The sequence below is a fragment of the Kiloniellales bacterium genome, assembly GCA_030064845.1.
Classification (GTDB): Bacteria; Pseudomonadota; Alphaproteobacteria; order Kiloniellales; family JAKSDN01; genus JASJEC01.
In genome coordinates, this window is sequence record JASJEC010000031.1 from 1 (window position 1) to 57671 (window position 57671).

Annotated in this window: 47 protein-coding genes, 1 tRNA gene and 1 pseudogene (1 of these 49 running past the window's edge); 14 read left to right on the top strand and 35 right to left on the bottom strand. The window is 66.3% G+C overall.

Features of this window, described 5'->3' with window-relative positions; all coding sequences use genetic code 11:
* On the top strand, positions 1-485 hold a 485-nt coding region (locus QNJ67_12900), incomplete at its 5' end, for a TolC family protein (protein ID MDJ0609869.1).
* Positions 486-692: 207 nt separating this feature from the next.
* On the opposite strand, the gene nhaD (QNJ67_12905) is transcribed toward QNJ67_12900, so the two are convergent.
* From nhaD (QNJ67_12905) to QNJ67_12925, 5 genes are all read right to left on the bottom strand, one after another.
* Positions 693-2069 carry a sodium:proton antiporter NhaD gene (gene nhaD / locus QNJ67_12905; GenBank protein ID MDJ0609870.1) on the bottom strand — a complete coding sequence of 459 codons (1377 nt, stop codon included), beginning with the start codon at positions 2067-2069 and terminating at the stop codon, positions 693-695.
* A 193-nt stretch (positions 2070-2262) separates the two neighbouring features.
* Positions 2263-3636: a sodium:proton antiporter NhaD gene (nhaD, locus tag QNJ67_12910; protein MDJ0609871.1), complete on the bottom strand. Its 1374-nt coding sequence runs from the start codon at positions 3634-3636 to the stop codon at positions 2263-2265.
* Positions 3637-3881: 245 nt separating this feature from the next.
* Complete coding sequence (locus QNJ67_12915; GenBank protein ID MDJ0609872.1) at positions 3882-7079, bottom strand: efflux RND transporter permease subunit; 3198 nt, start codon at positions 7077-7079, stop codon at positions 3882-3884.
* Positions 7076-8194 carry an efflux RND transporter periplasmic adaptor subunit gene (locus QNJ67_12920; protein ID MDJ0609873.1) on the bottom strand — a complete coding sequence of 373 codons (1119 nt, stop codon included), beginning with the start codon at positions 8192-8194 and terminating at the stop codon, positions 7076-7078. The genes QNJ67_12915 and QNJ67_12920 overlap by 4 nt, the downstream gene beginning before the upstream one ends.
* Positions 8195-8857: 663 nt before the next feature.
* On the bottom strand, positions 8858-10093 hold the full coding sequence (locus QNJ67_12925; protein ID MDJ0609874.1) for a hypothetical protein: 1236 nt from the start codon (positions 10091-10093) through the stop codon (positions 8858-8860).
* A 215-nt stretch (positions 10094-10308) separates the two neighbouring features.
* On the opposite strand from QNJ67_12925, the gene QNJ67_12930 reads away from it, so the two are divergent.
* Positions 10309-11127, top strand: coding sequence for a tyrosine-protein phosphatase (locus QNJ67_12930; GenBank protein ID MDJ0609875.1), 819 nt, complete (start codon positions 10309-10311; stop codon positions 11125-11127).
* A 212-nt stretch (positions 11128-11339) separates the two neighbouring features.
* On the opposite strand, the gene QNJ67_12935 is transcribed toward QNJ67_12930, so the two are convergent.
* On the bottom strand, positions 11340-12680 hold the full coding sequence (locus QNJ67_12935; protein MDJ0609876.1) for an Npt1/Npt2 family nucleotide transporter: 1341 nt from the start codon (positions 12678-12680) through the stop codon (positions 11340-11342).
* Between the two features lie 449 nt (positions 12681-13129).
* Here QNJ67_12935 and QNJ67_12940 point away from each other — a divergent pair, with 449 nt between their 5' ends.
* Positions 13130-15253, top strand: coding sequence for a cation:dicarboxylase symporter family transporter (locus QNJ67_12940; protein MDJ0609877.1), 2124 nt, complete (start codon positions 13130-13132; stop codon positions 15251-15253).
* Between the two features lie 3 nt (positions 15254-15256).
* Here QNJ67_12940 and QNJ67_12945 read toward each other — a convergent pair.
* From QNJ67_12945 to QNJ67_12995, 11 genes and pseudogenes are all read right to left on the bottom strand, one after another.
* Positions 15257-16050 (bottom strand): annotated as a pseudogene (locus QNJ67_12945) (ferredoxin--NADP reductase).
* 554 nt (positions 16051-16604) lie between these two features.
* Positions 16605-16928: a hypothetical protein gene (locus tag QNJ67_12950; GenBank protein ID MDJ0609878.1), complete on the bottom strand. Its 324-nt coding sequence runs from the start codon at positions 16926-16928 to the stop codon at positions 16605-16607.
* A gap of 149 nt (positions 16929-17077) precedes the next feature.
* A tRNA-Lys gene (locus tag QNJ67_12955) sits at positions 17078-17153 on the bottom strand.
* A gap of 35 nt (positions 17154-17188) precedes the next feature.
* Complete coding sequence (locus QNJ67_12960; GenBank protein ID MDJ0609879.1) at positions 17189-17674, bottom strand: hypothetical protein; 486 nt, start codon at positions 17672-17674, stop codon at positions 17189-17191.
* 212 nt (positions 17675-17886) lie between these two features.
* A complete protein-coding gene (gene rodA, locus QNJ67_12965; GenBank protein ID MDJ0609880.1) occupies positions 17887-19044 on the bottom strand; it encodes a rod shape-determining protein RodA in 1158 nt (385 codons plus the stop codon).
* A 13-nt stretch (positions 19045-19057) separates the two neighbouring features.
* The gene (gene mrdA, locus QNJ67_12970; protein MDJ0609881.1) at positions 19058-20950 is read right to left on the bottom strand and encodes a penicillin-binding protein 2; all 1893 of its coding nucleotides are present in this window, start codon (positions 20948-20950) and stop codon (positions 19058-19060) included.
* Positions 20951-20962: 12 nt separating this feature from the next.
* Entirely contained in the window at positions 20963-21469 is a 507-nt protein-coding gene (gene mreD / locus QNJ67_12975) for a rod shape-determining protein MreD (GenBank protein MDJ0609882.1), read from the bottom strand.
* A 9-nt stretch (positions 21470-21478) separates the two neighbouring features.
* Positions 21479-22411: a rod shape-determining protein MreC gene (gene mreC, locus QNJ67_12980; GenBank protein MDJ0609883.1), complete on the bottom strand. Its 933-nt coding sequence runs from the start codon at positions 22409-22411 to the stop codon at positions 21479-21481.
* 197 nt (positions 22412-22608) lie between these two features.
* Positions 22609-23646, bottom strand: a complete 1038-nt coding sequence (locus QNJ67_12985; protein ID MDJ0609884.1) for a rod shape-determining protein — start codon at positions 23644-23646, stop codon at positions 22609-22611.
* Between the two features lie 172 nt (positions 23647-23818).
* Positions 23819-25417: a 2-isopropylmalate synthase gene (locus QNJ67_12990; GenBank protein ID MDJ0609885.1), complete on the bottom strand. Its 1599-nt coding sequence runs from the start codon at positions 25415-25417 to the stop codon at positions 23819-23821.
* Between the two features lie 319 nt (positions 25418-25736).
* On the bottom strand, positions 25737-26135 hold the full coding sequence (locus QNJ67_12995) for a flagellar basal body rod C-terminal domain-containing protein (GenBank protein MDJ0609886.1): 399 nt from the start codon (positions 26133-26135) through the stop codon (positions 25737-25739).
* A gap of 183 nt (positions 26136-26318) precedes the next feature.
* Here QNJ67_12995 and QNJ67_13000 point away from each other — a divergent pair, with 183 nt between their 5' ends.
* From QNJ67_13000 to QNJ67_13010, 3 genes are all read left to right on the top strand, one after another.
* Positions 26319-26870 (top strand): PadR family transcriptional regulator, encoded by a 552-nt coding sequence (locus QNJ67_13000; GenBank protein ID MDJ0609887.1) that lies wholly within the window; start codon positions 26319-26321, stop codon positions 26868-26870.
* Between the two features lie 70 nt (positions 26871-26940).
* Positions 26941-28047, top strand: a complete 1107-nt coding sequence (locus QNJ67_13005) for an efflux RND transporter periplasmic adaptor subunit (GenBank protein MDJ0609888.1) — start codon at positions 26941-26943, stop codon at positions 28045-28047.
* Entirely contained in the window at positions 28044-31259 is a 3216-nt protein-coding gene (locus QNJ67_13010) for an efflux RND transporter permease subunit (protein ID MDJ0609889.1), read from the top strand. Before QNJ67_13005 ends, QNJ67_13010 begins: the two co-directional genes overlap by 4 nt.
* A 45-nt stretch (positions 31260-31304) precedes the next feature.
* Here the strand turns inward: QNJ67_13010 and pssA are convergent, their stop codons facing one another.
* Both pssA and QNJ67_13020 read right to left on the bottom strand, forming a co-directional pair.
* The gene (gene pssA, locus QNJ67_13015) at positions 31305-32108 is read right to left on the bottom strand and encodes a CDP-diacylglycerol--serine O-phosphatidyltransferase (GenBank protein ID MDJ0609890.1); all 804 of its coding nucleotides are present in this window, start codon (positions 32106-32108) and stop codon (positions 31305-31307) included.
* A gap of 14 nt (positions 32109-32122) precedes the next feature.
* A complete protein-coding gene (locus QNJ67_13020; protein MDJ0609891.1) occupies positions 32123-32797 on the bottom strand; it encodes a phosphatidylserine decarboxylase in 675 nt (224 codons plus the stop codon).
* Positions 32798-32997: 200 nt separating this feature from the next.
* On the opposite strand from QNJ67_13020, the gene QNJ67_13025 reads away from it, so the two are divergent.
* Entirely contained in the window at positions 32998-33516 is a 519-nt protein-coding gene (locus QNJ67_13025; GenBank protein ID MDJ0609892.1) for a hypothetical protein, read from the top strand.
* Positions 33517-33577: 61 nt separating this feature from the next.
* Here QNJ67_13025 and QNJ67_13030 read toward each other — a convergent pair whose 3' ends face one another.
* Positions 33578-34654: an Ig-like domain-containing protein gene (locus tag QNJ67_13030; protein ID MDJ0609893.1), complete on the bottom strand. Its 1077-nt coding sequence runs from the start codon at positions 34652-34654 to the stop codon at positions 33578-33580.
* Between the two features lie 89 nt (positions 34655-34743).
* Here QNJ67_13030 and QNJ67_13035 point away from each other — a divergent pair, with 89 nt between their 5' ends.
* The 3 genes from QNJ67_13035 to QNJ67_13045 all read left to right on the top strand — a co-directional run bounded on the left by QNJ67_13035 (position 34744) and on the right by QNJ67_13045 (position 37260).
* Entirely contained in the window at positions 34744-35328 is a 585-nt protein-coding gene (locus QNJ67_13035; protein MDJ0609894.1) for a TIGR00730 family Rossman fold protein, read from the top strand.
* Positions 35329-35433: 105 nt separating this feature from the next.
* Positions 35434-36648 carry an NADP-dependent isocitrate dehydrogenase gene (locus tag QNJ67_13040; GenBank protein MDJ0609895.1) on the top strand — a complete coding sequence of 405 codons (1215 nt, stop codon included), beginning with the start codon at positions 35434-35436 and terminating at the stop codon, positions 36646-36648.
* Between the two features lie 105 nt (positions 36649-36753).
* Positions 36754-37260 (top strand): peptidylprolyl isomerase, encoded by a 507-nt coding sequence (locus QNJ67_13045; protein ID MDJ0609896.1) that lies wholly within the window; start codon positions 36754-36756, stop codon positions 37258-37260.
* A gap of 64 nt (positions 37261-37324) precedes the next feature.
* Here the strand turns inward: QNJ67_13045 and QNJ67_13050 are convergent, their stop codons facing one another.
* From QNJ67_13050 to flgB, 14 genes are all read right to left on the bottom strand, one after another.
* Entirely contained in the window at positions 37325-38311 is a 987-nt protein-coding gene (locus QNJ67_13050; protein ID MDJ0609897.1) for a peptide ABC transporter ATP-binding protein, read from the bottom strand.
* Positions 38308-39300, bottom strand: a complete 993-nt coding sequence (locus QNJ67_13055; protein ID MDJ0609898.1) for an ABC transporter ATP-binding protein — start codon at positions 39298-39300, stop codon at positions 38308-38310. Before QNJ67_13055 ends, QNJ67_13050 begins: the two co-directional genes overlap by 4 nt.
* Positions 39301-39306: 6 nt before the next feature.
* Positions 39307-40218 carry an ABC transporter permease subunit gene (locus QNJ67_13060; protein MDJ0609899.1) on the bottom strand — a complete coding sequence of 304 codons (912 nt, stop codon included), beginning with the start codon at positions 40216-40218 and terminating at the stop codon, positions 39307-39309.
* The gene (locus tag QNJ67_13065; GenBank protein MDJ0609900.1) at positions 40218-41231 is read right to left on the bottom strand and encodes an ABC transporter permease subunit; all 1014 of its coding nucleotides are present in this window, start codon (positions 41229-41231) and stop codon (positions 40218-40220) included. Before QNJ67_13065 ends, QNJ67_13060 begins: the two co-directional genes overlap by 1 nt.
* 79 nt (positions 41232-41310) lie before the next feature.
* Positions 41311-42900: an ABC transporter substrate-binding protein gene (locus tag QNJ67_13070; GenBank protein MDJ0609901.1), complete on the bottom strand. Its 1590-nt coding sequence runs from the start codon at positions 42898-42900 to the stop codon at positions 41311-41313.
* Positions 42901-43105: 205 nt separating this feature from the next.
* Positions 43106-45775 carry an alanine--tRNA ligase gene (gene alaS, locus QNJ67_13075; GenBank protein MDJ0609902.1) on the bottom strand — a complete coding sequence of 890 codons (2670 nt, stop codon included), beginning with the start codon at positions 45773-45775 and terminating at the stop codon, positions 43106-43108.
* A 295-nt stretch (positions 45776-46070) separates the two neighbouring features.
* Positions 46071-47168, bottom strand: coding sequence for a recombinase RecA (recA, locus tag QNJ67_13080; GenBank protein ID MDJ0609903.1), 1098 nt, complete (start codon positions 47166-47168; stop codon positions 46071-46073).
* A gap of 256 nt (positions 47169-47424) precedes the next feature.
* Complete coding sequence (locus QNJ67_13085; protein ID MDJ0609904.1) at positions 47425-49896, bottom strand: response regulator; 2472 nt, start codon at positions 49894-49896, stop codon at positions 47425-47427.
* 107 nt (positions 49897-50003) lie between these two features.
* Positions 50004-51146 carry a flagellar biosynthesis protein FlhB gene (flhB, locus tag QNJ67_13090; protein MDJ0609905.1) on the bottom strand — a complete coding sequence of 381 codons (1143 nt, stop codon included), beginning with the start codon at positions 51144-51146 and terminating at the stop codon, positions 50004-50006.
* A gap of 4 nt (positions 51147-51150) precedes the next feature.
* Positions 51151-51921 (bottom strand): flagellar biosynthetic protein FliR, encoded by a 771-nt coding sequence (fliR, locus tag QNJ67_13095; GenBank protein MDJ0609906.1) that lies wholly within the window; start codon positions 51919-51921, stop codon positions 51151-51153.
* Between the two features lie 4 nt (positions 51922-51925).
* Positions 51926-52192, bottom strand: coding sequence for a flagellar biosynthesis protein FliQ (gene fliQ / locus QNJ67_13100; protein MDJ0609907.1), 267 nt, complete (start codon positions 52190-52192; stop codon positions 51926-51928).
* 50 nt (positions 52193-52242) lie between these two features.
* Entirely contained in the window at positions 52243-52560 is a 318-nt protein-coding gene (locus tag QNJ67_13105) for a flagellar hook-basal body complex protein FliE (GenBank protein MDJ0609908.1), read from the bottom strand.
* A gap of 19 nt (positions 52561-52579) precedes the next feature.
* Positions 52580-52987, bottom strand: a complete 408-nt coding sequence (gene flgC, locus QNJ67_13110; protein ID MDJ0609909.1) for a flagellar basal body rod protein FlgC — start codon at positions 52985-52987, stop codon at positions 52580-52582.
* 35 nt (positions 52988-53022) lie between these two features.
* A complete protein-coding gene (gene flgB, locus QNJ67_13115; GenBank protein ID MDJ0609910.1) occupies positions 53023-53430 on the bottom strand; it encodes a flagellar basal body rod protein FlgB in 408 nt (135 codons plus the stop codon).
* Positions 53431-53682: 252 nt separating this feature from the next.
* Here flgB and csrA point away from each other — a divergent pair, with 252 nt between their 5' ends.
* The 4 genes from csrA (at position 53683) to fliP (ending at position 55578) form a co-directional block, all read left to right on the top strand.
* Positions 53683-53937, top strand: a complete 255-nt coding sequence (csrA, locus tag QNJ67_13120; GenBank protein MDJ0609911.1) for a carbon storage regulator CsrA — start codon at positions 53683-53685, stop codon at positions 53935-53937.
* 269 nt (positions 53938-54206) lie between these two features.
* Positions 54207-54533 (top strand): EscU/YscU/HrcU family type III secretion system export apparatus switch protein, encoded by a 327-nt coding sequence (locus tag QNJ67_13125; GenBank protein ID MDJ0609912.1) that lies wholly within the window; start codon positions 54207-54209, stop codon positions 54531-54533.
* Positions 54530-54829: a flagellar biosynthetic protein FliO gene (locus tag QNJ67_13130; protein ID MDJ0609913.1), complete on the top strand. Its 300-nt coding sequence runs from the start codon at positions 54530-54532 to the stop codon at positions 54827-54829. Before QNJ67_13125 ends, QNJ67_13130 begins: the two co-directional genes overlap by 4 nt.
* Positions 54826-55578: a flagellar type III secretion system pore protein FliP gene (gene fliP, locus QNJ67_13135; protein MDJ0609914.1), complete on the top strand. Its 753-nt coding sequence runs from the start codon at positions 54826-54828 to the stop codon at positions 55576-55578. The genes QNJ67_13130 and fliP overlap by 4 nt, the downstream gene beginning before the upstream one ends.
* A 228-nt stretch (positions 55579-55806) precedes the next feature.
* Here fliP and QNJ67_13140 read toward each other — a convergent pair whose 3' ends face one another.
* Positions 55807-57671 carry the 3' portion of a hypothetical protein gene (locus QNJ67_13140; protein MDJ0609915.1) on the bottom strand. Its footprint extends 1108 nt past the window's final position, so 1865 of the gene's 2973 nt are visible here — the last part of the coding sequence; the start codon falls outside the window, past its right edge; the stop codon is at positions 55807-55809.

Consider the following 57671-nt stretch of genomic DNA (forward strand, 5'->3'; position numbering starts at 1 on the left):
TCCGCGTGCAGGACGCCCGGCTGCAGGCTTTGATCGCCGATTACGAGAACGCCGTCCTGGAGGCCTATCGGGAGGTCGAGGACGGGCTCGTCGGTTTCCTTCGTTCGCGTGATCAGGCCGAGTTCCTCACGACCAGCGTCCAGGCCTCCAAGCGCGCCGTGGAAATCGCCTTGCGGCAGTACCGCAACGGGCTTGTCGACTACACGCGGGTATTGGAGACCCAGACCGCCCTCGTGGAGCGACAGGACAATCTGGCAGTCGCGCAGTCCGCCATCGCCCAGAACCTGGTCCTCAGCTATCGCGGCCTCGGCGGCGGCTGGCAGATCCGCGGGCCGAACGAGTTCGTGCCTGATGAGACCATCGAGGTGATGCGGGAACGCACCGACTGGGGCAATGTGCTGCCAGCGGAAGACATCTCGGATGCCCCGGACAGCGGTCAGGCGGCGGCGGAGACCAGAAACTATTTCCGCAGGGTGGATTTCTAGAGCAGATCGCGATTTATCGAATTCGCCCGAGGCGATCCGTTAATCGCGTGAATCCTCTAACCTCATGATGTGGAGCGGATCGTGTTTGGTTGGAACCAGTTCGTGGTTCCGACCAAACATGTGAATCCGCTTTACATCTCAGAGATACGGCAGATTCACGCGATTGAATGGATCGCACTGGGCGAGCCCATTCAATCGCGATCTGCTCTAGCCGTTCACGAGGAAGTGCGCACCGATGCTGCAGAAGTACCCGAGAGCGATCACCGGAGACCACTTGAGGTGGGACATGAAGGTGTACTGCCCTTTCGACGCACCCATCAGCGCCACCCCGGCCGCGGATCCGATCGACAGCAGGCTGCCGCCGACCCCGCAGGTCAGCGTGATGAGCAGCCACTGGAAGTGCGACATCTCAGGACCCATGGTGAGGATCGCGAACATGACCGGGATGTTGTCGATGATCGACGAAACCAGGCCCAGGGTCGTGTTCGCCGCGGTCGCCCCCCAGGTGCCGTACATGACCTCGGACGCCACGGCCAACCAGCCGATGAAGGCGAGCGCCCCGACGCTGAACATGACCCCGAAGAAGAAGAGCAAGGTGTCCCACTCCGCCGCCGCGATATTGCGAAAGATATCGAATTCCTCCTCGTCCGCCGAACGCGTCTTGCGGTGGTAGTAGGCGAAGAACATGAGCAACGACAGGCCGGTCATCATGCCCATGAAGGCCGGCAGGTGGAACACCTGCTCGAAGCTGATCGCCATTGCAATGGTGCAAGCGAAGAGCAGGATGGCGAAGCGGGCGCCGCGCTTCATGCGGACGGTCTCTTCCATCTTCTCGGGCTGTCCCTGCGGTATGAAGAAGTTCATGACCAAGGCGGGCACCAGGAAGTTGACCAGCGAGGGGATGAAGAGCTCGAAGAACTCGATAAACTCAATTCGCCCCGAAACCCAGACCATCAAAGTCGTGATGTCGCCGAAGGGGCTGAAGGCGCCGCCGGCATTCGCCGCAACGACGACGTTGACGAAGGCGACCGCGATGAATTGCGGCTTGCCCGCGCCTACGGCCATGATGACCGTGCCCATCACCAGGGCCGTGGTCATGTTGTCGGCGACCGGCGAGATGAAGAAGGCGAGGAAACCGGTGATCCAGAACAAGGCCCGATAACTGAAGCCGCGGCCGACCAGCCAGGCGCGCAGCGCCTCGAAGACGTTGCCGGCCTGCAGGGCGCTGATGTAAGTCATCGCGGCCAGCAGGAACAGCAGCAGCCCGGCGTACTCTTCGAGGTCGTGCATCAGCGCCTTGTGGATCTCTTCCCGAGGAAAGCCGTAGCCTGGCGCCAACCAGGCGATCAGTAACCAGATGATGCCGGCGCCGAGCATGACGGGCTTCGACTTGCGCAGGTGCGTCTTCTCTTCCGTCATGACGAAGAGGTAGGACAAGAGGAAGATTGCCAGACAGACGTATGCCGCCGGGACCCCGGTGGGATCGGGGATTAGGAACTCTTCGCGCGGCTCCGCGGCCAAAGCGCCGATCGGCGCAAGGACGGCTAGACCGAATACGGGCACTGTGCGCAGAAATGTGATCATGTCGAAGACCCCCTCCCCTCCTCGGATTACGGCCGCGTCCCTCTCTGCGGTTTGGACGCAATCGGCACGGACACTTCAATACCACAAACAGGCGACACCATCACCGGCAGGAAAACGCACCGCCGGCACAAGGTAACCGGATTCACATGTTCTGCCGGGACCACTTTGCGGTCCCGGCGGAACCTCAACCACTCTAGCCGTTCACGAGGAAGTGCACGCCGATGCTGCAGGCGTAGCCCAAGGCGATCACCGGGGCCCACTTCAGGTGACTCATGAAGGTGTACTGCCCCTTCGACGCGCCCATCAGCGCCACCCCGGCCGCGGAGCCGATCGACAGCAGGCTGCCCCCGACCCCGCAGGTCAGCGTGATCAGCAACCATTGGAAGTGCGACATCTCCGGGCCCATGGAGAGGATCGCGAACATCACCGGGATGTTGTCGACGATCGCCGAAACAATGCCCAGGGTCGTGTTCGCCGCGGTCGCCCCCCAACTGCCGTACATGACCTCGGAAGCCACCGCCAGCCAGCCGATGAACGCCAGCGCCCCGACGCTGAAGATCACCCCAAAGAAAAACAGCAAGGTGTCCCATTCGGCCGCTGCCACATGGCGGAAGATGTCAAACTCCTCCTCGTCCGCCGAACGAGTCTTGCGGTGGTAGTAGGCGAAGAACATGAGCAGCGACAGGCCGGTCATCATGCCCATGAAGGCCGGCAAGTGGAGCACCTGCTCGAAGCTGATCGCCAACCCAATGGTAAACGCGAAGAGCAGGATCGCGACAGGCGCCCCGCGCTTCATTCTGACGGTCTCGACGATCTTCTCGGGCTGCCCCTTCGGCAGGAAGAGGGTCATGATCGCGGCGGGTATCAGGAAGTTGACCAGCGAGGGAATGAAGAGCGAGAAGAACTCGAAGAACGTCACCTTGCCCGCGACCCAGACCATCAAGGTCGTGATGTCGCCGAAGGGGCTGAAGGCGCCGCCGGCGTTCGCGGCAACGACGACATTGACGAAGGCGATTGCTACGAACTGCGGACTGCCCGCACCCACGGCCATGATCACCGTGCCCATCACCAGGGCGGTGGTCAGGTTGTCGGCGATCGGCGAAAGAAAGAAGGCGATGAAGCCGGTAATCCAGAACAACGCCCGGTAGCTGAAGCCGCGGCCGACCAGCCAGGCGCGCAGCACCTCGAAGACATTACCGGCCTGAAGGGCGCTGATGTAGGTCATCGCCGCCAGCAGGAAGAGGAGCAGGCCGGCGTATTCCTCAAGTCCGTGGATCAGCGCGTTGTGGATCTCTTCCCGCGGAAAGCCGTACCCGGGGGCCAGCAAGGCGATCAAGCCCCAGATCAGGCCGGCACCCAGCATCACAGGCTTGGACTTGCGCAGGTGCGTCCTCTCCTCGGTCATCACGAAGAGGTAGGACACCACGAAAATCGCCAGGCAGACGTAAGCTGCCGGGACGCCGGTGGGGTCGGGCACGAGGAACTTTTCGCGCGGCGCGGCGGCCATGGCGGCGGTCGGCGCAAAGACCGCCAAGGCAAAGACAAGCGCCGTGCGAAGCACATTCATGATGTGGAACTCCCCCTCTCTCCTGCCCGGATTACGGCCCTGTTTCCGGCCGCGGTTTGCATGCGATCGTCAGAAACTTCTCGATACTCGGAGAAGGTGCGCATACCGGCCGTCGCGCCCCCTCTTGGAAGTGGCGTTGCGCCGCTGGCACGAGCGCGCCGTTTTCGGCGGCATGATCCGTCGAACACCGGCACCGCTTTGCTGCGCATGAGCGCCTCTACCCGACCCCGTGGACGCCCACAGCCTCAAGCGCCTGCCATCGCCGGCTCCGCTTGGGTTTGTGCAGGCGTGTCCGGCTGGACCTTGTAGAAAATCGCGTACAAGGTCGGCACCAGGTACAACGTCAGGAAGGTCCCGACCGTCAGGCCACCCATGATGGTGATCGCCATGGCGCTCCAGAAAACGTCGGTCGCGATGGTGGCGACGCCGCCCACCGTGGTGGCTGCCGCCAGCGCCACGGGCCGGGCGCGCGCCATCACCGCTTCGATGATGGCGTCGTAGGGCTTCATGCCGGCCTCGAGGTTGATGTTGATCTCGTCGAGCAGGACGATGATGTTCTTGATCATCATCCCGGAAAGGCTCATGGCGCCCAATATGGCGACGAACCCGAAGGGCGCATCGGCCACAAGCAGGGCGGGCGTAATGCCGATGAAGACGAAGGGCACCGTCAGGACGATTATGAGCACCGGCCGGTAGGCGTTGTAGAGCAGGACGAGGGTCAGAAGCACCACCGCGAAGGCCGGAATGATCCCCGGCTTGAGCGAGTCCGTCGCATCGAGAGTGCTTTCGTCCTCGCCGTCGAAGTAAATGTTGTAGCCCGGCGGCATCTCGATCGCCTGGATCTTTTCGAGCACGGCCTGCTTGAGCACGGGGTATGTCGTGCCCTTGGGCTCGGCCTGGAGCGTGATGGCTCGGCGGCGGTCGAAGCGCGTGTTCGCGGGCTCCTCCCAATCGAACCTGATTTCCCTCGTGACCTGGGATAGCGGCACGGTGTTGGCCATCAAGTTCCCATGGACCTGCAGGTTGTTCATCTCGGTTGCCCTGCGCCGCTCGTCCTCTGTGTGCCTCAAAATGATGGGGTAGATATCGTCTTCTTCCCGGTAGAGGCCGACCTGTTGGCCGTCGTAGGCGCGGCGCGTTGCACGGGCCAAGTCCTCGCGGGTGATCGCCGCCCAGCGGCCGCGCTCCTGAGAGTAGACAGGCACGACCCGCTTGACCTTGTTGCTCAGATTGGTGCGCACTTCCTTCGCAATAGGTGTGTCACGCAGGATCGCGACCATCTGATCCGTAATGTCGCGGAGTATGTCCAGGTCGGCCACCGCGGGCGCGGTCACATGCCACTCGAGCTTCCAGGTCTCGCTGGGGCCCACGCCGTAGAAGCGAACCCGGGTCACCGCCTGGGGATAGTTCTCTTCCATCCAGGGCTCGAGCCTTTCCACCAGGGGGAAAATCTCTTCGTAGCTGTTGGTGTTTACGACGATCTCCGCGTAGTGCGGCGTGTAGGGTCTTTCCGGGTCGACCGGCAGGTAAAAGCGCGGCGGCCCACCACCGATATAGGTGGATATGTTCTCCACCTCGTCGGCCTCCAGGATGTAGGCTTCGGCCCGTCGCACATCCTTGGCGACGTCCTCGATACGGGTGCCGTTGGGGTACCAGAAGTCCACCATGAGCTGAGGTCGCGACGCGTCCGGGAAGAACATCTGCTTGACTTGGCCGAAACCGACAAACGCGACGGCGAGCGCCCCACCGATGACGCCCAGCACGGGCCAGCGGAACCGCAGGCAGAGCTCGAGCGACTTCCGGAAGCCGGCCTTCAGCCGACCTTCGCCGGCGTCCGCCTTCGCCGCCTTGGATGGCTTCAGCATGTCGATGCACTGCATGGGCGTCAGGGTCATCGCGATGAGCCAGCTTGCGAATAGCGAGAGCGCCACGACGATGAACAGAGCTACGCAATACTCGCCTGCATCGGTATCCGAGGCATAGACGGGATAGAAGGTCGCGCTTGCGATCACGGTGGCGCCGAACAGAGCCGTCGCGGGTTGCACGGCGGCTTGGATGCTGGCCTTCACCCGATCCATGCCTTGGTCCATCTTCACCTGGGCGCTTTCCGCGACCACGATGGAATTGTCCACCATCATGCCCATGGCGATGATCAGCGCGCCAAGGGACATGCGCTGCAGGTTCATGTCCAACATGCCCATGCCGATGAAGGTCAGAGCGATGGTCAGCACCATGCCCGTCCCAATGACGACGCCCATGCGCAGTCCCATAGCAACAGTCAGCACGCCCAGCACGATGATCACGGACTGAACCAGGTTCAGCATGAAGGCCTGAATGGACTCGGTCACCAGGGTCGACTGCCAGGCCACCTTGCCGAGCTCGATGCCGACGGGATAGAGCGCCTTCAGCTCCTGGATACGCTGGTCGAGCCGTTCGCCCACCTCCACGATGTTGACACCTTCGACAGCGGCGATCTGTATGGCGATGGCCGGCTTGCCGTTGAAGCGCATCATGTCGTCCTGCGGCTCCTTGTAGCCGGGCCGCACCGCCGCGATGTCGTTGATCTTGATCAGCTCGTTACGGAAGCCACCGCTGCTGGCCGGACCTGTCGGCGTCGGCCGCGCCGCGGTGGGACCCGTCGGCTGTGCCGCATAGGGTCCGGTCACCGGCGGGCGCTGGCCAGCGACCTCGGCGCCGTAGGGCCTTAGGTAGAGTTCGCCAATCTCAGTCGGGTCGAGGAATTTGCCGGTCGGCGCGATGCGCATGCGCTCTTGGCCGACCTCGAGAAATCCCGAGTCAACTACCTTGTTCTGGATCTGAAGCGTATCGACGAAGTTGTTGGCGCTCAGGCCCAGCGCCGCCAGCTGAGTCTCGGCGACATCGATGTAAATGACCTTTTCCTGGACGCCCCACAGCTCGGCACGGGCGACGCCCTCCACCAGGCTGAACTCCTTCTTCAGGTCGTCGGCATAGTCCTCAAGCTGCTTGTAGGTGAAGCCGTCCCCGGTCACGGCCAGGACGAAACCGTAGACGAAGTTGAAGTCGTCGGAGATGTCGACCTTGCCGACGCCCGGCGGAAACTCGGGGAGCTTGTCCCGGATCTTCTTGCGGATGTCGTCCCAGACTTGCGGCAGCTTGTCGCGCCAGTACCGCTGGTGGGTATCGATCTTGATAACGGACAGCCCGGGATAGGAATGGGAATTGGTGTGCCGGAGCTCGGGCACCTCCTGTATCGCCTTCTCGATGCGGTCCGTGACCTCCAATTCCACCTCCTCGGCGCTGGCACCCGGATAGGGTGTGACCATGATCGCCTTCTTGACCGAGAAGATGGGGTCCTCGAGGTGGCCCATGGTGAAGTAGCTGCCCACCCCGCCGACAATGATGAGAACGGCGACGAAGTACGAGACCGCGGTGTTCTTGACCGCGAATTCCGTAAGGTTCATGACCGCTTCTCCCCGTAGGTGGGCTGCAGGTAGACCACCTGCCCGTCACGCAAGGTGTAAAGGCCGGCCGTGGCGACCCACTCTCCGGTCTCGAGGCCCGACCTGATCAGCATCCCGGCGTCGGTGATACTGCCGGTTTCGACTTTGCGTTTCTCGGCCACCGCCTTGACACGCGTGATCGACCGTCCCTCGGGCGGCTCGCTCTCGGGCTTCAGGACCCAGACGAATTGCTCGCCCGACTGATCCGACGCCACCGCATGGGTCGGGACCTTGATGGCCTCGGTCGGATCGTCGGGCAGGCGCGCATAACCGGTGGCGATGCCGGCCATGCCCGGCAGTATGGTCGCGCCGTCAGGTTGATCCATGACCAGGGTTACCGGATAGGTACGCGTGGTCTCTGTGGCTTCCTTGCCGATCTCTTGGATCTTCGCCTCGATCTCAAGGTCGGGGTAGGGATCGAAGACCACGGAAATCTTCTCGACGAAGGGCGCCAGGGTGATCAGTCCCTCGGGCACGTCGATCACCATTTCGACCTGGGATTTGTCGAGCAGCCTTACGATCGGCTGCTGCGCCTTCACATACTCGAACGCCTCGACGTAGGTCGCCACGATGGTCCCGTCGAATGGCGCTTGCAATGTGGTGTAGCTGAGGTCCAGCGCAGCGCGTTCGACACTCGCGGTGAGGGTGCGAATCTCGGCCGCAGTGGCATCCCGCTCCATCTGTCTCTGATCCACGTAGGTGTCGCTGACCGCGCCGGGATCCTCCTTGCGGATTTTGACTGCCCGCGCGAACTCCCCCTTGGCAAACACGTTGTCCGCCTTTGCCTTGTCCAGCCGGCCCTTCATGTTCTCGAGCGCGACCTCATAGTCGGTGGGGTCGATCCGGGCAATCACGTCACCCCTTGTGACGACGTCGCCGACATCCACGTTGCGCGTAATGACAGGCCCGAACACGCGGAACGAAAGGTTGGTCTCTTCCTTGGCCTTGGCCCGGCCCGGGAAACGGTCACGCCTGAAACCCTCGACGTCGCCGACCTTGGTCGCCAGGACCGGCCGGATCGGCTCCTCGACCGGCGCCTCCTCACAGCCGGCCAGCAGCCCGGCGGCGAGCAGCAAAGTCAGAAGTCCCTTTGAGCAATCGCTTGACATTTAGGAGACCCTCCCCTGTTTGCCTCTCCCCACGCTCTCCCTACAAGGGCATTCTCACAAGAGGTTAGGACACTGACAACACCCTTCTCGCCCGAGCGGGTCACAATTCCGAAGTCGGCCGCGACCGGGTTGATCTATCTCCGCGACGGAGAAGGAAATCAGCCGCAGAAGTGAGGATGAGGCGTGTAGAGCGCGCCGCTCCATGACCTGGATCAAGCCCGGCCGGCTCGCGCGACACGCCGCGCGCAGAGCTCATGAATGGACGTCGAGGCGAAGTCGATGTCGTCATCCCGCCCGTTCCCCGGACCACGATGCGGTATGGCGAGGTGGCCATGGCCCTCCCGCCTGGAGCAGATCCGGGTTTGACGAAACGCCAGAGGCGCTCCGATAAAGCCGGATCTGCTTGTCTCATGACAAAGGGCGCGTATCGGTAAATGGCAGGCCATCGCCGGTGAGCACCCAACTCACCGGCGATGGCGGGAATGCCCTCATCCGCCATGATCGCGAATGGAGCGCTCGGCGAACTCGATCAAAACGGATGCTCTAACTGCCTGATATCCTGAAATCCCGCATGTCTTGCCGGAACCGCAAAGCCTTCTCGTCGAAACATGATCCGCTCGAGGACAGGGATCAAAAGAGTGGGATTTCACCTCTGTCGACGCGCGCGATCAGGTCCTGCAGCCGGTTCCAGACCTTGTTGATCTCGTTGGTGTTGAGGCCGAGTTGGACCGTGTCGTCAGTGATTCGCACGCCCTTGTTCGGGAAGAGGTTATCGCCGGGCCGAACTTCCCGGAAGATGCCGTTCTCGTCCCGCTCGAACTGCGCGACAACGCCGAGCGTGTCGAGGTTCTCCCGTCGCACCCGGCGCAGACGCTCGATCGAGTCCCGCCGGAGCGCCGCGACGAAGATTCTCCCCCAATCGCCGAGGAAGGGGTTTCGGACGAAGGCCTCGAAGGCGATATCGTTATCGACGGAATATATCTGCCGCCGATCAGGTTCCTTCGAAATCAGGTAGTTACCTTCCTTGGCATCGCCGAAATCGGTGAGATAGGTGAAGAGGTTGAAGTTCGCCAGGTAGTAGGCGTAGGTCGGGTCCGAAACGAAGCGCGCTTCCTCGTAGTAATCCGCGCTGGGCGTGACATCCACCAACCACAGCTGCAGCAAGCCGAAGACACAGTTAGAGCCCGACACGGTCGGCCGACCGGTGCCGCCAGTGGCCTCCTCGAACTTGTCCAACGAAATGCAGACGATCCCGGAGGTTGGGACTACATAGTCTTCCGGATCGAGGAAGAGCTTCTGGAACTCGTAGGCTGCCAGCTGCCGACGCGGGCTGTTGTTGATTTCGTCGAGGGTCCTGGCTGGCAACTCCTTCCACTTGAAGCGGATGACCGTCTCCTCGGCCGTGCCTTCGAAGAAAAGGAGCTCGATGGAAAGCGCGCCGGATATGCCTTGGGCCGTGCGTTCCGCCGAAACCGGCTTCTCCTCGCCCGCAGCCAGCAGCGCCGGCAACTCGCGCTCGATCTCGCCCGGAGGATGGGGCCAATTAGGATAGCCGCTCGCTTCCGCCGGGCGCTTCGCGGACTCGAACTGCAGCGGCATCCCGGTGTTATCCGGGATGGTTTCGCATGCCGAAAGGCCAAGAAGCAGGACGATACCGGCGCTGGCCACACCACGGAAAACCCTGTCTGCCGACTCGCGGTAACCCCGCACTGATTTACACCCTTCCATGACCCCCTCACCCTTACGAAAGCATTTTCTTTGACGTTTCGCCCCGCGCACCGACCCTGCGCGAGAACCTCGGTACGCCGCGTTGACGGTCTCGCCTAACCCTAAACCTATCTCGTATTGTGATTTCCAGTCGAGCATGAATCGCTCGGCCGTCGACCGACCGGCGGACTCCCTCGCCGGTCAGGCCACGCAGCCGCAACGGGCGTGGATCAGAGCTCCCAGGAGCTTTCAATGCTTGCCGAACGGTGGTCTATTAGGGCGCTCTTATGGCATTGATGGGGCTGCGGAAAATGCCTATCGAAGACCAGTGCCCAAAGGTTCGGCGGCGAAGGGGCCGCGTTCTTGGCCTCTTCATGCTCTTGACCGCGACCGCCTGCCAAACGGTGGAGACGCCCACGGAATCGACGTCGCTTCAGGGCGCGCGCAACTTCCGCGACATCGGCGGGTACATCACCGACGACGGCCGACGGGTCAAGACCGGGCTGCTTTTCAGATCCGATAATCTGGGCAGCCTTACACGGGTCGACTTCGAGCGGCTCGACGAGCTCGATGTAAGGCAGGTCATCGACATGCGCGCCGAGGTCGAGCGCAACGACGCGCCCAATCTCTGGCCTCAGCCGGTACAGGCCAACGTCACCGTCAGCGAGATCACGGTCTTGTACCCGCGTCTCGACCCGCGGGAGTCGCGCCGGAAGATCCTCACCTGGGATGTGGAGGACGAGTACTTTCACGAGCTCATGGTCGAGGCCAACCGCTCTTTGGCGGTGGATTTCACGGGCCAATGGGCCGAGATCTTCCGTGGATTCTTGTCGCGGGACGGCCTCCCGGCGGTGGTCCACTGTGTCGAGGGCAAGGACCGCACCGGGTTCATCGTCGCGGTCGTGCTGCGGACGCTCGGCGTTCCCGAAGAAACCGTGATGGCCGATTACCTGCGCAGCAACGACCGCCTCGAGGCGCGCATCAACCGCCTGTCCGTCTTCGTTTACCTCGGGACACTGTTCCAGGTGACACCCGACCAGATCCGTCCCCTCTTGGAGGTTCGCCGGGAGTATCTGGAAGCCGCCTTTCAGGCCATCGACGAGCAGTACGGCTCGTTCGAGAACTACCTGAAGAAGGGGCTTGGCCTGAGCAATAGGGAACTAGCGCAGTTGCGCGACCGGCTGCTCGAGTAGCTCCCGGGTCCCTCGAGCAGGTCCGGGTTTGACTGAATCGCCGGAGGCGATCCATCAAACCCGGTGAATCTGCTCTGAACCTTAGATGTAGAGCGAATTCACATGTTTAGTTGGCAACCACGAAGTGGTTCCATCTAAACATGATCCGCTCTAGGAGCATCAGCCGTCCAGTTCGTTCGAGCCGAGCGGTGAACGGCGCTCCCGGTCCCATTTCAGGCCCCGGGACCCGCTTTTTCCGTCATTTCCTTAAAGCGCCGGCCGGCGTAGACCGCGGCGAACAGCCACACAACGATCAGCGGGATGGTGACGGCTGACAGCCAGCGGATGCTGGCGAACTCGACGAAGGCCGTCGTGATGCCGAGCGAAACGAAGACCGCGATGGCCTTGGCGAAGCGCTGGACGAACATGTCGATGAAGGCCTTGGCCTTGTATTTCTCCTCCTTGCTCGTCGGAACGTAGAGCGATTCCTTGGCCGATTGGTTCATCGAGTAACTGAACCCGTTGTCCGCGGTGTTGAGAAGGGAGCCGACCCAGAGGATCGGCAGGGCGGTGAAGCCCGCCGAGGCCACCAGGATTGCGACAGGCAGGACCATCAGCGCGACGCCCACACCCAGACGCGTCATCACAAACGCCGTAAGGAACAGCTGTACGAAGAAGGCAACGGTGTTGGTGATCGCGAAGACCAGGGAGAACTGCTGCCCGATCGCCTCGCCCGAGAGGTAATGGGCGATGGTGCTGGTGAACTGGAAATCGACGATGGTGGAGACGATCTCGTAGATGCCGACGATGCCCACGATGGCCAGGAGATAGGACGAGCGGAACACCAGCACCGCCCCTTCGACCGCCGGATTTCGACCCGTTTTCTCCTCGGTTTCTTCGGCGCTCTTCTCGGGCTCCAGCGGCGGATTCCGATCGACGATCCGCCCCGCAGCAAAGGCAACGGCCGCGATCGCCAGGCCCAGCGCAAAACAGATCCAGAGCCACTGCGGGCGCTCCACCTGGGCGATGAAAACAGCGACGAAGTTCGCACCGAAGACGCCGCCCGTGACACCGCCGAGACCGACCAGTCCGTAGAGTCGCTTGGCCGCATCGGGCGTGACGCTGTCGTTCAGGAAGGCGAAGAAGGTCGCCACCATCAGGGTCGAGAAGAGATCCCCGAAGAGATAGAAGCCCCAGACCGTCAAGGGGCCGGGATTGCCGACGAGGAAACTATACAGGGCGTAGCAGACGAGGAAGAAAGCCGTGAAGATGAAGGCGAGTTGCTGCCTGCGGTACCGGGTGGCAAGAATCGTGAACACCACCACGGCGGCGAAGGCGACGCCCATGTTGAGCACCTTGGCGATCAGCTCCGCCTGCGGGCCCGACATCTGCCATCCGAGCAGATTGAACCCGCCCTCGTCGTAGTACTCGATGAACAGCGCTTTCTTGATCGGCTTCAAGATCCAGAAGCTGGTGATGACCAGAAAGAAGTAGCTGAACATCAAGAGAGCGAGCGGAAGCTCGTCTCTGTGGATATCGAAGGCGGCCTTAAGGAAGTTGCTCTTCTTCATCATCGGTACTGTCGGCTGGACGGCGGCGCGCTCGCTGACGTCCGTCTCACAGGTCTCGCGCTCTGGATTCCAAGCACCGGCGGCTCCCCCGTCCCATAAACCAGGGCACGGCCCCGGCACGCTTGTCTCGGTCTCTCTCTCGCGGCGAGACCCAAGCACGGCTTCGGAGGTTCGTCAATCGGCCAGCCATTCTCCGGTGTGTGGGGCCTGGCTCCTTCCCCGAGGCGCAAGTCCACAGCGGCGCGAGGAGGGTGCACAAGCGGGCTGTTTGGCCGTAGAGTCGCCGCGGAGCGACCGGCCATCGCCCCACATGGCCGTCTCAGCACCTGCGGGCCGACGCATCCCACCGAGCCCAAAACGAGGATTGAAGAGCCTGGATGACGGACGCCGCTCAAACCGCCGAGCAACCTGGGCAACAGAGGTGGTTCCCACGGCCCAGCCTGTTTACCACGATGGTGGCGGCGGTCGTGTTGGGTATCGCCTCAGGGCTCTTTCTTGGTGAGTTGACCTCGAACTTGCGGCTGGTCGGCGACGTCTACGTCGGCCTGCTTCAGATGACGGTGCTGCCCTACATCGTCTTCGCCCTGATCGCCAGCATAGGGCGGCTTTCCCTGGCGGAAAGCAAGAGGCTCGCGGCGATCGCGCTGACGGTTCTCGCGGTGCTCTGGGGAATCGGTTGCGTGACCGTGGCGGTCATGTCCCTCGCCTTCCCGGCTCGGGAGTCGGGCGCCTTCTTCAGCACCAGCCTGATCGAATCCCAACCGGGCGTCGACTTCATTCAGCTCTTCATCCCGAGCAACCCCTTCGGTTCGCTGGCCAACAACGTGCCGCCGGCGGTCGTCGTGTTCTGCATCGTGTTCGGCGTTGCCTTGGTGGGGGTCGAGCGCAAGGAAGACCTGCTCAAGCACTTCGATACGATCGTGGCGACGCTGCTGAGGGTCAACAAGTTCGTCGCCAACCTCGCGCCGCTCGGCATTCTGGCAATCACGTCGGCCGCCGCCGGATCGCTGAGCCTGGAGGAGTTCGGGCGGCTCCAGGCCTACCTCTTGGTCTTCGCTTTCTGCGCCATCTTCGTGACTTTCTGGGCGCTGCCGATGCTGATCGCCGTCTGCACGCCCTTCACCTACAGGGAAATACTCTCGGTCTCGAAGAACGCGCTGCTGACGGTGCTGGTGATCCAGAGTCTCTTCGTGGTCATTCCAATGCTGGCGGAAGGCGTGCGGCAGCTCGCGGAAAAGCACCAACGAGAGGGGGTGAAGGCGGAACCCGATTTCGTCATCCCGATCGCCTACTCCTTTCCGCATCTGGGCAAGGTCCTGACGCTGATCTTCGTGCCCTTCGCGGCCTGGTTCTATGGAACGTCCATTCCCTGGGCGGACTATCCCACCTTCCTGGCTACCGGACTGGTACTTTCCTTCGGCAAGGTCGTCACGACAATCCCGTTTCTTCTCGACGCCAATGAACTGCCGTCGGACATCTTCAAGCTCTTTCTCGTTTCCAGTGTGTTCGCCGGCGGCTTCAGTGACGTGATCGGCGCCATGCATCTCATGGCCTTCACCACGCTGACCATCTGCGCGATGTCCGGCCTGATCCGAATCAAACGCACCAAGCTCCTGGTCCTGGTTGCTTTTTCTGTCGTGATCGTGGGCGCCATGATCCTGTCGGCGAGAACGCTGATCGACTATGTCTCGGGCGGTGGCGTGGACGGGCCGCCGGTCGTCCGAGGTATGCAACTGATGCAGGACGCGGCCCCGTCCACGCTGCTGCCGGCCGCGTCACCGAACCCCGTGCCCCTGGAACCGGGCCAGTCCCGGCTCGACCGAATCATAGCGCGTGGCGTGATGCGCGTCGGTTTCAAGCCGGACGATCTGCCCTTCTCGTTCCTCAACGAACAAGGCGAGCTTGTCGGTCTGGACATCGAAATGGCCCACGAGATGGCGAGAGACCTGGGCGTCGCCATCGAGTTCGTGCCGGCGGACTTCTCAAAGCTGGCCAAACACCTGGAGGCCGACGACTTCGATATCGCATTCTCGGGACTGGCGGCCACGACGCGCCGGGCCGCCGAGTTCTATCTGAGCGAGCCCTATATCAATCTCACCTTGGCGCTCGTGGTTCCGGATCACCTCAAGGATCAGTTTACCAACCTCGACAAAGCGCGTCGGAGAGCCGAAATCAGCGTCGGGGTTCCCAGGGGCGTATTCTTCGAGCATGAGATCCAGGCCGTCCTGCCCAATGCCAAGGTCGTCCAGCTCGACTCCGAGAGAGAGTTCTTCGAAGACCCCCCCGAACCCATGGACGTCCTGTTGTTCAGCGCCGAGGGCGGTTCCGCTTGGACCTTGATCCATCCGAAGTACACCGTGGTCAGCCCGGTTATACCCGCGACCAAGCTGCCGGTCGCCTACCCTTACGGCGGGCCCGACTCGCGGCTGAGGGATTTCCTGAAGCACTGGATCCACCTGCAGCGCGAGGACAACACCCTGGACGAGCTCTACGACTATTGGGTTCTCGGAACCGGCGCGCAAACCCGGGAGCCGCGCTGGAGCGTAATCCGCGACGTCTTCGGCTGGATCGATTGACCGTCAGTCCGCGAAGGCCTTCTCGACCACGTAGTCGCCGGGCGACGCGTTGGAGCCTTCGCACAGGCCGGCGGCCTCGACCAGCTTCCGGGTGTCGGCGATCATTGCCGTAGAACCGCAGATCATCACCCTGTCCCCAACCGGGTCGAGGCCAGCGATGCCGAGATCCTGGAAGAAGCGCCCGCTCTCGATAAGGGTGGTGATGCGCCCGCTGTGCACATAGTTCTCGCGGGTCACGCTGGCATAGTAGGTCACCCGGGAGGGCGCCACCTCTCCGACCAGCGGGTCGTTCGCCAGATCCTCGACCAACTCGGCGCCGTAAGCGAGGTCCGCCACGTTGCGGCAGGTATGGGTTAGGACGACCTGCTGGAACTTCTCGTAGGTCTCCGGATCGCGTAGCAGGCTGGCGAAGGGGGCGATCCCGGTGCCGGTCGAGAACAGAAACAGCCGGCTGCCCGGCTTAAGGGCGTCGAGCACGAGCGTGCCGGTCGGCTTGCGGCCGAGCAGCACGGCGTCGCCGGGCCTGACGTGGCAGAGCCGCGAGGTCAGGGGGCCGTCCTCCACCTTGATCGAGAAGAAGTCGAGCCCGTCGTCCCACGACGGACTGGCGATGGAATAGGCGCGCGCAGGGGCCGCCCGTCGACCAGGAGCCCGAGCATGACGAACTCGCCGGACCGGAAGCGGAAGCTCATCGGTCTGGCGACCCGGAAAGAGAACAGCTCGTCCGTCCAATGCCGGACGCTCGCGATCTGCTCGAGCGTTACCGAGCTCGGCAGGACAAGAGCCTCAACGCCCATGGAAACTGGCCCCCTCTCAAGACTTGGCTGAGAAACGGCGCGAATGCGCCCTACACTGCCTACGTAAGAACCGCTGAATTGGCTCAACGCCGGAGGTGCCAGGGTTATAGTATGACGGTTACAGAACTCGGCACGATAAGCGTGCCGGGTTTCAGAAGCTGAATCACACGAGAATCATCGTGTTAGTGTCCCGGCCCCGAAGTCCGATCATTCGAACTTCGGGGCCGGGACACTGGTAACCAGCTGCCCGTTCGCCCTGGCGCCCCGCAATGGTAAGCGGAATTATCAGCAGCAGGGAACGGCACCTTGGAGACGTTGGAAGTAGCGGTCCTGCCGTCAAATGCGTGGTCAACGCCGGGAGCCTGGAGGCGGCGTGCGAACTAGCCTAGTCGTCGCCCATGAACAAACACGGCCTCATCGAATTCGATGTCGAACCGGTCGACCTCTTCATGAACGCCCTTTGGAGATAGCACGAACGCCGGCAGCGGCATGGACCAAGCCTGCAGGACGGTCAGGCCGTTCCAGCTAGGCGGCCCGCTGCCGCCGGCAGCTGCCTAGTTGTAGAAGAAGGCGCGTTTGGCCGCGCGCAGCTCCTCGACAGTCTTGCCGTCGCAGTCCTTGAGCTTGGGCGCCCGCACCACCCCGTCCTTGCCGATCTCGACCCGGTAGGCCTGCTGGCCCATGGCCGCGTAGTGGGTGGTGCCGTTGTCGTCGCGCCAAACCAGGTGGAAAACCAGCATCCCGCCCGGCCTTCCCGATATCGCCGCGATGGGACAGACGACGGCGTCGGGACGGCCGTCGAAAACCTGTGCGCCGGCCGGCGAGGCCGGCGCGAGCGCGGTAAGCGCCAAGAGTGCGATGGCGAGCCGCACGATCATAGGGCCGTCTCCCAATTCTGCTGCCCGACAAAGGGCTTGCTAGGTATAGGACATGAAGGCAGTGATCTCAACGAGAGGACAAGCGACCGCTCCCGCTTTTCGCCGGGCGGTCCGATGTCCGCCGAATAGCTGCAAAATCTTGGTGGGATTGGTGGGCGCACAAGGACTCGAACCTTGGACCCGCTGATTAAGAGTCAGCTGCTCTACCAACTGAGCTATGCGCCCCCAAAAATGCGGAAATGGCGTCTTTCCGCCCCAATTCAAGGATCTGGGGGCGGCTTGATATCAAATGCCGGGGGGCTTGTCGAGGACTTCGGTGGGCCGGGACGGCTGGGATCCAGGGCCTCGGCGACTAGGCCCCCGCCTTCCGCGGCGAGCCGGCCGGCGCCGCTGCGCAGCCCCGGCGAGGCGGCCAGCGCGCTGGCCAGCAGCAGCCAGAGCGCCAGCCCCAGCGCGCATCGCCCGCACCGGCGGCGGGGCGGGCCGACCGGCGGCGCGGCCAGCAGCGGCAGGATCACCAGGCCGCCCAGCGCCAGCGCCAGAAAGGCGTGGCGCGCCGGCGCGGCCGCGGCCCAGGCCACCTCGAGCGCCGGCAGCGGGCCCCAGAGGTGCCAGACCAGGTAGGCCCAGCGGGCCTCGCGGTCCGTGGCCGGGGGATCGGCGAGCAGGGCCCAGAACAGGCTGAAGGCGAGCGAGGCCAGCAGGTAGCACCAGGTGAGGAAGATGAGGTCGCCGGCCCGCTTCATGGAGCGGCACTTGGGGATGGAAAAAGGCGGCCCCGCGGTGCCGGGAAGGCCTTTTTCTGGCAGCGCTAGAGGCTGCTGAGAAAATGCCTAGTCGGCACCATCACCCTTCGACAAGCTCAGGGTGAGGGTGAATTGTTTCAAGCATTTACCCTCATCCCGAGCTTGTCGAAGGGTGATGGTGATCAAGGGCTCCAGGTCTTTTTGTGGCGGCGCTACAAGAGGTCGTCGTTGAGGCCGAGCCGGGGGATGCGCACGTCCCGGTGGATCGAGACCGAGAGCATCAGGCCGAGCGAGGCCATGACCGCCAGCATGGCGGTGCCGCCGTAGGAGATCAGCGGCAGGGGCACGCCGACCACGGGGATCAGGCCCATGACCATGGCGATGTTGATGAAGACGTAGAGGAAGAGGTTGAACATCAGCCCGATGGCGAGCACCCGGCCGAACTGGTTGCGCGCCCTGAGCGAGATCGCCATGCCGTAGACGAAGATCAGGGTGTAGAGGCAGAGCAGGCCCAGGCCGCCCAGCATGCCGAATTCCTCGGCCAGCATGGTGAAGATGAAGTCCGTGTGCTTCTCGGGCAGGAAGTCGAGGTGCGTCTGGGTGCCCTGCATGAAGCCGCGGCCCGCGACCCCGCCCGATCCGAGCGCGATCTTGGCCTGCAGGATGTGGTAGCCGGAGCCGAGCGGGTCGGACTCCGGGTTGAGGAAGGTCAGCACCCGCAGGCGTTGGTATTCGTGCAGGAACTGCCAGCCGATCGGGATCGCCGCCAGCCCGGCGACGCCCACCACGGCGAACTTCCAGATCCGGACCCCGGCGGCGAAGAAGACGATGGCGCCGGCCATCAGGAGCATGACGCCGGTGCCCAGGTCGGGCTGCTTCAGCACCAGGCCGGTCGGCACCAGGACGATCGCGATCGGCAGGAGCAGGCGCCAGGGGTTGCTGATCTCCTCGTTGGTCAGGCCGTGGAAGTAGCGCGCCAGCGCCAGCACCACCGCGACCTTCATGAGCTCCGAGGGCTGGACGTTGGCGAAGCCCAGATTGATCCAGCGCTGGGCGCCCATGCCGCGGCTGCCCGCAACCTCGACCGCGCCGAGCAGAATCAGACCGCCCAGGTAGATCAGGTACGCGTAGCGGAACCAGAAGCGCACGTCGATCAGCGCCAGGACCAGCATGACGCCGAAACCGACGGCGAGCCGCACCAGCTGGCGCGAGGCCCAGGGGTCCATGTGCCCGTCGGCCGCCGAGTAGAGCATGGCGCAACCGACGCCGCCCAGGGCGAGCACGATTAGGACCAGGCCCCAGTTGAGCTGGATCAGCTTGTCCGCGAGGCCCAGGCGGGTGTTGTGCTGAGACAGCTCGGAGTAGGCCATGGGCCGTCCGCTCCTAGCTTTCCGTGACCGTGCCGGCGTCCGCCAGGGGAATCCCCAGGGCTGCCGCCGGGTCGCGCCGCTGCACCTCAATCAGGACGTCGCGGGCGATCGGTGCCGCGACCTTGGAGCCGCCGCCGCCGTGCTGGACCAGGACCGCGCAGCAGTAGCGCGGCTTGTGCACCGGCGCATAGGCGACGAAGAGCGCGTGGTCGCGGAAGCGCCAGGGCAGCTCTTCGTTCTTCTTGACCCCAGCCTCGCGCTCCGCCTTGGTGATCCGGCGGACCTGCGAGGTGCCGGTCTTGCCGGCCATCTCCCAGCCCTCCTGCTGGATGCGCCGCCAGTAGGCGGTGCCCCGGGTCTCGTTGACCACGGCGTCCATGGCGCGGTGGACGATCTTCAGGTGGGCCGGCGATACCGCCATGTCTTCGAAGACCGGCGCCGTCTCGCCGATCACCGGGCCCTGACCCTCGACCTCGCGAAAGCCGCGGGTCAGGCGCGGCACGACCTTCTTGCCCGTGGCGAGCCGCGCGGTCATCGTCGCGAGCTGCAGCGGCGTGGTCAGGATGAAGCCCTGGCCGATCGCCGTCACCAGGGTCTCGCCGAGCTGCCAGGGCTCACCGATGGCGCCCAGTTTCCACTCCCGCGTGGGCACCACGCCGGGGCTCTCGCCGGGCAGGTCGATGCCGGCCACCTCGCCGAGCCCGAAGCGCGTCGCCATCTCCGAGATCCGGTCGATGCCGACCCGCTTGGACATCTCGTAGAAGTAGATGTCGCAGGAGTGCTTGATCGCACCGATCATGTCCTTGGTGCCGTGGCCGTGCTTCTTCCAGCAGTGGAAGCGCGCGTTGCCCAGCTTGGTCATGCCGCTGCAATAGGTCGTCTCGTTCGGGCTGATGCCCGCCTCGAGCGCCGCCAGAGCGACCAGCAGCTTGAAGGTCGACCCTGGGGCGTAGAGGCCGGCGACCGCCTTGTTGGTGAGCGGCGAGAGCGGATCGTTGACCAGCTGGGTCCACTGCCGGGCCGAGATGCCGAGGCTGAAGACGTTGGGGTCGTAGGACGGGACCGAGGAGAGCGCCAGGATATCGCCGTTCTCGATGTCCATGACGATGCAGGTCGCGCTCTTGTGTTGGGACAGCTGTTCGTGGACGAACAGCTGCAGGCCGGCGTCGATGGTGAGCACCAGCTCCTGCCCCGGATCGCCCTCCTCGCGGTTGATCTCGCGGATCACGCGGCCGAGCGCGTTGACCTCGATCTGGCTGCTGCCCGCCGTGCCGCGCAGCGCCAGGTCGTGCTGGCGCTCGATCCCGTTCTTGCCGATGCGGAAGCCCGGCAGCTCGAGCAGCGGATCGTCGGTCAGCTCGTCCTCCGACACGGCGGCGACGTAGCCGAGCACGTGGGTCATGGGGTCGGCGAAGGGATAGCGGCGGATCTGGCCGACGTCGATCGACACGCCGGGAAGGTCGGGCGCGTTGACCTCGATCTGGCTGACCTGCTGCCAGGTCAGGTTCTCGCGCACCGTGACCGGCACGAAGCCGCGCTTGCCCTTGGCCTCGCGTAGCACGCGGGCCCGGTCGTAGTCGCTGATCTCGATGATCTTCTGGAGGTCGTCCAGGGTGCGTTCCAGGTCGGGCGACTGCTCGCGCACGAGGAGCACCCGGTAGTTCTGCATGTTGTCCGCGATCGGCAGGCCGAAGCGGTCGATGATGCGGCCGCGCGGCGGCGCCAGCAGACGCAGGTTGATCCGGTTGTCCTCGGCCAGGGTAGCGTAGCGGTCGCGCTCGAGGATCTGGAGGTAGTACATGCGCCCGGTCAGGGCCGTGAGCAGCAGGCCCTGCCCGGCGCCGAGCAGCAGGGCCCGGCGCGTGAAGGCCCGGTAGCGGGAATGGTCGTCGCGCGCGCCGGCCATGGCCCCCTCCCCCTAGCGGACCAGCAGCCGCTGCGCCTTGGCGAAGAGCCAGGCGATCAGGGGATAGGCGGCGACTGTCGTGAGGAACTGGAACAGGACCGGCCAGAAGCTGAGCCAGTCGGCGTAGAGGATGCAGTTCAGGACCCAGGCGAGATACATGGCGCCGGCGGCGGTCATGGCGAAGAGCATCCACAGCATCTGGAAGGACGCGCGCAAAAACAAGCGGCGCTGCAGCTCAACCACGCTGTAGACCAGCAGCAGCGACAGGATGCCGACGCCGACGTAACCGCCGGACAGCAGGTCCTCGAACAGGCCGATCATGAAGGTGACCCAGAGCGGCAGGAGGTCGGGGCGGTGAACCGCCCAGTAGTAGACCGCAATCAGCGCCATCGACGGCACCAGGGCGGCGATGTCGGGATTCTGAAGGGGCACCATGCCGATCAGCACCAGGAGCATGGTCAGCACCAGGGGCGTCAGCCCGCGAGCCAGAATATCCAGGCGGTGCCAGATTCCTTCCATCGCGGCGCGTCACCGGGCGGGCCCGGCGTTCTCCTCGTTGCCGGCCGGCGCAGCGCCCGCTGCGGCCTCGGCCGCGGTTTCGCCTGCGGCGGCCTCGGGGCCCCCAGGGCCATCCGCCTGCGCCGACCCTTCGCCGGCGGGCGGGACCGCATCCTCGCCGCTATGGAAGGAGCGCAGAATGCCGGGCATCTCGTAGTTCACCAGCCGCAGGTACTCCATGTGGCCCCAGTCGACGAAGGGCTGGATGCGCACGCCCGCCTCGCCGCTCACCGCGACCTGGCCGACCGGCAGACCGGGCGGAAACACGCCGCCGTGTCCCGAGGTCACCACGCGCGCGCCGAGCGGCACGTCGATCCGCGGGTCGAGGTAGAGCAGCCGGGGCTGGGACCGGTTGTCGCCGGCCAGAATGGCCGGATCGCGCCGCTCGCCGACCAGGATCGGGATGCGGCTGTTCATGTCGGTGATCAGCAGCACGCGGGCGGTGCGGCTGCCGGATTCGACCACCCGGCCGGCCAGGCCGTCGCCGGTCAGCGCCGCCTGGCCCGGGACCACGTTCTCGCGCACCCCGGCGTTGACCAGGACCGAGCGCACATAGGCGCCGCCCTGGTCGCCGATCACCCGCGCCGTGACGAAGCCGATGCCCGGCTCGACCGGCAGGTTCAGCATGGTGCGCAGCGCCGCGTTCTCGGCCTCGAGACGGCGGGCCACGGTCTGCCAGTGCTGCAGCCGCTCGTTCTGGCGGCGCAGCTCGGTGTTCTCCTCGGCCACGGAGACCAGCTGTCCGGCTTGCGAGACCGCGTCGTTGAGGGTTGCCACGGGCTGGGAGACGGCCTCTAGGATCGGCGAGACGGTGTCGGTCAGCGCCGTGCGCACGCCCTCGACGAAGGTGCTGCCGGCGCGGTCGAGCAGCATGAGGGCGATCGCCATTGCGACCAGGAACAAGAGGCTAAAGCGTTGGGACCACGCCCTCACGGGCGTTGCCAGGCGAGCCGCCGAACCCGTCCGTCTGATCACGCCGACATCGACTCCAGGATTACACCGCCGAATCGTGACGCGGTACAGTGTAAGTGATGAACTCTACCCGGTATAGAGTCTGTCACTTAATAAAGCCTTTACACTTTCAGGCCGGCGGCGCGTTTTCAGTACTCGATCAGCACGTTGCGCATGGTCGGCAGCTCCTCGAGGCAGCGCCCGGTACCGAGCGCCACGCAGGACAGCGGGTCGTCGGCGATCGAGATCGGCAGCCCCGTTGAGGCCCGCAGCACGAAGTCCAGGTTCCGAAGCAGCGCGCCGCCGCCAGTCAAGACGATGCCCTTGTCGACGATGTCGGCGGCCAGCTCAGGCGCCGTGTGCTCGAGCGCGACCTTGACCGCCTCGATGATCGAGCCGACCGGCTCGCCCAGCGACTCGGCGATCTGCCGCTCGGAGATGATCAGCTCCTTGGGCACGCCGTTCATCAGGTCGCGGCCCTTGACCTCCATGGTGTCGCCCTCGCCATCTTCCGGCGGGCTGGCGGTACCGATGTCCTTCTTAATCCGCTCGGCCGACCCCTCGCCGACCAGCAGGTTATGGTTGCGCCGGATATAGGCGATGATCGCCTCGTCCATCTTGTCGCCGCCGACGCGGACCGAGCGGGAATAGACGATGCCGCCGAGCGACAGCACGGCGACCTCGGTCGTTCCGCCGCCGACGTCGACCACCATGGAGCCAGTCGGCTCGGTCACCGGCAGACCCGCGCCGATCGCCGCCGCCATGGGCTCCTCGATCAGGAAGACCCGCCGCGCGCCGGCGCTTTCGGCCGATTCCTGGATCGCCCGGCGCTCGACCGCTGTCGAGCCGGAGGGCACGCAGACGATCACCTGGGGCCGGGCGAAGGAGCGCCGGTTGTGCACCTTGCGGATGAAGTGCTTGATCATCTCCTCGGCGACTTCGAAGTCGGCGATCACGCCGTCGCGCAGCGGCCGGATCGCCTTGATGTTGCCCGGCGTGCGGCCCAGCATCATCTTCGCCTCGTCGCCGACCGCGACCACCTGCTTGCGGCCGCGCACCTCGGCGATCGCCACGACCGAAGGTTCGTTCAGGACGATGCCGCGGTTCCGGACGTAGACCAGCGTGTTCGCCGTGCCCAGGTCGATGGCCATATCGGCGGAGAGCATGCCGAGGAGGCGGGAGAGCATGTTACGCGGAGCCCCTCGAACGAATCAGCAATGTGCCAAGGAAGTCGTGATCACAGGGAGGGAATAACGCCCTGTTGGGGCGATTTCAAGGCATAGGTTACAACGAAATGACTAGAGCAGCGGCGGCGACGCGCCGTCTTGAAGCGCGCCGCCGCCGGTTGCCGGAACAGGCTTAGGCCGATATCGCCGCCGGCGCGGTCTTCTCGCGTTTCACCAGCAGCTTGTTCAGGGCGTTGATATAGGCGCGGGCCGAAGCAACCAGGGTGTCGTAGTCGGCGCCCTGGCCGTTGACGGTCTTGCCGGCCTCCTCGAGCCGCACGGTCACCTCCGCCTGGGCGTCGGTGCCGCCGGTCACCGCGTGGACCTGGTAGAGCTGCAAGCGGCCGTCGTGGGGGAAGATTTTGCGAATCGCCTGGAACACGGCGTCGACCGGGCCGTTGCCCTCGGCCGATTCGCTGTGCGCGACGCCGTCGACCTCCAGCTCGAGCTCCGCCTTCTGCGGCCCCTTGGATCCGCAGACCACCTGCAGCGAGCCGAACTTGATCCGGTCGTTGTGGCGCAGCACGGCGTCGTCGACCAGAGCGACGATGTCCTCGTCGTAGACGTCCTTCTTGTGGTCGGCCAGGTCCTTGAAGCGCTGGAAGGCGTCGTTCAACTCGTTGTCGCCGAGCGTAAAGCCCAGCTCCTCCAGCTTGGACTGGAAGGCGTGGCGGCCCGAGTGCTTGCCCATCACCAGGGTCGAGCGATTCAGACCGACCGACTCGGGCGTCATGATCTCGTAGGTTCCGGCGTGCTTCAGCATGCCGTCCTGGTGGATGCCCGCCTCGTGGGCGAAGGCGTTGGCGCCGACGATCGCCTTGTTGGGCTGGACCGTGAAGCCGGTCACCGCGGAGAGCAGGTGCGAGGCCTTGGTGATCATGGTGGTGTCGATGCCCGTGGTGTAGGGCATGGCGTCGTGGCGCGTCCTGAGCGCCATGACCACCTCCTCCATCGAGCAGTTGCCGGCCCGCTCGCCGATGCCGTTGATGGTGCACTCGACCTGCCGCGCGCCGGCCCTGACCGCTGCCAGGGAGTTGGCCACGGCCAGCCCCAGGTCGTTATGGCAGTGCACCGAGATGATCGCCTGGTCGATGTTGGGCACGCGGTTCATCAGCATGGCGATGAGCTCGTGGAACTCCTCGGGCACGGTGTAGCCCACCGTGTCGGGGATGTTGATCGTGCCGGCCCCCGCCTTGATCGCCGATTCGACGGTGCGGCAGAGGAAATCGTGCTCGGTGCGGGTGCCGTCCTCGGGCGACCACTCGACGTCGGGGCAGAGATTGCGGGCGTGGGTGACGCTGTCGATCACCGCCTGGTGCACGTCCTCTGGCTCCATCTGAAGCTTGTGCTTCATGTGCAGCGGCGAGGTCGACAGGAAGGTGTGGATCCGCGGCCGCTCCGCCGGACGCAGGGCTTCCCAGGCGCGGTCGATATCCTTGACGGTCGCCCGCGCCAGGCCGGCCACGGCGCTGTCCTTGACCCGTTTGGCGATCTTGTTCACCGCCTCGAAGTCGCCGCGCGACGCGATCGGGAAACCCGCCTCGATGACGTCGACGCCCATGCGCTCCAGCACGTCGGCGACCTGGATCTTCTCCTCCAGGTTCATGGAGCAGCCAGGCGACTGCTCGCCGTCGCGCAGCGTGGTATCGAAGATGACGACCCGGTCGGCGTCGCGTGCGTCCCGGTTGTCGGCGCCGCCCGTCTCGGCAGCGCCCTCGTTCTGACTATTCATGACTGTTTGTCCCTTCCGAAGAGCCCTGTGGTTAGCCTGGTCAATCTCCCCTGCTCGCTTGCCGCGCGGCGGCGGCTGTAGCGCTCAGGGGCAGCTAAGGAGGAGGGCCTCGGTGTTCAGGAGAGGGAGCAGGGTCGCACGACCGATCAACGCGCCCCGCGGGGCGGCGCTGCACTCTTCGGCGAAGGTTTCGGTCGTGCCCATGGCCGGGTAGTTTGCGGTCCAAGCTCTGTTACGGCGTTATATGTAGCCCCACGCCCGCCGGAGGACAAGCCGTATTGCCCTCGCCCCAGAATTTTGCGGCTCAGAATTTCTCGGCTCAGGACTTGATGTCGAGCAGGCTGCCGAGCACCTCGTCCTGGACCTTGAGCGCCGCGACATTGGCCTTGAAGGCGTTCTCGGCGCGGATCTGGACCGCGAACTCCTGAACCAGGTCGACGTTGGCCCGGGCCGCGATGCCGTCGGCGTCGGCGTTGGGGTCCGTGGGATTGTAGACCGGGACCGAGGGCGGCGAGACCGGCTTTTCCTCGGTCCGCACAACGCCGCCGGAGCCCGAAGTCTGAACCACCCGCCGCGGCACGTATTCGCCCCCGGTGGGCGCACTGCCGTCGAGCGGCAGGCCGCGCGTGCGCGCGTTGGCGACGTTGTCGGCCGAAACGGCCAGGTCCTTGGCCTGGGCCTGGAGGCTGGAGAGGGTCGAGGAGGCCGGGAAAATCATCTGCTCGCCTTTTGATCTAGCTATAACATCATAAGGCAGCGGCGCCGAAGTGGCAAATTATTGAATTTTATAGATATTTTACACCTGCTTTACCATGTCGGCCGGCTCCCCGCGGGCGGGCTTGACTCCTCTGTCTATATCGCATTGATATATTCAACTTCGATCTATGGAGGCGCGAGAAGCATGGATGCGAAGACCCTCTGCCTAGCCGTCCTGGAGCGGGGCGACGCCAGCGGCTACGAGATCAAAAAGGCGCTGGAGGAGCCTCCGTTGGTGCACTTCCAGGACACCAGTTTCGGTTCGATCTATCCGGCGCTGACCAAGCTGACCCGGGAAGGGCTGGTGCGCGGCACGGACTTTCCCCAGAAGAACCGCCCGGACAAAAAGGTCTACACGATCACGGCGGCGGGGCGCGCGCGCCTGAGCGAGGCGCTGTCCGAGCCGCCTGGGCCCGACCGCTTCCGCTCGGACTTCCTCTTCGCGCTGTTCCTCGGCCACCTGCTGCCGGACGGCCGGCTGCAGGAGGTCATCGCCGAGCGGATCGACTTCTACGAGGCCCAGGTCGCGCGCATGGAGGGCTGCGATCTGGCCGGCCTGCCGCCCAGCCAGCAGCTGGTCCACGGCTTCGGCCTGGCGCTCCACCGGGCGGCGGCGGACTACCTGCGGGCCAACCGGGACAGGATCGACGATCCCGCCGGTCTGCTCCGCGACACCCCGCTGATGGTCGCCGAGTAGCGGGCCCAGGAACCGCCTTCGCAATGCGCGCGTATAAGGATTTGGGGACAAGAAGGCTGCGGGCACGTTTATGAAGCGCTCCTACATCACAGCCGCGGTGCTGGCCGCCGCCGCCATCGCCTGGGTCGCCTCCGGCCAGCTGGGGGATCGGGGCGGCGCGCCCGTGGCCCAGAAGCCGCCGGCTCTGCTCGAGGCCGACAAGCAGCGGCCAAAGGTGCGCGTGCGCCGCCAGGTGGCCGAGGAGTGGGCCGCGGAGGTGGTCCTGCGCGGACGCACCGAGGCCGAACGCATCGTCGAGATCCGCGCCGAGACCGAAGGCCGCGTGATTGCGCTCAACGCCACCGACGGCGCCAAGGTGGAGGCCGAGCAGATCGTGGTCCGCCTCGACCCCGACGAGCGCCCGGCCATGATCGAGGAGGCCGAGGCCCTGCTCGAGCAGCGCGTGGTCGAGTATGACGCAGCGCGCAAGCTGACCAAGAAGGGCTTCCGCTCCGCGACCGCGCTGGCCGGCGCCCGCGCCGCGCTCGAATCCGCCGAGGCCGCCCTGAGCCAGGCCAGGGATGAGCTGAGCAACACCGACATCGAGGCCCCCTTCTCCGGCCTGATCGACGACCACATGGTCGAGATCGGCGACTTCGTCAAAGAGGGCGACCCGATCCTGCGCCTGGTCGACCTCGACCCGATCATCATCGTCGCCCAGGTGACGGAACGGAACATGGGCCGACTGTCGATGGGGACGCGCGGCCGGGCCAAGCTGCTGACCGGGCAGGAGGTCGAGGGCGAGCTCCGCTTCATGGGCGCCATCGCGGATCCGACCACCCGCACTTTCCGGGTCGAGATGGAGGTCGAGAACCCCGGCGGCAGGATCCCGGACGGCGCCACGGCGGAACTGCGCATCCCGACGAAGAGCGCGCGGGCGCACCGGGTCTCGCCGGCCGTGCTCACCCTGTCGGACCGGGGCCTGATCGGGGTGAAGGCGCTGTCGACCGACAACCGGGTGGCGTTTCACCCGGTCGAGATCCTCGAGAACGGGCCGGAGGGCATGTGGCTGGGCGGCCTGCCTGAGGAGTTCACGCTGATCACCGTGGGACAGGAGTTCGTCACCGAGGGCCAGGAGGTCGAGCCGGTCGACGAGCGGAGCCTGCAGGGGGACTTGCAGGGCGGAGGCACCTCGTGAACGCGATCATCGACGCCGCCATCGCGCATTCGCGGACCGTCATCGCGAGCCTGGTGCTGGTGCTGATCGCCGGCACCTATGCCTACCTCACGGTGCCCAAGGAAGCCGAGCCGGACGTCAACATCCCGATCCTCTACGTCAACCTGCATCACGAGGGCATCTCGCCCGAGGACTCCGAACGGCTGCTGATCAAGCCGATCGAGAAGCAGCTGCGCGACATCGAGGGCGCCAAGGAGATGCGGTCCGTCGCCTTCCTCGGCGGCGGCAACGTGGTGCTCGAGTTCGAGGCCGGATTCGACCCCGACGTCGCCATGGCCGATGTCCGGGCCAAGGTCGACCTGGCCAAGTCCGAGCTGCCGGAGGACGCCGACGAGCCGACGGTCCACGAGATCAACCTGAGCCTCTTCCCGGTCCTCGTGGTCACGCTCTCGGGCGACGTGCCCGAGCGCACGCTGCTGCACCTCGCGCGCGACCTGCAGGACCGGATCGAGAGCATCTCCAGCGTGCTCAAGGCGCAGATCGGCGGCGACCGCGACGAGCTCATCGAGCTGGTGGTCGATCCCCTGGTGCTGGAGAGCTATAACCTCGACGCCCGCGACATCATCAGTTCCGTCTCGCGCTCGAACCGCCTGGTCGCGGCGGGCGCCCTGGACACCGGCCAGGGCCGTTTCGCGATCAAGCTGCCCGGCCTGTTCGAGAGCCCCGACGACATCCTCGACATGCCGGTCAAGGTGAGCGGCGACGCGGTCATCCGCTTCCGCGACATCGGCACGCTGCGGCGGACCTTCAAGGACCCGGAAGGCTACGCCCGGATCAACGGCCAGCCGGCGATCTCGCTCGAGGTCTCCAAGCGCACCGGCGAGAACATCATCGAGACCATCGCCCAGGTGCGCGGCCTGGTCGAGGTCGTCCGCCAGGCCTGGCCGAAGGAGGTGGTGGTCAGCTACAGCCAGGACCGCTCGTCAAACATCCGCCAGATGCTCAGCGACCTGCAGAACAACGTGCTGAGCGCTGTAGTGCTGGTCATGGTGGTCGTGGTCGCGGCGCTCGGCCTGCGCACAGGCGGCCTGGTCGGCGTCGCGATCCCCGGCTCCTTCCTGGCGGGCATCCTGGTGCTCGCCGCGGCCGGGCTGACCGTCAACATCGTGGTGCTGTTCAGCCTGATCCTGGCCGTCGGCATGCTGGTCGACGGCGCCATCGTGGTAACCGAGTACGCGGACCGCAAGATGAGCGAGGGCTTCGACCGCAAGCGGGCCTACGCCCTCGCGGCCAAGCGCATGGCCTGGCCGATCATCGCGGCGACGGCGACCACGCTGGCCGCCTTTCTGCCGCTGATCTTCTGGCCCGGCACGGTCGGCGAGTTCATGAAGTTCCTGCCGATCACCCTGGTCGCGACCCTGACCGCGTCGCTCGCCATGGCGCTGATCTTCGTCCCGACGCTCGGCTCGGTCCTGGGCCGGCCGGGCGGCGCCGCCAGCCCCGACACGGCCAAGGCGCTGGCAGCCGGTCAGGATCAGCCGGTCTCGTCGATTTCCGGCTTCACCGGGGGCTACCTCCGCGTCCTGGAGGCCGCGCTGCGGGTGCCCGGCCTGATCCTGCTGGCCGCGATCGGCTGCCTCGTCGCCATCGTCGTCTACTACGCCAGCCACGGCCGCGGCGTGGAGTTCTTTCCCGACGTCGAGCCAGACGGCGCCGCCCTCCAGGTCCACGCCCGCGGCAACATGTCGATCGACGAGCGGGACCAACTCCTGCGCCAGGTCGAGGACCGCATTCTCGACCTGCAGCGCGAGCGGGGCGAGTTCCATGCCATCTACGCCCGCAGCGTCGCCGCCTCCGGTCGGCAGGGCGGCGACGAGCCCGAGGACCTGATCGGCACGATCCAGGTCGAATTCACCGATTGGCAACTGCGGCGTCCGGCCGACGAGATCCTCGCCGAGGTGCGGGAGCGCAGCGGCGAGCTCGCCGGCATCGCCGTCGCGCCGCGCAAGGAGGAGGCCGGCCCGCCGGTCGGCAAGCCGGTGCAGATCGAGGTGGCGTCCGACGACCCCGAGTTGATCGGCGAGGCCGTGACCCGAATCCTGTCGGTGATGGACGAGATGGGCGGCTTCGTCGACCTGGAGGACGGCCGCCAGATCCCGGGGATCGAGTGGGAGCTGACCGTCGACCGCCCCCAGGCCGCCAAGTTCGGCGCCGACATCACCCTGATCGGCAACTACGTCCGCATGATCACCAACGGCATGAAGCTGGGCGAGTATCGACCCGACGACGGCGACGACGAGATCGACATCGTGGTCCGGCTGCCACTGGTCTACCGCTCGATCGACCACCTGGACCAGATCCGAGTCCAGACTCCCGCCGGCATGGTGCCGATCTCGAACTTCGTCGAGCGGCGGGCCCAGCCCAAGGTCGGCATGCTGCACCGGGTCGACGGCAGCCGGGCCATGACGATCAAGGCCGACGTCGCTAACGGCATCCTGGTCGACGACCACGTGCAGGCGCTGCGTGCCAGGCTAGCCGAGATCCCGATCGACCCTCGGGTCCGCGTCAACTTCAAGGGCGAGGACGAAGAGCAGGAGGCCGCCAAGGCCTTCCTGGGCAAGGCCTTCGCCGTGGCGCTGTTCCTCATGGCGATCATCCTTGTCACCCAGTTCAACAGCTTCTACAGCGCCTTCCTCATACTCTCGGCGGTGATCATGTCGACCACCGGCGTCATGATCGGCCTGCTGGTCACCGACCAGCCCTTCGGCATCGTGATGTCGGGGATCGGCGTGATCGCGCTGGCCGGGATCGTGGTCAACAACAACATCGTGCTGATCGATACCTTCGACCGCCTGAAGCAGGTCACGCCGAGCGTGCGCGAGGCGATCCTGCGCACCGGCGCTCAGCGTCTGCGCCCGGTTCTCTTGACCACGATCACGACGATCCTGGGGCTCATGCCCATGGTCCTGGCGACCAACATCGATCTGATCGAGCGGACGGTGCAGACCGGCGCACCCTCGACCCAGTGGTGGCGCCAGCTCTCGACCGCCATCGTATTCGGCCTCGGCTTCGCGACCGTTCTGACCCTGGTGGTGACGCCCTCGGCGCTGATGTTCCGCGCCAACCTGGTCGACTTCGTGCGGCGGCGCTTCGGCCGCGGGACCCCGGCGCCGGACGCGGACGACAGCGTCGCGCCCGCCGAGCTCGGCCCCTATCCCAAGGCCGCGGAGTAGAGGCGCGGCATCGCCGCTCCCGGGTTGTCCGCCCGGCGTCCCGATTCAGGACGGACCCGCATCCTCTTCGACGGACTCGACAGAGACCCGGCGGCCATGCTTGCGCTCGAGCCGGCGATACTGCTGGAAGGCGTAGGGGATGCTGACCAGGTAGGCCACGGCACCGACCCCGATCGTGATCCAGGGCGTCGAGATCAGGAAGGCCGCCGCGGCGCCGACGCCGAGCAGGACAAAGACCACGTAGCGCGCCGGGATCTTCACCTGCTTCACGGCCAGCGTCGGCACCCTGCTGACCATCAGCGCCGAGATACCGACCATCACGGGACCGGTGATCAGCGGACTGGCGGCGACGCTGCTCTCGGTTTCCAGCCAGACCACCAGCGGGAGGAGCGCCAGGATGCCGCCCAGCGGCGCCGGCACGCCAACGAAGAAGTTCTTCGACCAGGCCGGCTCGGGGACGTCGGAATCGAGCGCCGTATTGAACCGCGCCAGACGCAGGGCGCAGCAGACCGCGAACAGCAGCGCCAGGGCCCAGCCGAAACCGCCGGCCACTTGCAAGCTCCAGAGATAAATCACGAAGGCCGGCGCGACCCCGAAGGAGACGAAGTCGGAGAGCGAGTCGAGCTCGGCGCCGAAGCGGCTCGAGGCGCCCAAGGCCCGGGCGATCCGGCCGTCGAGGCCGTCCAGGACGGCGGCGACGAGGATCGCGACCACCGCCTTCTCCCAGGCCCCCTGAAGCCCATAGCGCATCGCGGTCACGCCGGCGCACAGCGCCAGCAACGTCAGGATGTTGGGAATCAGTCGATTGATCGACTGGCCGCGCAGCCGTCTTTGTCGTGGTATCTGCATGCCCAGTTCCTCGGCTACCTCTCTTCCGCCTCGCGCTGCGGCTCCTTGGATGCGAGATCGGCCAGCACCGTCTCTCCGCCGACGGCCCTCTGACCGACGGCGACGAGCGGCGCCACGCCGGCGGGCAGGAAGAGATCGGTCCGGCTGCCGAAGCGGATCAGGCCGAAACGCTCGCCGGCCCTGACCGTCTGGTTGAGCTTGAGATCGCAGACGATTCGCCGCGCCACCAGCCCGGCAATCTGAACCACACCCATGCGCCGGCCGTCGGCCATGTCGATTACCACCGACTGGCGCTCGTTGTCTTCCGACGCCTTGTCGAGCGCGGCGTTCAAGAACTTGCCCGGGTGATACTCGAGCCGCGACACCGTGCCGGAGATCGGGATCCGGTTGATGTGAACATCGAAGACGTCGAGAAAGATGCTGATCCGGGTGAGCGGCTCCTCGCCCAGATCCATCTCGGCCGGTGGCTTGGCCGGGCCGACCCATTGGACACGCCCGTCGGCCGGCGCCAGGACCAGGCCGTCGCGAACCGGCACCATGCGCGGCGGGTCGCGGAAGAAGTAACAGCACCACGCGGTCGCAACCAGGCCGAGCCAGAACAGGGGCGCCCAGAGGAAGCCCAGGATCACGGTAGCGACGAAGAACGCAGCGACAAAGGGCCAGCCGGCCCTGTGAAGCGGCACCAGCATAGACGAAGCTCCAGGAAGGCGAGCCGATGACGGCGGCGCCAGCATAGCCTTCGGCAGAGCCTTGGCAAGGCCGACAGCCCCGATCGGATCGCTCGCGGCTACTATCGGCTGTCAAGCTTTACCGGAACTTAAGGCCGCTCCTGTAGCTAGAATCGGCTAAACCGTTGAAACGAGCACGATCAGCGAGGCTGAAGCGGACCATGGGCGCCAGCGACGAAGACTCGGGCAAGGTCGCGACGATCGCTCGCGGCGGTTGGATGGAAGCCGGCCTGCTGCTGTTCGACAGCAGCGGAAAGATCATCAAGCGCCGAGGCGACGGGCCGGTTCGATTCGCCTTCGAGTATCGCGACGCTCCCTACGATGTCGAGGTAGACATTGGCGCCGAGCCTGAGCTACGGCTGACCGGACGGTTCGGCGCCCTGCCCTTCACCGCCGAATGTCCCGAGGTCCGGCAGCTGGTCCTGAAGCTGGTCGAAGCCAGCCACAACATGAAGCGCGGCCGGCTTTCGGTGAACGCCAAGAAAGAGATCGAGTTGCAGGCAAGGGCCGTCCCGCCCAATGGCGGCTCGCCGGACGGGATCATGGCCGTCATCGTGGCCCTGCTGCTCGAAACGCAGCCCTGCGTCGCCTTGCTCAAGGATCTGCTCGCGGCCCGGCCGATCATGCCGCCGATCGACGAGGAAGCCGATCCCAGCGAGAATTTGCGCGCCGCGACCTGAACCGGATCATGGTTCGAGGGCACCGCGAAGCCTTTCCGTTAAAGCGTGATCCCCGCCAGGGTCAGTTGGACTGAGGCAAGGCGAAGACCTGACCGGGATAGATCAGGTCGGGGTCCCGGATCTGGTTGGCGTTGGCCTCGAAGATCAGGGTGTACTGCGTGCCTTCGCCGTAACGCCGCCGCGCGATGCGCCAGAGGCTGTTGCCCGGCTGAACGATGACGAAGTCGTCGTCCGCCAGATCGGTCAGCAGAGTCGAGCGCGAGAAGGGCGTCTCCACACGCGCCAGCACTCTGCCAGTTCCATCGACCTGGTCGACCCGTAGACGGTGCAGGCCCGACGCGACGGCGCCTTCGGGAATGAGACGCCAGCGCCCGTCGTCGCCGACGGGCGACTGCCCGACCAGCCGGTCGTCGAGATAGACCAGGACCAGGGCGCCGATCGGCCCGCGGCCGCTGATGATGACACGGCCCGTCTCGTCGTAGTCGATGGCGTTGAGCAGAAGATCCCGATCGCCGATGCCGTCACCACTCTGCAGCACCGTCGAGGCGCCGCCCGCGCGCGGCGTGAGAACCGCGAGCGCCTTGCCGGAGCCGTCCGACGGCGACAGCGACGGCGTTCCGGCGACCGCCTCGCCGCCGCCCTCGGGAACCACGACGACCACCACGTTGTCCGATTGCAGCGCCGCCGTCGCCTGCCCGCCCGGCGACGCCCTGAGCGTCAGTTCGTGGTTGCCCGGCGCCAGCGGCTTCTCGAGCAGCAGCACGAACTCGCCGGAACTGTTCGCCGTGGCCTCTCCGATCGGCGAGCCGCGGTCCAGGACGGTGACCGTGGCACCCGGCTCGGCGCGTCCGGCGATCACCGTCTCGCCGCTGGGCTCGACCCGGACGATATCGAAACTCGGCTTCGCCGCCTGGTCGTCCGCCTCGTCCGACGCCGACGCGGCGGGCTCGCCCGCCGGCTGACCCTGCGGCTCGGCGTCCGGCGCCTTCGGCACCACCGCGATCCCTGTGGTTGGCGCTCCCTGCGGCGTCGCGGACTTGTCGTCGCCGTCCCCGCCGCGCATGCTCAGGACGCCCACGACCACCCCGCCCACCAGGATCACACCGGCGATCGCAAGGAGAAGCTTTGAATTTTTCAAGGAACTCGACTCCGGTCGTGCCGCTGGATCACCCTAGTACGGGCACGCCTTCATCGCAATCATAGCACAACCGGGGGAGAACCGCCGCCATGGCTACGCTTGGAACGCTCTGTGTTTACTGCGGCTCCTCCGGTCAGGTCGACCCGCGCCACCTGGAAGCGGCGTCGGAACTCGGCCGCCGTGCGGCGGAGCGCGACGTCGGGATCGTCTTCGGCGGCGGCCGGGTCGGCCTGATGGGGCGGGTTGCCGACGGGGCGCTGGCCGCCGACGGACGGGTCGTCGGCATTATCCCGGAGCACCTGATGGAGCTCGAGGCCGGCCACCCGGGCGTGACCGAGCTCGAGGTCGTCGGCTCGATGCACCTCCGCAAGGCGCGCATGTGCCAGCTCTCAGACGCCTTCTGCATCCTTCCCGGCGGCCTGGGAACGCTGGACGAGACCTTCGAGATCATCACCTGGCGGCAGCTCCGGCTGCACGACAAGCCGATCGTGATCGTCAATGTCGACGACTTCTGGCGACCGCTCCTGGACCTCATTGGACACCAGACCGACCAGGGCTACCTCAGCTACAACAACGAAACCCTGTTCAAGGTCGTAAGCGAGGTCGACGAGGTCTTCGAAGCCGTGGAGGCCGCGCCGGAGCCGCGCTACCCGCTGGACGCCTCGCTGCTCTGAAGCTCGGTCGCCCACGTCTTGCACTGCGGGCGCAGACTGCTATCTTCGTGCCGCGCCACGGCGCCATTTCCTGCGTGACGGTCTCCCAAGAACCCGGAGCTTTCCATGGCCAAGATCAAGGTCAAAACACCCCTCGTCGAACTCGACGGCGACGAGATGACGCGCATCATCTGGGCCATGATCAAGGACAAGCTGATCCTGCCCTACCTGGATGTCGAGCTCGACTACTTCGATCTTTCGGTCCAGAAACGTGACGAGACCGACGACCAGATCACGATCGACGCGGCCGAGGCGATCAAGCGGCGCGGCGTCGGGGTCAAGTGCGCGACGATCACGCCGGACGAGGCCCGGGTCGAGGAGTTCGACCTGAAGAAGATGTGGCGCTCGCCCAACGGAACGATCCGGAACATCCTGGGCGGGACCGTGTTCCGCCAACCGATCATCATGCAGAACGTGCCGCGCCTGGTGCCCGGCTGGACCGAACCCATCGTGATCGGCCGTCATGCCTTCGGCGATCAGTACCGGGCGACCGACTTCCTGGTGCCGGGCGCCGGCAAGCTGACCATGACCTTCACGCCGGCCGGTGGCGGCGAGCCGCAGACCTACGATGTATTCGACTTCCCCGAGAGCGGCATCGCGCTCGGCATGTACAATCTCGACGAGTCGATCCGGGGCTTCGCGCGGGCCTGCTTCAACTATGGCCTCAGTCTGGGCTGGCCGGTCTACCTCTCGACCAAGAACACGATCCTCAAGGCCTACGACGGCCGATTCAAGGATCTGTTCCAGGAGGTCTTCGACCGGGAGTTCAAGGACAAGTTCGCCGGCAAGAACATTTCCTACGAGCACCGCCTGATCGACGACATGGTGGCGGCGGCCCTGAAGTGGTCCGGCGGCTTTGTCTGGGCCTGCAAGAACTACGACGGCGACGTGCAGTCCGACACGGTGGCCCAGGGCTTCGGCTCGCTCGGCCTCATGACCTCGGTCCTGATGACGCCCGACGGCCAGACCATCGAGGCGGAAGCGGCGCACGGCACGGTGACCCGGCACTACCGCATGCACCAGGAGGGCAAGGACACCTCGACCAATCCCATCGCGTCGATCTTCGCCTGGACCCGCGGCCTCAGCTACCGCGGCGAATTCGACGGCACGCCCGACGTGACGGATTTCGCCAAGACCCTGGAGCAAGTCTGCATCGACACGGTCGAGTCGGGCGACATGACCAAGGACCTGGCGCTCCTGATCGCGCCCGACCAGAAGTGGCTGACCACCGGCCAGTTCATGGACAAGCTCGACGAGAACCTCAAGAAAGCCATGGCGTGACGGCCTCGCGCCGCACAGCCCCGACCATTGAACCCTGAGCGGAACGGAGAGGGAATGCGACCCATGCGACTGCTCAAATCACTCCTCTTGACGATAGGCCTGATCATGACAGCTTCCGCCGCCCAGGCGCAGACCGACCCCGAGAACACCCTCATCATGGAGATCGTCCACGGCAAGGTGGTGATCGAGATGCTGCCCCAAGTGGCGCCCAAGCACGTCGACAGGATCCGCGCTCTGGTGCGCGAGGGCTTCTACGATGGCGTGGTGTTCCACCGCGTGATGGAGGGCTTCATGGCCCAGACCGGCGACCCGACCGGCACCGGCCGCGGCGGCTCGGGCCAGAACATCGACGCCGAGTTCAGCACCGAGCCCTTCATCCGGGGCACGGTCGGCATGGCCCGCGCCCAGAGCCCGAACAGCGCCGACAGCCAGTTCTTCATCTGCTTCGACGACGCCTCCTTCCTGAACGGCAAGTACACCGTCTGGGCCCGCGTGGTCGAGGGGATGGAAGCGGTCGACCAGATCAAGAAGGCGCCGGCCGGCCGGCAGAGCGGCATGGTCGACGACCCCGACAAGATCATCAGCCTGAAGGTCGCCGCCGACGTCCAATAGGGCCGTCCGGGAAGCCAACGGCCCTCACCCCTCTCCCACAGGGAGAGGGGTGAGGGCTGTTTGATTATTGCTTTCCCTGCCCCACCGTCTCGGCGTGGTGGCAGGCGACGGCGCGGCCCTGGAACTCTCTCAGCGCCGGCCGCTCTCTCGCGCAGAGCTCCGTCGCGTAAGCGCAGCGCTTGTGGAAAGCGCAGCCCGAGGGCGGGTCGATCGGCGAGGGCAGCTCGCCCTTCAGCCGGATGCGTTCGTGCCGGTGGCGCGGGTCGACCGCCGGCGTCGAGGCCAGAAGCGCCCGGGTGTAGGGATGGGCCGGACTCTCGAAGATCGCGTCGCGGCCGCCCTGCTCGACCGGCCGGCCGAGATACATGACCATGAGCTCGTCGGCGATGTGGCGCACCACCGAGAGGTCGTGGGAGATGAAGAGGTAAGCCAGGTTGAACTCCTCCTGGATGTCCATCAGGAGGTTCAGGACCTGGGCCTGGATAGAGACATCGAGCGCCGAGACCGGCTCGTCGGCGACCAGCACCCGGGGTTGCAGCATGAGCGCGCGGGCGACCGCGATGCGTTGGCGCTGACCGCCAGAGAACATGTGGGGATAGCGCCCGTAGTGCTCAGGCCGCAGGCCCACCTTGGCCATCATGGCCTCGCCCCGCTCGCGCCGTTCAGCGGCGCTCATCCTGGTGTTGATGACCAGCGGTTCCTCGATGATGGTGCCGACCTTCTTGCGCGGGTTGAGCGAGCCGTAGGGGTCCTGGAAGATGATCTGGACCTCCTGGCGCAGCTTCTTAAGGCTCTCCTCGCTGGCGTCTGCCACGTCGGCGTTGTCGATCAGCAACTGCCCCTCGGTCGGCTTCTCGATCAGGGTCACGACCCGGGCCAGGGTCGACTTACCGCAACCGGATTCGCCCACAACCGCGAGAGTCTTTCCCGGCGACAGCGCGAAGCTGGCACCGGCCAGGGCCTTGACCGTCGCGCGACCGCCGAAAAAGCCGCCCTTGACCTCGTAGTGGCGGGCCAGGTCATTCGCCACGAGGATCGCCGGCGCGTTCACGGGCCGGCGTCCATCGCCGCCTCGGGGGCGCGCTCGAGCGGGAAGAAACAGCGCACGAGGCCGTCGCCGTCGGCCTCCAGGGTCGGCCGCTCCTGGATGCAGCGGTCCTGGGCAAAACGGCAGCGCGGGTGGAACTGGCAGCCCGCCGGCTTGTCACCGGCGCCGGGCACCACGCCCGGAATGGTCGGCAGGCGCCGCCGCCCCAGGCTGCGCTCCGGCAGCGCGTCCAACAGGGCGCCGGTATAGGGGTGGCGCGGCCGCTCGAACAGTGTCTCGACCCGGCGCGCCTCGACCTGCTGTCCGGCGTACATCACGTTGACCCGCTGCGCCGTCTCGGCGACCACGCCCATGTCGTGGGTGATCAACACCAAGGCCATATGGTGCTCGCGCTGCAGACTCAAGAGCAGGTCGAGGATCTGCGCCTGGATCGTGACGTCGAGCGCGGTGGTCGGTTCGTCGGCGATCAGGAGACGCGGATTGCAGGCGATCGACATGGCGATCATGACCCGCTGATTCATGCCGCCGGAAAGCTGGTGCGGAAAGGCGCCGAGGCGGCTCTCGGGCGAGGGAATGCCGACCTGCTCGAGCAACTCGGTCGCGCGGCGCCTGCGCTCGGCCCGGGTGCCGCCTTGGTGGACCTTGATCTGCTCCATGATCTGGAAACCGACCGTGAAGCAGGGGTTCAGGCTGGTCATGGGCTCCTGGAAGATCATGGCAATGTCCTTGCCGGTGATCTTGCGCCGCGCGGCGGCATCGAGGCCGAGCAGGTTGCGGCCGTCGAACTCCAGCCGGTCCGCCGTCACCCGGGCGGTCCAGGGCAGGAGGCCCATCAGTGCCAGCATGGTCACGCTCTTGCCCGAGCCGGATTCCCCGACCACGCCGAGCAGTTCGCCCTCGTCCAGGCTGATGTCGACGCCGTCGACCGCGCGGAAGGCGCCGCGCACGGTAGCGAACTCGACCGAAAGGTTGCGGATCTCCAGGAGCGCCATCCGCTTCTAGCTCCGCTTCAGCTTGGGGTCGAGGGCGTCGCGCAGCCCGTCGCCCATGACGTTGAAGGCGAGCACCGTGATCAGGATCGCCAGGCCCGGGAAGGTTACGACCCACCAGGCGCGCAGGATGAAGTCGCGCGCGTCGGCAAGCATGGTGCCCCACTCCGGTGTCGGCGGCTGGGCGCCGAGGCCGAGGAAGCCGAGCGCCGCCGCGTCGAGGATCGCCGTCGAGAATCCGAGCGTCGCCTGGACGATCAGGGGCGCCATGCAATTGGGCAGCACGACGATAAACATCAGGCGGAACAGGCCGGCACCGGCGACCCGGCTGGCGGTCACGTAGTCCTTGGACAGCTCGGTTACCGCGGAGGCGCGGGTCAGGCGCACGAAGTGGGGCATGTAGACCACGGCCACGGCGATCATGGCGTTCTCCAGCCCGGGGCCGAGGATCGCGACAATGACCAGGGCCAGCAGCAGGCTGGGGTTGGCCAGGATCACGTCCATGATCCGCATGATCAGGGTATCGACCGCGCCGCCGGCGAAGGCGGCGACGAGGCCGAGCAGGATGCCCACAGAGAGCGACAGGGTGACGACGATGCAGCCGATCAGCAGCGAGAAGCGGGCGCCGTGCATGATGCGCGACAGCATGTCGCGGCCGGTCGCGTCGGTGCCCAGCGGGAAGGTCCAGTTGCCGCCTTCCTGCCAGGCCGGCGGCAACAGCAGGAAATCGCGGTACTGCTCGTTGGGCAGGTGCGGCGCGAGGACGTCGGCCAAGAGCGCGGTGAGGATCACCCCGATGATCACGAAGAGCGCGACGACAGCGCCGCGGTTCTCGCTGAAGTAATGCCAGAACTCGCGCAGCAGCTGCACGGTTGCGTTCTCCGCTCCGGTCCGTTCGAGGTCTTCCGCCGCCTGGGCCATCACTGCCTCCGGTACCGTATGCGGGGATTGATCAGGCCGTAGAGCAGGTCGACCAGCATGTTCACGATCATGACGATCCCGGCGATCATCAGGAGGCCGCCCTGGACCGAGGGGTAGTCGCGGCGGCTGATCGAATCGACCATCCACTTTCCCACCCCCGGCCAGGCGAAGATCGTCTCGGTCAGGATCGCCCCGGCCAGCAGCACGCCGACCTGCAGGCCGATCACCGTGACCACAGGGATCAGCGCGTTGCGCAGGGCGTGCAGGCCGATCACCCGCCAGGGCGGCAGGCCCTTGGCGCGGGCGGTGCGGACGTAGTCCTCGCCCATCACCTCAAGGATCGCCGAGCGCGTCTGGCGGGCAATCACCGCCATGGGAATGGTCGCCAACACCACGGTCGGCAGTATCAGGTGCCTGACCGCCGACTTGAAGGCGCCCTCCTCGCCCGACAGCAGGCTGTCGATCAGCATGAAGCCGGTGACCGGCTCGAAGAAGTAGATCAGGTTGATCCGCCCCGACACCGGCGTCCATCCGAGCGTGGTGGAGAAGAGGATGATCAGCAGGAGCCCCCACCAGAAGATCGGCATGGAATAGCCGGTCAGGGAAAAGGTCATGACCCCGTGGTCGAGGATGGTTCCACGCTTGACCCCGGCCAGCACCCCGAGGGGCAGGCCGAGCGCCACGGCGAGCACGATGGCGCAGACCGAGAGCTCGATGGTCGCCGGGAACAGCGTCAGGAACTCCTCGACCACGGGCTGGCGGGTCACGATGGACTTGCCGAGGTCACCCTGCAGCAGGTTGCCGATGTAGATCAGGTACTGCTGCCAGAGCGGCTTGTCGTAGCCGTAGAGCGCCAGAAGCTGGGCGTGGCGTTCCGGCGAGATGCCCCGTTCGCCGACCAGGATCTCGATCGGGTCCCCGGGGATCATGTGGATGAAACCGAAGGCGACGATGGTGACGCCGATGAAGGTCGGGATCAGGAGACTCACCCGCGTCACCAGAAAGCGCAGCATGCCGGCCCCGAAGTTTAAGGAAAGTGCCGGGGCCGGCGGACCTCGGGCCCGCCGGCCCCGGTGAGGGATGTGCCAGGCGCTACATCAGGTCAACGCCGTAGAACACGTGGCCGCCGAAGGGGTCGATCTTGAAGTCGACGACTTCCTTGCGCACCGGCTTGAACACCACCGAGTGGGCGATCGTGACCCAGGGCGCCTCGTCCTTGAAGATCACCTGCGCCTCCTCGTAGAGCCTGGTCCGCTCCGCGACGTCGGCCGTGCTCTTGGCCTTGCGCAGGAGATCGTCGAACGGCCTGTGGCACCAGCGCGCCCGGTTGGCCCCCTTGGCGGCTTCGCAGCCCAGGAGGACGTAGAGGAAGTTGTCCGGGTCGCCGTTGTCGCCAGTCCAGCCGAGCAGGACCGTCTGGTGCTCGCCTTCCTTGGAGCGCTTCAGGTACTCGCCCCATTCGAAGGACACGATCTCGGCCTCGACCCCGACCTTGGCCCAGTCGGCCTGGATAAGCTCGGCCATGCGCCGGGCGTTGGGGTTGTAGGGCCGCTGCACAGGCATGGCCCAGATGTTGGTCTTGAGGCCCGAGACGCCGGCCTCGGCCAGCATGGCCTTGGCCTTTTCGGGGTCGTAGGGATAGTCCTCGATCTTGTCGTTATAGGACCAGATGGTCGGCGGGATCGGGTTCTTCGCCGCCTTGCCTGCGCCCTGGAAGACCACGTCGAGGATCGCCTGCTTGTTGACCGCCATGTTGAGCGCCTGGCGCACCTTCTTGTCGTCGAACGGCGCCTTCTCGGTGTTGAAGGCGAGGTAGCCGACGTTGAGCCCTTCCTGCTGCATCAGGTTGATCGCGGGATCGGCGTCCATGGCCTGGAGGTCGGCCGGGTTGGGATAGGGCATGACGTGGCACTCGCCGGCCTTGAGCTTCTGATAGCGCACGTTGGGATCAGGCGTGATCGCGAAGATCAGGTTGTCGATCTTGGCCTTGCCGGCCCAGTAGTCCGGATGGGCCTTGTAGCGGATCACCGCGTCCTTCTGGTAGGCGACCAGTTGGAACGGGCCGGTCCCGACAGGCTCCAGGTCGGCTTTCTCCGGCGTGCCCGCAGCGTTCATCTGCTCGGCATACTCGGCCGAATGGATCGACGCGAAGTCCATGCCCAGGTTGGCGATGAAGGGGGCCTCCGGTACCGACAGCATGAACCTCACCGTATGATCGTCGACCTTCTCGATCGACTTGATGATGTTCGGCATGTCCATCGCCTGGAAGTACTCGTAGCTCCCGCCCGACACCTTGTGGAAGGGATGAGCCTTGTCCTTCTGGCGGTTGAAGCTGAAGAGCACGTCATCGGCATTGAAATCCCGCGACGGGGTGAAGTTCTTGGTCGTGTGGAACTTCACGTTCTTGCGCAGGTTGAAGGTGTAGGCGAGACCGTCGTCCGACACGTCCCAGGATTCGGCCAGGGCCGGAACGATATTGGTGGTGCCGCGCTCGAACTCCACCAGGCGATTGAAGATCTGGCGCGACGAGGCGTCGAAGGTGGTGCCGGCGGTGTAGAGCGCCGGGCTGAAGCCCTCGGGGCTGCCTTCGGAGCAGTAGACGAGTGTCTTGGCTTGCGCTGTTGCCCCGATGGCGAGGCTACCGGCAACTGCGAGAGAAGCCAGCAAAACGTGGCGTGTCACATCAACCTCCCTGTTCGTTAGAGACGACTTGCGGTTGTGCGCTTCTTCTGGTCGTCAATCGCCCTGCGCTCCCAGACGCGGGCAAACCGCGAGTAGTGAGCCATGCGCGGAGCAGGCTGTCAATCGATGCGGCCCAGCCGCAGGGCGGCCAGCCGAAAGCGATCGTGGGCGATTGAAGGCTGAGGCTGCGCCTACCGACGGGGCGTCAAGACGCCGCCGCCAGGAACCCTTCGATGGCGGTGAGCGCGTTCTGCGCCGCGGCGCCGTCGGGCCCGCCGGCCTGGGCCATGTCGGGACGGCCGCCGCCGCCCTTGCCGCCCACCGCCTGGGAACCGGCGCGCACCAGGTCGACCGCCGAGATCCGCCCGGTCAGGTCGTCGGTGACGCCGACCACTAGGGAAGCCTTGCCCTCGTTGACCGCGATCAGCGCGACCACGCCGGAGCCGACCGATTTCTTGATCTCGTCGGCCATGGGCTTCAGCTCCTTGGGCGGCACCTCCTCGAGCAGGCGCGAGACGAAGGAAACGCCGCCGACCTCGCGTGCTTGCGGGCCGGCCGCCGCGCCGTTGCCACCGCCGGTCGCCAGCTTGCGGCGCAAGTCCTCGACCTGGCGCTCCAGCTTGCGCCGCTCCTCGACCAGGGACTGGACGCGGCCGGGCAGCTCGACCGGAGCGGACTTCAGCACAGCCGCAGTCTCGCGCAGAAGGACGTCCTGCCGCTCGACATGCTCGATCGCCGCCGCGCCGGCCACCGCCTCAATCCGCCGCACGCCGCTCGCCAGGGCCTCTTCCCGGACGATCTTCAAGAACCCGATGTCGCCGGTGCGCGCCACGTGGGTGCCGCCGCAGAGTTCGGTCGAGTACTGCGACACGTCGGCGCGGTCTTCGCCGGGGCCGCCCATGGACACGACCCGGACTTCGTCGCCGTACTTCTCGCCGAACAGCGCCAGCGCGCCGGCCTCGATCGCCTCGTCCGGGGTCATGAAGCGCGTCTCGACCGCCGCGTTGGCGCGGATGCGGGCGTTGACGTCGGCCTCGACCGCGGCGATGTCCTCGGGCGTCAGCGCCGTCGGATGGCTTATGTCGAAGCGCAGCCGGTCGGGCGCCACCAGCGAGCCCTTCTGGGTGACGTGCGCGCCCAGGCGCCGGCGCAGCGCCTCGTGCAGCAGGTGGGTCGCCGAGTGGTGCGCCCGCAGGCTGTTGCGGCGGCCACCCTCGACCCTGAGCTCGACCGCGTCACCCGGCTTGAGTGTGCCGTGGGTAACGCTGCCCAGGTGGACGTGGAGGTCGCCGAGCTTTTTCTGGGTGTCGCGCACCGCGACCTCAAGGCCGTCGGCGCCGAAGATCACGCCTTGATCCCCCTGCTGGCCGCCGGACTCGCCGTAGAAGGGCGTCTGGTTCAGGATCAGGCCGACCTCGGTGCCGGTCCCGGCCTCTTCGATCTCCCTCCCCTCGGCGACGATGGCCAGCACCTGGCCTTCCGCGACCTCGGTCTCGTAGCCGAGGAACTCGGTCGCGCCGAGCCGGCTGTGCAGATCGAACCAGAGCGACTCGGTGGCCGCTTCCCCGGAGCCGGCCCAGTTCTTGCGGGCCTCCTCCTGCTGCCGCTTCATGGCCGCATCGTAGCCCTCGGCGTCGACGCCCCGCCCCTGGCCGCGCAGGATGTCCTGGGTGAGGTCGAGCGGGAAGCCGTAGGTGTCGTAGAGCGTGAAGGCGATCTCGCCGGGCAGCACGCCGCCCTTGCCCAGCTTGTCGAGCTCCTTGTCGAGCAGCTTCATGCCGCGGCCCAGGTTCTCCTTGAAGCGGCTCTCCTCGCGCTGCAGCGTGTCGGTGATCAGCGCCTCCGCGCGCCGGAGCTCGGGGAAGTGACCTGCCATCTGGGTCAGCAGGGTCGGCACCAGGCGCCAGATCAGTGGCTCGTCGCAGCCGAGCCTGTGCACGTGGCGCATGGCCCGCCGCATGATCCGCCGCAGCACGTAGCCCCGCCCATCCTTGTCGGGAAGGACGCCGTCGGCGATCAGGAAGGCCGAAGCGCGCAGGTGGTCGGCGATCACCCGGTGCGAGACCGCGTGCTCGCCGTCAGGCGCCGTGCCCGAGGCCTCGGCCGAGGCCTCGATAATGGCACGCAGCATGTCGACGTCGTAGTTGTCGTGCTTGCCCTGGAGCACGGCGGAAATCCGCTCCAGGCCCATCCCCGTGTCGATCGAGGGCTTGGGCAGGTCGACCCGCTTGCCGGGCTCCAGCTGCTCGAACTGCATGAAGACGAGGTTCCAGATCTCGACGAAGCGGTCGCCGTCCTCGTCGGGGCTGCCCGGCGGCCCGCCTGGGATATGGGCGCCGTGATCGTAGAAGATCTCGGAACAGGGGCCGCAGGGGCCGGTATCGCCCATGGCCCAGAAGTTGTCCGAGGTCGCGATCCGGATGATCTTCTCCTCGGGCAGGCCGGCGATCTTGCGCCACAGCTTGGCCGCGTCCTCGTCCTCGGCGAAGACCGTGACCAGCAGCCGGTCGGGATCGAGGCCGTACTCCTTGGTCACCAGATTCCAAGCCAGCTCGATCGCCAGGTCCTTGAAGTAGTCGCCGAAGGAGAAGTTGCCCAGCATCTCAAAGAAGGTGTGGTGCCGGGCGGTGTAGCCGACATTCTCCAGATCGTTGTGCTTGCCGCCCGCGCGCACGCACTTCTGCGAGGTCACCGCGCGCTTGTAGTCGCGGCTCTCGGCGCCGGTGAAGACGTTCTTGAACTGCACCATCCCCGCGTTGGTGAACATCAAGGTCGGGTCGTTGTGCGGCACCAGGGGCGAGGAGGCCACGACCTCGTGGCCGTGGCGCTTGAAATAGTCGAGGAACGCGCTGCGGATCTCGTTGGCTGTGGTCATGGTCTTCCCGGGTCCGGCGCGGGCCGGCCGTCGGTCCTCCGACTGATCTTTAGAATGGCTACAAGGACGCCGGTAAGTCGCTGACGTCCCACTGAGCGTTACCTGGGCATCGGGGGACCGTCTGTCCAGCCACTAAGGCCGGGACCGAGTGGCCGGGGATGAGGCTGTAGCAGGCTTAGGCGGCCAAGTAAATCCGCTGGCCGCCGGCCCCCTCACCGTCGGGCCGGACGCGCGACAAGGAAGCGGCGGCCAGTGGGGCCGCCGCCTGCTTGCGTAAATGGCTCTGCGGGGTCTTCTATTCGGCGGCCGAGCCGCCCGCCCGGTCTTCCTTCGGGCTCTCGGGGTCGTCCGGTCCCTCGAGCATTGCGGAGGCGACGAGGCCGGCGTTCTCGCGCACCCGGCGCTCGATGGTCTCGGCGACGGCGGGATTCTCCTTGAGGAAAGTCTTGGCGTTCTCCCGCCCCTGGCCGATCCGCTGGCCCTCGCAGGAGAACCAGGCGCCGGACTTCTCGACGATCCCGGCCTGCACGCCCAGATCGAGCAGCTCGCCGGTCTTGGAGACGCCTTCGCCGTACATGATGTCGAACTCCACCACCCGGAAGGGCGGCGCCATCTTGTTCTTGACGACCTTCACCCGGGTCTGATTGCCGACCACGGTATCGCGGTCCTTAATCGCCCCGATCCGCCGGATGTCCATGCGGATGGTGGCGTAGAACTTGAGCGCGTTGCCGCCGGTCGTGGTCTCCGGGCTGCCGAACATGACGCCAATCTTGTGGCGCAGCTGGTTGATGAACAGCACCATGGTGTTGGACTTGGAGATCGAGCTGGTCAGCTTGCGCAGCGCCTGGCTCATGAGCCGCGCCTGGAGACCGGGCAGCTGGTCGCCCATCTCGCCCTCCAGCTCGGCCTTGGGCACCAGGGCGGCGACCGAGTCGACCACCAGGACGTCGATCGCGCCGGAGCGCACCAGGGTGTCGCCGATCTCCAGCGCCTGCTCGCCGGCGTCGGGCTGGGAGATCAGCAGCTCCTCGACGTCGACCCCCAGCTTGGCGGCGTAGACCGGGTCGAGCGCGTGCTCGGCGTCGATGAAGGCGCAGGTGCCGCCGGCCTTCTGGGCCTCGGCGATCACGTGCAGCGCCAGCGTGGTCTTGCCCGAGCTCTCGGGGCCGTAGATCTCGACCACCCGGCCGCGCGGCAGACCGCCGATTCCGAGCGCGATATCCAGGCCGAGAGAGCCGGTCGGCACCACCTCGGTCTCGACCACCCGGTCCTCGCCCAGACGCATGATCGAGCCCTTGCCGAAGGCCCGCTCGATCTGGCCCAGGGCCGCATCCAAGGCTTTCTTCTTATCCACCGATTCCCCCTCGACGAGACGCAGTGCGCTTTGCGACATGGTTAAGGCTCCCTTATCCCACCTTCGGCCGGTGCGGTCCAGACGAGGGCCCGATCCCGGATCCTGACGTCCGCGCCCGACATTTGTACCGGTTTTGTTCTCACCCGGCAAGCGCAAAATGGAATAAAAAGAGAACAAAACCCCTTATTCCGGCCCTCTCCCCGCTGGGGAGAAGGGGATCCGTGGCGAAGCCGTGGCGGGTGAGGGGCCTGTCAGAGTGAAGGCTCGAGCGGATCCTGATAGCCTGCTAAAGCCCCTAGGCCGCGTTTTCGCGCATGACCTCTTTCACTTTGCCGGCCAGCTGCTTGAGGCTGAAGGGCTTGGGCAGGAAGTGGATGCCGGCGTCCCGGTCGAGCCGTTTGCGGAAGGCGTCCTCGGCGTAGCCGGAGATGAAGATCACCTTGAGGTCGGGGCGTTCGCTGCGCACCTGGCGGACCAGGGTCGGCCCGTCGATTCGCGGCATGACCACGTCGGTGATCAGGAGATCGATGTCACCGGGCTTCTCGTTGAGCAGCTCCAGCGCCGCCTCGCCGGAGCGCGCCTCGAGCACGTCGTAGCCCTTGTTCCTGAGCGCCCGGGCCGAGAACGCCCGGACCGCGTCCTCGTCCTCGACCAGCAGAAGGGTGCCGACCCCGGTGAGGTCGCGGCTCTCCTCGGCCTGGGTCTCGGCCTCCTCGGCCTCGCTCTCGCTCTGCACGTTGTGCGGCAGCAGGATCGAGAAGGTCGTGCCCTTGTCCACCTCGCTCTCGACGAAGACGAAGCCGCCGGTCTGCCGAACGATACCGTAGACCGTCGACAGGCCGAGGCCGGTGCCGGCGCCGACCTCCTTGGTGGTGAAGAAGGGGTCGAAGATGCGGTCGAGGTTCTCGCGCGTCACGCCGCAGCCGGTATCGATCGTCTGGATCTGGGTGTAGCCGCCGGCGGGCAGCGTCTCGCCCTTGCGCTTGGTCACGCGCCTCAGCGTGACGTTCTTGGTCTGAATCGTCAGCTTCCCGCCGCCCGGCATGGCGTCACGCGCGTTGACCGCCAGGTTGATGATGACCTGCTCGAGCTGGCCCTGGTCCGCCTTGACCCGGCCGAGGTCCCGGCCGTGAATCATGTTGAGCTCGATGTTCTCGCCGATCAGCCGGCGCAGCAGGTGCGACAGCTCGGCCAGGATGTCGGTCAGGTCGAGCACCTTGGGCTGCAGGGTCTGCTGGCGCGAGAAGGCGAGCAGCTGGCGCACCAGGTTGGCCGCCCGGTTGGCGTTCTGCTTGATCTGCATGATGTCGGCGAAGGACTGGTCGCCCGGCCGGTGGCGCAGCAGCAGGAGATCGGAAAAGCCGATCATCGCGGTCAGCAGGTTGTTGAAGTCGTGGGCGATCCCGCCGGCGAGCTGGCCGACCGCCTGCATCTTCTGGGACTGGACGAACTGCCGCTCCAGGCTCTTCTGCTCGGTGGTGTCGATGAAGTGGGCGATGAAGCCGCCCGCCTCGAAGCCGCCCGCCTCGGCGCTGTCCTTCTCCGGCGCGCGGCCGAGCGGCGTCAGGAACAGTGCGCAGGTCACGCCCCCGCTGCCAGCCAGCGTGACCTCGACCGAGCGGCCGTCCTGATCAGCCAGGTCGACGTGCCCCGCCTCGCCCTTGGCGGCCCGCTCCATCAGGTCGGTCACCAGGGGCCGCCCATCCTCGGCGACCAGCTCGACCAGGCGCCGCCCGGCGGCGCGCTCTCCCTCGAGCCCGGCGAGATCCCGGATAGCCTCGTTGCATTCCGTGATCACGCCGCCGGCGTCGACCAGGGCGAGGCCGACCGGCGCCCTCTGGAACAGGTCGTCCAGCCGCCGCTCGGCGCGGGCCAGGGCCTCGGCGGGCGCCCGCTCGCGCGTCAGATTGCGCACCAGGCCATAGGTCCGGACCAGCGTCCCGTCCTCGCCGCGCTCGATCGCCTGGGTCACCCAGCCGTCGAAGCCCTCGCCGCTCGCCGTCTTGAAGCGGATCGCGCCGCCCTCGCCCTGCGGCACGCCGGCCTCCCGCGGGGCGGGTGCGTGGGCCGCAAGAAGGTCGGGCGCAGCCTCGGCGAAGAGGTCGCGCAGGCGGCGGCCACCGCCCTCGAGCGCCGCCTTCGGCCAGCCCAGCCAGTCGGCCAGGCGCTGATTGACCGCGACGATGCAGCCTTGGCCGTCGAGCAGGTAGCCGCCCAGGGTTGTCGGCTCCAGCAGGGCCATGAAGCGGCGGCGCTCGGCCTCGACCCGGTGTTCGGTCCGCTGCCGCAGCTGCATGTCGTCGACCAGCCAGACCGCGTGGCCCGAGCCGGGCTTTAGCGGGTAGACCGCGATGTCCTGGCGAACCGCCGCTTGATCCTCCGGCTGCCCGTCTCCCGCGGCGCCCGGGCGTAGCCGGATCTCGGCCGCGCCCTTGCGGCCGCGCCGGGCGATCACCTCCAGCCGTTCGATCTTCTCGCGGGACTCGTCGTCGGCGGCCCGGGCCTTGAGCAGCTCGGGCAGCGGCCGAGCGCGATCGCCGAAGGTCTCGCCAAGGGAGTCGCTGGCGAAGATCACCCGGCCGGCGCCGTCGATGATCTGGCGCGGACGGCCGACCGCCGAGATCGCGTCGCGGTAGACCCTGAGGCGCCGCAGAGCGAAGTATCCGGCGAGGGCGCCGCCGAGCGCCAGGCCGCCGAGCAGGGGAACGAGCTGCACCGCCGTCAGGAATTCACCGGTCTCGGCGGCCAGTGCCGGCTTCGCCGCCAAGACGAGCGAAATCCCGGAGAGTAACCCGCCAGTCCTTGTTAAGTTTTTCCGCATGAAGACTTGGGTCGGTGCCGCGGTCATTACTGATTCGCTTTTGGAGTTATCCATCACCGAGTCTTTTGCCGCAAGTCCGTCGTGCCGTCCGGCGCCGGGCGCGTGCCCGGCGGCCGCGGCCGGCCCGGCAGCCGTCCCTTGAGCCGCAGCACGTAGCCGATGATCTCGGCGACCGCCCGGTAGTGCTGTTCCGGGATTTCCTGATCGAGCGCGACCGTATCGTAGAGCGCCCGGGCCAGGGGCGGGTTCTCGACCACGGGCACCTCATGCTGCTCGGCCAGCTCGCGGATCTTTAGGGCGATGTTGTCGGCGCCCTTGGCGGTGACCCGGGGCGCGCCGGGGGTGCCCGGCTCGTACTTGAGCGCGACCGCGAAGTGGGTCGGGTTGGCGACCACTACGTCGGCCTCGGGCACGGCGGCCATCATGCGACGGCGGGCACGCTCCGTGCGGATCTGGCGCAGGCGGCCCTTGACCATGGGGTCGCCTTCGCTCTGCTTGAACTCGTCCTTCAACTCCTGCTTGGTCATGCGCAGCTGCTTGATGTGCTGCATCTTCTGAAAGGCGAAGTCGAGCGCGGCGACCACCGTCATGACCGCCAGCACCACCACCAGGACGCGGAACGCCAGGACGCGCACGGCGTCGAGCAGCTGTTCGGGCTCCATGGAGACGGTCACCGGAATCAGCTCCCGCTCGGGCCACAGCAGCAGCCCGATCGCCGCCCCGACCAGCGCCAGCTTGACTAGGCCCTTGGCGAATTCGACCAGGGCCCGCATCGAGAACAGCCGCTTGAAGCCGGTAATCGGCGAGATTTTCTCGAGCTTGGGTTGGAGCGTCTCGGCGCTGAAGATGAAGCCGATCTGGAGCAGCGCGCCGGCCAGCGCGGCCGCGACCGTCAGCACCAGGAACGGCAGGAGCGCCCAGGCGAGGTCCCAGAGCGTCGCCGCCGCCAAGTCGGGGAGCGCCCCCTGGTTCACAGCGATCGCGTGGGGCCGGGCGACGAAGCCGTAGAGCGACTCGCCCAAGCCGGAAACCACGGCCGAACCGAACAAGCCGATCGCCAACGCGGCCGCGAGCAGCATGAACCAGTGGCCGACCTCCTGGGACTTCGCGACCTGGCCCTTCTCGTGCGCTTCGTTGAGCCGCTTCTGGGTCGGCTCCTCGGTTTTTTGCGCGTCGTCCGGGCGTTCCTCGGCCATGGGCTCAGGTCCCGCCCAGCCCGGCCAATTCGGCGAGCCGGTGGTCGAGCGCGGCCAGGAACCAGCGGATCGCGAAGGGCAGAGAGATCGAGAACACCACGAGGCCGAGCGAGATCTGCAGCGGAATGGCGATGAAGAAGATCTGCACCTGCGGCATCAGCCGGGCCAGCAGGCCGATGCCGAGGTAGAAGATCAGCCCGACCGCGATGAAGGGCGCGGCGATGTGGAACGAGAGCCTGAAGGTCTCCGCCATGGTCCGGGCGACGGTCTCGGAGAACGCGCCCACGGGCAGCGCCTGGCCCGGCGGGAAGACCTCGTAGCTGGCGACCAGGGCCCGGAACATGAGATGGTGGAGGTCGAGAGCGAAGATCGCGGTCAAGGCGACCACGGTCAGGAACGAGCCGGCGATAGAGCCTTGCTGGGCGGCGCTGGGATCGGTCACCAGGGCGTTGGCCAGCGAGGTCGTCGACGCGATCATCATGCCCGCGGTGGCGAGCGCGGCCATGAACATGCGGGTGGTGACGCCGAGAAAAAGACCAACCATGGTTTCGCCCAGCACCAGGAGGGTCAGGCCGGCCGGGCTTTCGGGCAGCGCCGGCAAGCCGCGCAGCAACAGCGGCGCGACCACCAGTGTGGTGGTCAGCGCCAGCAGGAGGCGCACCCGCGGCGGCACGTAGGCGTCGCCGAAGCCCGGCAGCAGCATCATGGCCGCGCCGAGCCGGAGGAACACCAGGAAATAGGCGAAGAGCTGTTCGGGCAGGATTTCCGCGAGCATACCGTCAGCCGAGCGCCACGATCCGGTCCATCAGGTTTTCGCCGAAGGACACCAGGGTCGAGACCATGAACGGCAGCAGCAGGAGGAGCGAGACGAAGATCACCAGGATCTTGGGGACGAAGGAGAGCGTCATCTCCTGGATCTGGGTCAGCGCCTGGAACAGCGAGACGGTCAGGCCGACCGCCAGGGCCAGCAGCAGGATCGGCGCGCCGACCATCAGCATGACCACGACCGCTTGGCGCGACACTTCGAGAACGTCGGTCAAGTCCACTGGACGCTGCTCCTGTGGCGGCGGATTACCGCGGCGCGGCCGAAGCCCCGTCAGATCGGCATCCGCAGAATTTCCTGGTAGGCCTGGATGACCCGGTCGCGCACCGCGACCATGGTCTGCAGGGTGATCTCGGCCTGGCTGACCGCAGTGACCACCTCGGTGATGTCGGCCTGACCGGCGGCGGCGCGGAACGATTCCATCTCGCCCTTGTGCAGCACGTCGATCGCGCTCTCGGTCGCCTCGCGCAGCGCTTCGGAGAAGTCGGACCCGCCGGCGCTTCCCTGGTCGCGCGATTCCAGCCCGCCCAGCCCCTCGCCTCTGAGCGCTCGGTCGTAGGCCGCCAGGGCCTGATTGAAATCAACCGCCATGGATCCGCCCCTTCAAGGTTCAGCGCAGCAGGTCGACGGCCTGCTGCAGCATGCTGCGCGACGACTGAATCACCTTCAGATTGGCCTCGTAGCTCCGCTGGGCCTCGCGCATGTCGGCCATCTCCAGCAGCGAGTTGACGTTGGGCGTCAGCACGTAGCCCCGACCGTCGGCCGCCGGATGCCCCGGATCGAAGCGCAGGCCGAAGTCGCTGCGGTCGGGCACGACGCCGGAGACCTGGACCGTCTCGATCCCGAGCTCCCGGTTCAGCTCGTTGGCGAAGGTGACGACCTTGCGGCGGTAGGGCTCGCCGCCCGGAACCTGCGCCGTCGAGTCGGCATTGGCCACGTTCTCGGCGATCGTCCGCAAGCGCGTTCCCTGGGATTGCAGGCCGGCCGCCGAGATGTGCATCGATTCGAGCAGATCCATGGTCTTCTCCCTCTTCTCTTATCTCGAGCGCGCGCTCAGCCCTCGCGGCTGCCGAGCGCCGCGCGCAGCATCTGGGTGTGCTTGCGGTACAGGTTGGTCATCGTCTGGTGGCTCATTTGGGTCTCGGCCACGTTGATCAGCTGCTCTTCGATCACGACGGCGTTGCCCGAAGGCGCGGTCTCGAAGGTGTGGCGCTGATCCTGGGATCCGACCGCCCCCGGTTTCGCGCTCCGCCCCTGCAGGTGGGCCGGATGGGTGGCCGCCGGCTGGACGGCCGCGACCGCGCGCGCCAGGACCCGCTCGAAGGGCCCGTGCTTGAGGTCCTGCGGCCGGTAGCCGGGCGTGTCGGTGTTGGCGATGTTCTGGGCCAGCACGTTCTGGCGCTGGCCAAGCCACTGCATGCGCCTTACAAGGGCTTGAAAGATATCCAGTTTGCCAGCCATCGGCGCCTCCCGAGAGATCGGTCGAATCGCCGGGCCGCATCACCAATCGGCGGTTGTTCCGGCGTTTGGATCGATGGGCTGCATCGACCCACGCCAGTATCACGCGCGGCCTATTAAAGATGCGTAAAAAGTGTTTTAATTGCGCGATAAAATCGAACTAAGCTGGAGGCAGCGCCGCCCCGCCGCGTTTCGGGGCCGCGGCTCGAGGCCGACTTCGAGACTGACTTTCGCGACTGGGGGAAGTGCCGACCGATGCTGTATCTTACCCGTAAGATCGGCGAATCGGTCATCATCAACGGCGACATCGAAGTAACGGTGATCGATATCCGCGGGAAATCGATCAAGCTGGGCTTCACCTTCCCCTCGACCGCCACTGTCCTGAGGCGCGAGATCCACGAGCGCATCCAGGCGGAAAACCGCGCCGCCCTGGAGGGCGGCAACAGCGGTTTGGACGCCGAGCACGCGAATCCGCCGGCTGCGGCCTCGGAACCGGACAAGGGCGGCTGAACCGCCCCAACCCGAGGAACCGCCTAGACCTTTTCCCAGGTCACCTCTGCGGCTCAATAATTCATTAAGGTTAATCAATCACGCTAGGGCGGCCCGCCGGCAGAACGCTTTGGGTTGTCTCGCCCGGACCGCTCGGCAGCGGCAGTCGACTTTCGCGCGAGCGTGCTTTGGTGACTGACGAGTCCCGAGAATCCGGCCCGTCCCACGAGCCCGGCCGATCCCAGGAAAGCCCGCCCCGCCGACCCGGCGGGCGCCGGGGCCCGCTCGCGGTGGCCCTGCGCGACGAGCGGGCCGGCCCCGGCGCACCGCGCATCCTGGCAAAGGGCCAGGGCAAGGTGGCCGAGCAGATCCTCGAGATCGCCTTTGCGCGCGGCATCAAGGTACGGACCGACGCGAGCCTCGCCGAGGTGCTGGCGGCGATCGACGTCGACAGCGAGATCCCGGTCCAGGCGCTGGCCGCGGTCGCCGAGATCCTGACCCACGTCTACCGGGCGAACGGCGCGGCGCCGAGCCCGGGGGACGCCGAGCCCGGCGCGGCGGCCGCCGAGCCCGAGACACCGGGCGCCGGCGCGCCGCCGGGCGGAGAGGCGCCGTGAGCGAGCTTCCGCTCTATCTCAATTTCGTGATGGCCCTGGCCTTCGTGCTCGGCCTGATCGGCGTGGCCGCCTGGCTGGCCCGGCGCTTCGGCCTGGCCGGCCGGCTGGCCCACCGCGCCGGGCCGTCGCACCGGCTCGCGGTGGTCGAGGTCATGCCGCTGGACACCCGGCGCAAGCTCGTCCTGCTGCGGCGCGACGAGAGCGAATACCTCGTGCTGCTCGGGCCTGAACGGGATCTGCTGCTCGACGGCGCGCTGCCCCAGCGCGCGGGCGTTGAGGGAGCCGCGGCGGAATGACCGGGCCCCGCGCAGCCGCCATCGCCCTCACCGGCGCGGTCCTCGGCGTCTGGCTTCTCAGCGCGGCGCCGGCGGCGGCCCAGAGCCTGAACCTGGACTTCGGCGCCGACGTCGGCTCGGCGACCGGGCGGATTCTCCAGCTCGTCGCGCTGATCACCATCCTCTCTCTGGCGCCCTCGATCCTGGTCATGATGACCTCTTTCACCCGGATCGTCGTGGTCTTGTCCTTCCTGCGCAGCGCCATGGGCATTCAGCAGACACCGCCCAATGCCGTGCTGGTCAGCCTCGCGCTGTTCCTGACCGCCTTCATCATGATGCCGACCCTCGAGCAGATCTACGATCAGGCGATCGCACCTCTGCTCGAGGAACAGGTCACCGAGATGCAGGCGCTCGATCTCGCCGCCGGCCCGGTGCGCGACTTCATGATGAGCCACGTGCGCGAGCAGGACCTGAAGCTGTTTCTCGACCTGGCCGAGATCGAGGCGCCGGAATCGCCGGACGAGACGCCGCTACGGGCGCTCGTGCCCGCCTTCATGATCAGCGAGCTGAAGCGCGCCTTCGAGATCGGCTTCCTGCTGTTCCTGCCGTTCCTGATCATCGACATGGTTGTCGCCTCGGTGCTCATGTCCATGGGCATGATGATGGTGCCGCCGATCATGATCTCTCTGCCCTTCAAGCTGATCTTCTTCGTCCTGGTCGACGGCTGGTACCTGGTCGCCGGCAGCCTCGTGCAGAGCTACGGCGTGTGACGATTACTAACAGGCCGATGAACAAGCCTGGCGCCCTTGATCACGGTCATCCTTCGACACCTTCAGGATGAGGGTAAGGCTCGAAACATCTCGCTCTCACCCTGAGTTTCTCGAAGGGTGATGGTCCCAACCGAGCACTTTTTCATCATCCTGTCAGAGCAGAGTCGGGCCGAGAGGGATCGCCACGAGCGAACTATCGAGCCGGTGAATTCGTTCTGGCAAGTCCGGCTAGTTGGCCGCGGCCTCCGCGCCGCTGCTGCGGTAGCTGGCGATGAAGGAATCGACCGTGTCGACGTCCTTCAGCTCCTCCATGATCGCGCTGGCATCGGCGGTGCCGAAATCGCTGGTCAGGAGCCGAAAGCTCTCGCCGTGCGGGCTCGACGCCATCGCCGTGCTGTAGCGCCGCCGTAAGGAAGCCAGGGCGTCTCGTTTCCTGGCCATGGTGTGGGCGATGGCGAGGTTGATCACTCGGCGGCTCTCGACATCGCTCAAGAGCCGGTCTTGCGGCGGCGTCTCGGGTACCATGAGGTCCAAAGCCTCGCCGGCCAGTTGCCAATCCCGCAGTTTCCAGGCGATCTCGAGCTTCAGCCTGAGGCCGGGCTCGCTGGTGTCGGCCGCGAGCAGGGCGAGCCCCTCGGGCTCCCGGCCCAGGTCGGCCAACGCCTTGGCGCGCAGGTGCTTCCGGTCGCGGACAACCGCTGCGCTCGCCCCTGCGACCCGGGTGCGATCGAGCGCGCTCAGCGCCCCCTCGGGCGCGGCGTTCCGCAGATGGATCTCGGCGAGCTGGGCGCCCAGCCCAGCCCGGTCCTCGCCGCGCAGCCGGCCGGTGATCGTCTGCTCGAGCATCTCGGCCGCCCGGGACGGCAGCTCGACCTCGGTCAGCCGGCGCGCCAGGCTGCGGATCAGCCGGACCCCGGTGCTGCCCAAGGGTGTCAGTTCCCTGAATTCCTCGTAGAGCGCCACAGCCTTGAGCGGCGGCACCTGGGCGCCGTCCCGGTCGTCGAGGATCCGTGCGAAGAGCTGGCGCATCTTCTTGGCGGCCGCGTCGGACTCCTCCGACCCGGGCCGGCGCGACGCCAACTGCCGGTAACGGTGCAGCGCCGTGCGATAGTCGCCGATCTCGGCGTAGAGCTCGGCCAACCGCGACAGCAGTTCCAGCTCGAACTCGTCGCCGCGCCAGAGGAACCTGAGGCGCTCCAGTTCCTCGATCGTCTGGGCGCGGTCCACGGCGCCCGAGGCGTACTTCTGCTCGACCAGGATCCGCCGGGCCTGCGCCTGGGTCGGCCGGTGCGGATCCCGGGACAGGCGGTCCAGGATATCGATTGCGGCATTCATCCGGCCATCGGCCAGAAAGCGGCGGGCGTCGAGCAGGTCGAGCCGCGCCTTCTGGATCTCGTCGGGCCGATCCTCGTGAACCTGCCCGAGGTAGAGGCTGGCCCCGCCTGTGTCGCCGACGCCGAGCCGGGCCTCGGCGGCGAGCAGCCGCAAGCTGTTGCGCCAGCGCCGCGGATATTCGGCGATCAGACCTTCGGACTCCTGAAAAAGCTCCGCGGCGCTGGCCCAAGCGCCGTTGCGCGCGGCGAGGGCCGCGCGCCAAAGCGCCGCGTCGATCTGGCCGTCCATGGTCGGCAGCGCGAGCTGAACCGCCGCCTTCTCGGTCTCACGGGCCATGAAGTGGCTGGCTCCCCGCATCAACACGATCTCGGGACGGTCCAAGAAGGGATCGCCGGCCGCGCCCATTTCCCTCAAGACCGAGAGCGTCTCGGCGGCCAGGCCATGCGCGAAGTAGAACCGGGCGAGCGCGAGCCTTTGGCTGGCGCCCTTGGCCTCGCTGGCCAGGCCTGCGGCCTTTTGCAGACGCTGGCGGTTGCGGTCGAAGTCCTCGCCGGGGCCGAGGCGCCAGGCCGCCAAGGCAAACAGCCTGGGACGGGTGGAGCGTAGCGGTCCACCGGACGCGCGAGCCGCCGGAAGATCGTTCTCCGTCGTGATCAGCAGGCCTTTCTCGCCGATCACCGAAATGCCGTCGAGCCCGAGGCCGACCCGCAGGGTGTCGGAATAGGCCACGAAGGCGAAGCCCTGGGTGGTCGGCAGCG

Bases quoted from the DNA above. Each gene is read 5' to 3' on its own strand.
- QNJ67_12930 (MDJ0609875.1), top strand. From the start codon at position 10,309: ATGCTCTTGACCGCGACCGCCTGCCAAACGGTGGAGACGCCCACGGAA.
- QNJ67_12950 (MDJ0609878.1), bottom strand. From the start codon at position 16,928: ATGATCGTGCGGCTCGCCATCGCACTCTTGGCGCTTACCGCGCTCGCG.
- QNJ67_12940 (MDJ0609877.1), top strand. From the start codon at position 13,130: ATGGTGGCGGCGGTCGTGTTGGGTATCGCCTCAGGGCTCTTTCTTGGT.
- csrA (MDJ0609911.1), top strand. From the start codon at position 53,683: ATGCTGTATCTTACCCGTAAGATCGGCGAATCGGTCATCATCAACGGC.
- QNJ67_12915 (MDJ0609872.1), bottom strand. From the start codon at position 7,079: ATGAACCTTACGGAATTCGCGGTCAAGAACACCGCGGTCTCGTACTTC.
- QNJ67_12995 (MDJ0609886.1), bottom strand. From the start codon at position 26,135: ATGATTTTCCCGGCCTCCTCGACCCTCTCCAGCCTCCAGGCCCAGGCC.
- QNJ67_13005 (MDJ0609888.1), top strand. From the start codon at position 26,941: ATGAAGCGCTCCTACATCACAGCCGCGGTGCTGGCCGCCGCCGCCATC.
- mrdA (MDJ0609881.1), bottom strand. From the start codon at position 20,950: ATGGCCGGCGCGCGCGACGACCATTCCCGCTACCGGGCCTTCACGCGC.
- QNJ67_13025 (MDJ0609892.1), top strand. From the start codon at position 32,998: ATGGGCGCCAGCGACGAAGACTCGGGCAAGGTCGCGACGATCGCTCGC.
- flhB (MDJ0609905.1), bottom strand. From the start codon at position 51,146: ATGGCCGAGGAACGCCCGGACGACGCGCAAAAAACCGAGGAGCCGACC.
- QNJ67_12985 (MDJ0609884.1), bottom strand. From the start codon at position 23,646: ATGCTCTCCCGCCTCCTCGGCATGCTCTCCGCCGATATGGCCATCGAC.
- pssA (MDJ0609890.1), bottom strand. From the start codon at position 32,108: ATGCAGATACCACGACAAAGACGGCTGCGCGGCCAGTCGATCAATCGA.
- QNJ67_13035 (MDJ0609894.1), top strand. From the start codon at position 34,744: ATGGCTACGCTTGGAACGCTCTGTGTTTACTGCGGCTCCTCCGGTCAG.
- recA (MDJ0609903.1), bottom strand. From the start codon at position 47,168: ATGTCGCAAAGCGCACTGCGTCTCGTCGAGGGGGAATCGGTGGATAAG.
- flgB (MDJ0609910.1), bottom strand. From the start codon at position 53,430: ATGGCTGGCAAACTGGATATCTTTCAAGCCCTTGTAAGGCGCATGCAG.
- QNJ67_13105 (MDJ0609908.1), bottom strand. From the start codon at position 52,560: ATGGCGGTTGATTTCAATCAGGCCCTGGCGGCCTACGACCGAGCGCTC.
- QNJ67_12960 (MDJ0609879.1), bottom strand. From the start codon at position 17,674: ATGAAGCGGGCCGGCGACCTCATCTTCCTCACCTGGTGCTACCTGCTG.
- QNJ67_13060 (MDJ0609899.1), bottom strand. From the start codon at position 40,218: ATGGCCCAGGCGGCGGAAGACCTCGAACGGACCGGAGCGGAGAACGCA.
- QNJ67_13055 (MDJ0609898.1), bottom strand. From the start codon at position 39,300: ATGGCGCTCCTGGAGATCCGCAACCTTTCGGTCGAGTTCGCTACCGTG.
- QNJ67_13000 (MDJ0609887.1), top strand. From the start codon at position 26,319: ATGGATGCGAAGACCCTCTGCCTAGCCGTCCTGGAGCGGGGCGACGCC.
- QNJ67_13065 (MDJ0609900.1), bottom strand. From the start codon at position 41,231: ATGCTGCGCTTTCTGGTGACGCGGGTGAGTCTCCTGATCCCGACCTTC.
- QNJ67_12925 (MDJ0609874.1), bottom strand. From the start codon at position 10,093: ATGCTCGACTGGAAATCACAATACGAGATAGGTTTAGGGTTAGGCGAG.
- alaS (MDJ0609902.1), bottom strand. From the start codon at position 45,775: ATGACCACAGCCAACGAGATCCGCAGCGCGTTCCTCGACTATTTCAAG.
- QNJ67_12990 (MDJ0609885.1), bottom strand. From the start codon at position 25,417: ATGAATAGTCAGAACGAGGGCGCTGCCGAGACGGGCGGCGCCGACAAC.
- flgC (MDJ0609909.1), bottom strand. From the start codon at position 52,987: ATGGATCTGCTCGAATCGATGCACATCTCGGCGGCCGGCCTGCAATCC.
- QNJ67_12935 (MDJ0609876.1), bottom strand. From the start codon at position 12,680: ATGATGAAGAAGAGCAACTTCCTTAAGGCCGCCTTCGATATCCACAGA.
- nhaD (MDJ0609871.1), bottom strand. From the start codon at position 3,636: ATGAATGTGCTTCGCACGGCGCTTGTCTTTGCCTTGGCGGTCTTTGCG.
- QNJ67_13045 (MDJ0609896.1), top strand. From the start codon at position 36,754: ATGACAGCTTCCGCCGCCCAGGCGCAGACCGACCCCGAGAACACCCTC.
- fliP (MDJ0609914.1), top strand. From the start codon at position 54,826: ATGACCGGGCCCCGCGCAGCCGCCATCGCCCTCACCGGCGCGGTCCTC.
- QNJ67_13040 (MDJ0609895.1), top strand. From the start codon at position 35,434: ATGGCCAAGATCAAGGTCAAAACACCCCTCGTCGAACTCGACGGCGAC.
- mreD (MDJ0609882.1), bottom strand. From the start codon at position 21,469: ATGGAAGGAATCTGGCACCGCCTGGATATTCTGGCTCGCGGGCTGACG.
- fliR (MDJ0609906.1), bottom strand. From the start codon at position 51,921: ATGCTCGCGGAAATCCTGCCCGAACAGCTCTTCGCCTATTTCCTGGTG.
- nhaD (MDJ0609870.1), bottom strand. From the start codon at position 2,069: ATGATCACATTTCTGCGCACAGTGCCCGTATTCGGTCTAGCCGTCCTT.
- rodA (MDJ0609880.1), bottom strand. From the start codon at position 19,044: ATGGCCTACTCCGAGCTGTCTCAGCACAACACCCGCCTGGGCCTCGCG.
- QNJ67_13020 (MDJ0609891.1), bottom strand. From the start codon at position 32,797: ATGCTGGTGCCGCTTCACAGGGCCGGCTGGCCCTTTGTCGCTGCGTTC.